53 protein-coding genes (2 of these 53 cut by a window edge) are annotated in these 56,254 nt (G+C 63.8%); 33 read left to right on the top strand and 20 right to left on the bottom strand.

Annotated features, from left to right (window positions below; genetic code table 11):
- The 3 genes from LB552_RS03530 to cobO form a co-directional block, all read left to right on the top strand.
- On the top strand, window positions 1–627 hold the 3' portion of the coding sequence (locus LB552_RS03530; protein ID WP_224601921.1) for a gamma-glutamylcyclotransferase. The gene continues 60 nt to the left of window position 1, outside the view; the window shows 627 of its 687 coding nt (coding positions 61–687); its start codon lies off the left edge, out of view; the stop codon is at window positions 625–627.
- Window positions 628–756: 129 nt separating this feature from the next.
- Window positions 757–1,302 (top strand): bifunctional adenosylcobinamide kinase/adenosylcobinamide-phosphate guanylyltransferase, encoded by a 546-nt coding sequence (gene cobU / locus LB552_RS03525; RefSeq protein ID WP_224601919.1) that lies wholly within the window; start codon window positions 757–759, stop codon window positions 1,300–1,302.
- Between the two features lies 1 nt (window position 1,303).
- Window positions 1,304–1,933: a cob(I)yrinic acid a,c-diamide adenosyltransferase gene (cobO, locus tag LB552_RS03520; RefSeq protein WP_095764889.1), complete on the top strand. Its 630-nt coding sequence runs from the start codon at window positions 1,304–1,306 to the stop codon at window positions 1,931–1,933.
- Here cobO and cbiB read toward each other — a convergent pair.
- Window positions 1,930–2,919 carry an adenosylcobinamide-phosphate synthase CbiB gene (gene cbiB, locus LB552_RS03515; protein WP_140839981.1) on the bottom strand — a complete coding sequence of 330 codons (990 nt, stop codon included), beginning with the start codon at window positions 2,917–2,919 and terminating at the stop codon, window positions 1,930–1,932. The two genes, cobO and cbiB, sit on opposite strands and share 4 nt — an antisense overlap.
- Between cbiB and cobD the strand changes: the two genes are divergently transcribed.
- Both cobD and LB552_RS03505 read left to right on the top strand, forming a co-directional pair.
- Window positions 2,918–3,973, top strand: coding sequence for a threonine-phosphate decarboxylase CobD (gene cobD / locus LB552_RS03510; protein WP_224601917.1), 1,056 nt, complete (start codon window positions 2,918–2,920; stop codon window positions 3,971–3,973). The genes cbiB and cobD overlap by 2 nt on opposite strands.
- A complete protein-coding gene (locus LB552_RS03505; protein ID WP_224601915.1) occupies window positions 3,970–4,479 on the top strand; it encodes a tyrosine phosphatase family protein in 510 nt (169 codons plus the stop codon). The genes cobD and LB552_RS03505 overlap by 4 nt, the downstream gene beginning before the upstream one ends.
- 18 nt (window positions 4,480–4,497) lie before the next feature.
- On the opposite strand, the gene LB552_RS03500 is transcribed toward LB552_RS03505, so the two are convergent.
- Together LB552_RS03500 and LB552_RS03495 are read right to left on the bottom strand one after the other, a co-directional pair.
- Entirely contained in the window at window positions 4,498–5,295 is a 798-nt protein-coding gene (locus tag LB552_RS03500) for a creatininase family protein (RefSeq protein ID WP_224601913.1), read from the bottom strand.
- A gap of 61 nt (window positions 5,296–5,356) precedes the next feature.
- Complete coding sequence (locus LB552_RS03495) at window positions 5,357–5,740, bottom strand: RidA family protein (protein ID WP_140541985.1); 384 nt, start codon at window positions 5,738–5,740, stop codon at window positions 5,357–5,359.
- Between the two features lie 253 nt (window positions 5,741–5,993).
- Between LB552_RS03495 and LB552_RS03490 the strand changes: the two genes are divergently transcribed.
- The 9 genes from LB552_RS03490 (at window position 5,994) to LB552_RS03450 (ending at window position 13,215) form a co-directional block, all read left to right on the top strand.
- A complete protein-coding gene (locus tag LB552_RS03490; protein WP_095764895.1) occupies window positions 5,994–6,998 on the top strand; it encodes an ABC transporter substrate-binding protein in 1,005 nt (334 codons plus the stop codon).
- A 15-nt stretch (window positions 6,999–7,013) separates the two neighbouring features.
- Window positions 7,014–7,835 carry an ABC transporter ATP-binding protein gene (locus LB552_RS03485; protein ID WP_224601912.1) on the top strand — a complete coding sequence of 274 codons (822 nt, stop codon included), beginning with the start codon at window positions 7,014–7,016 and terminating at the stop codon, window positions 7,833–7,835.
- Window positions 7,822–8,673: an ABC transporter permease gene (locus LB552_RS03480; RefSeq protein ID WP_224522735.1), complete on the top strand. Its 852-nt coding sequence runs from the start codon at window positions 7,822–7,824 to the stop codon at window positions 8,671–8,673. Before LB552_RS03485 ends, LB552_RS03480 begins: the two co-directional genes overlap by 14 nt.
- A 75-nt stretch (window positions 8,674–8,748) precedes the next feature.
- Window positions 8,749–10,047: a cytosine deaminase gene (locus LB552_RS03475; RefSeq protein WP_224601910.1), complete on the top strand. Its 1,299-nt coding sequence runs from the start codon at window positions 8,749–8,751 to the stop codon at window positions 10,045–10,047.
- A gap of 2 nt (window positions 10,048–10,049) precedes the next feature.
- A complete protein-coding gene (locus tag LB552_RS03470; RefSeq protein ID WP_224602268.1) occupies window positions 10,050–11,453 on the top strand; it encodes an FAD-binding oxidoreductase in 1,404 nt (467 codons plus the stop codon).
- The gene (locus LB552_RS03465) at window positions 11,453–12,034 is read left to right on the top strand and encodes an NAD(P)H-dependent oxidoreductase (protein ID WP_224601908.1); all 582 of its coding nucleotides are present in this window, start codon (window positions 11,453–11,455) and stop codon (window positions 12,032–12,034) included. The genes LB552_RS03470 and LB552_RS03465 overlap by 1 nt, the downstream gene beginning before the upstream one ends.
- Window positions 12,034–12,621, top strand: a complete 588-nt coding sequence (locus LB552_RS03460; protein ID WP_224601906.1) for an NAD(P)H-dependent oxidoreductase — start codon at window positions 12,034–12,036, stop codon at window positions 12,619–12,621. Before LB552_RS03465 ends, LB552_RS03460 begins: the two co-directional genes overlap by 1 nt.
- Before the next feature lie 73 nt (window positions 12,622–12,694).
- Window positions 12,695–12,928: a hypothetical protein gene (locus tag LB552_RS03455; RefSeq protein ID WP_095764901.1), complete on the top strand. Its 234-nt coding sequence runs from the start codon at window positions 12,695–12,697 to the stop codon at window positions 12,926–12,928.
- Window positions 12,925–13,215 (top strand): type II toxin-antitoxin system RelE/ParE family toxin, encoded by a 291-nt coding sequence (locus tag LB552_RS03450; RefSeq protein ID WP_224601904.1) that lies wholly within the window; start codon window positions 12,925–12,927, stop codon window positions 13,213–13,215. Before LB552_RS03455 ends, LB552_RS03450 begins: the two co-directional genes overlap by 4 nt.
- A gap of 55 nt (window positions 13,216–13,270) precedes the next feature.
- Here LB552_RS03450 and LB552_RS03445 read toward each other — a convergent pair whose 3' ends face one another.
- The 4 genes from LB552_RS03445 to LB552_RS03430 all read right to left on the bottom strand — a co-directional run bounded on the left by LB552_RS03445 (window position 13,271) and on the right by LB552_RS03430 (window position 20,035).
- Window positions 13,271–15,718 (bottom strand): FAD-dependent oxidoreductase, encoded by a 2,448-nt coding sequence (locus LB552_RS03445; RefSeq protein ID WP_224601901.1) that lies wholly within the window; start codon window positions 15,716–15,718, stop codon window positions 13,271–13,273.
- A complete protein-coding gene (locus LB552_RS03440) occupies window positions 15,715–16,896 on the bottom strand; it encodes a pyridoxal phosphate-dependent aminotransferase (protein WP_224601899.1) in 1,182 nt (393 codons plus the stop codon). Before LB552_RS03440 ends, LB552_RS03445 begins: the two co-directional genes overlap by 4 nt.
- Entirely contained in the window at window positions 16,896–19,349 is a 2,454-nt protein-coding gene (locus LB552_RS03435; RefSeq protein ID WP_224601897.1) for an FAD-dependent oxidoreductase, read from the bottom strand. Before LB552_RS03435 ends, LB552_RS03440 begins: the two co-directional genes overlap by 1 nt.
- Before the next feature lie 98 nt (window positions 19,350–19,447).
- Window positions 19,448–20,035 (bottom strand): helix-turn-helix domain-containing protein, encoded by a 588-nt coding sequence (locus LB552_RS03430; protein ID WP_224600936.1) that lies wholly within the window; start codon window positions 20,033–20,035, stop codon window positions 19,448–19,450.
- Between the two features lie 232 nt (window positions 20,036–20,267).
- Between LB552_RS03430 and LB552_RS03425 the strand changes: the two genes are divergently transcribed.
- Window positions 20,268–20,972, top strand: coding sequence for a nitroreductase (locus tag LB552_RS03425; protein WP_224601895.1), 705 nt, complete (start codon window positions 20,268–20,270; stop codon window positions 20,970–20,972).
- Between the two features lie 14 nt (window positions 20,973–20,986).
- Here the strand turns inward: LB552_RS03425 and LB552_RS03420 are convergent, their stop codons facing one another.
- From LB552_RS03420 to LB552_RS03400, 5 genes are all read right to left on the bottom strand, one after another.
- A complete protein-coding gene (locus tag LB552_RS03420) occupies window positions 20,987–22,369 on the bottom strand; it encodes an MFS transporter (protein ID WP_224601892.1) in 1,383 nt (460 codons plus the stop codon).
- A 225-nt stretch (window positions 22,370–22,594) separates the two neighbouring features.
- Complete coding sequence (soxG, locus tag LB552_RS03415; RefSeq protein ID WP_224602266.1) at window positions 22,595–23,182, bottom strand: sarcosine oxidase subunit gamma family protein; 588 nt, start codon at window positions 23,180–23,182, stop codon at window positions 22,595–22,597.
- Window positions 23,183–23,189: 7 nt separating this feature from the next.
- A complete protein-coding gene (locus LB552_RS03410; protein ID WP_224601891.1) occupies window positions 23,190–26,183 on the bottom strand; it encodes a sarcosine oxidase subunit alpha in 2,994 nt (997 codons plus the stop codon).
- Window positions 26,180–26,458, bottom strand: coding sequence for a sarcosine oxidase subunit delta (locus tag LB552_RS03405; RefSeq protein ID WP_040969887.1), 279 nt, complete (start codon window positions 26,456–26,458; stop codon window positions 26,180–26,182). The genes LB552_RS03410 and LB552_RS03405 overlap by 4 nt, the downstream gene beginning before the upstream one ends.
- Before the next feature lie 14 nt (window positions 26,459–26,472).
- Entirely contained in the window at window positions 26,473–27,732 is a 1,260-nt protein-coding gene (locus tag LB552_RS03400) for a sarcosine oxidase subunit beta (RefSeq protein ID WP_224601889.1), read from the bottom strand.
- A gap of 194 nt (window positions 27,733–27,926) precedes the next feature.
- Here LB552_RS03400 and LB552_RS03395 point away from each other — a divergent pair, with 194 nt between their 5' ends.
- The 15 genes from LB552_RS03395 to LB552_RS03325 all read left to right on the top strand — a co-directional run bounded on the left by LB552_RS03395 (window position 27,927) and on the right by LB552_RS03325 (window position 46,397).
- Window positions 27,927–30,416 (top strand): mechanosensitive ion channel family protein, encoded by a 2,490-nt coding sequence (locus LB552_RS03395; RefSeq protein WP_224601887.1) that lies wholly within the window; start codon window positions 27,927–27,929, stop codon window positions 30,414–30,416.
- 191 nt (window positions 30,417–30,607) lie between these two features.
- Window positions 30,608–30,871: a hypothetical protein gene (locus LB552_RS03390; RefSeq protein WP_095764911.1), complete on the top strand. Its 264-nt coding sequence runs from the start codon at window positions 30,608–30,610 to the stop codon at window positions 30,869–30,871.
- A 260-nt stretch (window positions 30,872–31,131) separates the two neighbouring features.
- Window positions 31,132–32,565: a UbiA family prenyltransferase gene (locus tag LB552_RS03385; RefSeq protein WP_224601885.1), complete on the top strand. Its 1,434-nt coding sequence runs from the start codon at window positions 31,132–31,134 to the stop codon at window positions 32,563–32,565.
- Entirely contained in the window at window positions 32,565–33,917 is a 1,353-nt protein-coding gene (locus LB552_RS03380) for an FAD-dependent oxidoreductase (RefSeq protein ID WP_224601883.1), read from the top strand. Before LB552_RS03385 ends, LB552_RS03380 begins: the two co-directional genes overlap by 1 nt.
- Window positions 33,918–34,040: 123 nt before the next feature.
- Window positions 34,041–34,490: an EamA family transporter gene (locus LB552_RS03375; RefSeq protein WP_224601881.1), complete on the top strand. Its 450-nt coding sequence runs from the start codon at window positions 34,041–34,043 to the stop codon at window positions 34,488–34,490.
- On the top strand, window positions 34,487–35,494 hold the full coding sequence (locus tag LB552_RS03370; RefSeq protein WP_224545499.1) for an NAD-dependent epimerase/dehydratase family protein: 1,008 nt from the start codon (window positions 34,487–34,489) through the stop codon (window positions 35,492–35,494). The genes LB552_RS03375 and LB552_RS03370 overlap by 4 nt, the downstream gene beginning before the upstream one ends.
- Window positions 35,495–35,516: 22 nt before the next feature.
- Complete coding sequence (locus tag LB552_RS03365; protein ID WP_411965429.1) at window positions 35,517–36,992, top strand: aspartate aminotransferase family protein; 1,476 nt, start codon at window positions 35,517–35,519, stop codon at window positions 36,990–36,992.
- A 12-nt stretch (window positions 36,993–37,004) separates the two neighbouring features.
- Window positions 37,005–38,237, top strand: a complete 1,233-nt coding sequence (locus tag LB552_RS03360) for a hypothetical protein (RefSeq protein ID WP_224601879.1) — start codon at window positions 37,005–37,007, stop codon at window positions 38,235–38,237.
- Window positions 38,234–38,992 carry an FkbM family methyltransferase gene (locus LB552_RS03355; RefSeq protein ID WP_224601877.1) on the top strand — a complete coding sequence of 253 codons (759 nt, stop codon included), beginning with the start codon at window positions 38,234–38,236 and terminating at the stop codon, window positions 38,990–38,992. Before LB552_RS03360 ends, LB552_RS03355 begins: the two co-directional genes overlap by 4 nt.
- A 142-nt stretch (window positions 38,993–39,134) precedes the next feature.
- Entirely contained in the window at window positions 39,135–41,696 is a 2,562-nt protein-coding gene (locus LB552_RS03350; RefSeq protein WP_224601875.1) for an FAD-dependent oxidoreductase, read from the top strand.
- A gap of 130 nt (window positions 41,697–41,826) precedes the next feature.
- On the top strand, window positions 41,827–42,768 hold the full coding sequence (locus LB552_RS03345; protein ID WP_224601873.1) for a phosphoribosylaminoimidazolesuccinocarboxamide synthase: 942 nt from the start codon (window positions 41,827–41,829) through the stop codon (window positions 42,766–42,768).
- 76 nt (window positions 42,769–42,844) lie between these two features.
- On the top strand, window positions 42,845–43,687 hold the full coding sequence (locus tag LB552_RS03340) for a DUF1194 domain-containing protein (RefSeq protein ID WP_224601871.1): 843 nt from the start codon (window positions 42,845–42,847) through the stop codon (window positions 43,685–43,687).
- 133 nt (window positions 43,688–43,820) lie between these two features.
- Window positions 43,821–44,771: an ABC transporter substrate-binding protein gene (locus tag LB552_RS03335; RefSeq protein WP_224601869.1), complete on the top strand. Its 951-nt coding sequence runs from the start codon at window positions 43,821–43,823 to the stop codon at window positions 44,769–44,771.
- Window positions 44,772–44,835: 64 nt separating this feature from the next.
- Window positions 44,836–45,609, top strand: coding sequence for an ABC transporter permease (locus LB552_RS03330; protein WP_411965503.1), 774 nt, complete (start codon window positions 44,836–44,838; stop codon window positions 45,607–45,609).
- The gene (locus LB552_RS03325) at window positions 45,606–46,397 is read left to right on the top strand and encodes an ABC transporter ATP-binding protein (protein WP_140840046.1); all 792 of its coding nucleotides are present in this window, start codon (window positions 45,606–45,608) and stop codon (window positions 46,395–46,397) included. Before LB552_RS03330 ends, LB552_RS03325 begins: the two co-directional genes overlap by 4 nt.
- A 20-nt stretch (window positions 46,398–46,417) precedes the next feature.
- Here LB552_RS03325 and LB552_RS03320 read toward each other — a convergent pair whose 3' ends face one another.
- From LB552_RS03320 to LB552_RS03315, 3 genes are all read right to left on the bottom strand, one after another.
- The gene (locus LB552_RS03320) at window positions 46,418–47,356 is read right to left on the bottom strand and encodes a GlxA family transcriptional regulator (RefSeq protein WP_263482302.1); all 939 of its coding nucleotides are present in this window, start codon (window positions 47,354–47,356) and stop codon (window positions 46,418–46,420) included.
- A 307-nt stretch (window positions 47,357–47,663) separates the two neighbouring features.
- Window positions 47,664–47,798 (bottom strand): hypothetical protein, encoded by a 135-nt coding sequence (locus tag LB552_RS29600; protein ID WP_140749884.1) that lies wholly within the window; start codon window positions 47,796–47,798, stop codon window positions 47,664–47,666.
- Between the two features lie 348 nt (window positions 47,799–48,146).
- Entirely contained in the window at window positions 48,147–48,332 is a 186-nt protein-coding gene (locus LB552_RS03315; protein WP_095764923.1) for a hypothetical protein, read from the bottom strand.
- Between the two features lie 219 nt (window positions 48,333–48,551).
- On the opposite strand from LB552_RS03315, the gene LB552_RS03310 reads away from it, so the two are divergent.
- Window positions 48,552–49,451: a LysR substrate-binding domain-containing protein gene (locus LB552_RS03310; RefSeq protein ID WP_095764924.1), complete on the top strand. Its 900-nt coding sequence runs from the start codon at window positions 48,552–48,554 to the stop codon at window positions 49,449–49,451.
- 1 nt (window position 49,452) lies between these two features.
- Here LB552_RS03310 and LB552_RS03305 read toward each other — a convergent pair whose 3' ends face one another.
- The gene (locus LB552_RS03305; protein ID WP_224601865.1) at window positions 49,453–50,415 is read right to left on the bottom strand and encodes an alpha/beta hydrolase; all 963 of its coding nucleotides are present in this window, start codon (window positions 50,413–50,415) and stop codon (window positions 49,453–49,455) included.
- A gap of 309 nt (window positions 50,416–50,724) precedes the next feature.
- Window positions 50,725–50,910, bottom strand: a complete 186-nt coding sequence (locus LB552_RS03300; protein ID WP_181174730.1) for a hypothetical protein — start codon at window positions 50,908–50,910, stop codon at window positions 50,725–50,727.
- Window positions 50,911–51,247: 337 nt separating this feature from the next.
- Here LB552_RS03300 and LB552_RS03295 point away from each other — a divergent pair, with 337 nt between their 5' ends.
- Window positions 51,248–52,270, top strand: a complete 1,023-nt coding sequence (locus LB552_RS03295; RefSeq protein ID WP_224601862.1) for an acyltransferase family protein — start codon at window positions 51,248–51,250, stop codon at window positions 52,268–52,270.
- 9 nt (window positions 52,271–52,279) lie between these two features.
- Here the strand turns inward: LB552_RS03295 and LB552_RS03290 are convergent, their stop codons facing one another.
- A complete protein-coding gene (locus tag LB552_RS03290) occupies window positions 52,280–54,349 on the bottom strand; it encodes an ASKHA domain-containing protein (RefSeq protein ID WP_224601860.1) in 2,070 nt (689 codons plus the stop codon).
- A gap of 89 nt (window positions 54,350–54,438) precedes the next feature.
- Between LB552_RS03290 and LB552_RS03285 the strand changes: the two genes are divergently transcribed.
- Window positions 54,439–54,681: a hypothetical protein gene (locus LB552_RS03285; RefSeq protein WP_224601858.1), complete on the top strand. Its 243-nt coding sequence runs from the start codon at window positions 54,439–54,441 to the stop codon at window positions 54,679–54,681.
- 79 nt (window positions 54,682–54,760) lie between these two features.
- On the opposite strand, the gene LB552_RS03280 is transcribed toward LB552_RS03285, so the two are convergent.
- Window positions 54,761–55,735, bottom strand: a complete 975-nt coding sequence (locus tag LB552_RS03280) for a methyltetrahydrofolate cobalamin methyltransferase (protein ID WP_095764928.1) — start codon at window positions 55,733–55,735, stop codon at window positions 54,761–54,763.
- A 140-nt stretch (window positions 55,736–55,875) separates the two neighbouring features.
- Window positions 55,876–56,254, bottom strand: the final stretch of a protein-coding gene (locus LB552_RS03275; protein ID WP_140840055.1) for a methylenetetrahydrofolate reductase. 713 nt of this gene lie beyond the right edge of the window; 379 of the gene's 1,092 nt are visible here — the last part of the coding sequence; the start codon falls outside the window, past its right edge — the gene reads right to left on this strand; the stop codon is at window positions 55,876–55,878.

The following is a 56,254-nucleotide window of genomic DNA, read 5'->3' as shown; positions in this document are numbered from 1 at the left end:
GAGGATGCGGGACCGGATCCCGATGCGGCGCACTTGGATGACAGCGACTATGCGGCAATGACGCGTGAGCTGGAGGCTCAACTCCTGACCAACGAACCGCTCTGGCTGTTTGGCTACGGCTCTCTGATCTGGAAGCCTGAGATCGAGCATATCGAGGAGCGCGTGGCGCTGCTGCGCGGCTGGCACAGATCCTTTTGCATGAACATGACGCGCTGGCGCGGGACCAAGGAGAGGCCGGGCCTTATGATGGCGCTGGACCGTGGCGGGCAGTGCAAAGGCGTCGCCTTTCGGCTCGGCGACGGCGACAGGCGCGAGCAACTCGACAAAATCCTGCGGCGAGAGGTGACACTGAAGCCGACCAGCTATCATCCGCGCCTGCTCGATATGAAGAGCGATGGCGGCCCGCTGCGGGCGCTGGCCTTCGTCATCAACCGCCAGGGCACCACCTATGCCGGTCCATTAAGCGAGGAAGCGGTTGTCGAAAGGCTGGCGACCTCCTGCGGCCATTGGGGCTCGGGCGCCGACTATCTCTACAACACTGTGAAGAATCTCGAGCAGCGCGGCATCCACGATACGCATTTGTGGCGGCTGCAGCAGCTGGTCGCGGCGCGGATTGCCGGCTCGTAGCACTGCAAGTCGCGCCGCAATCGCGCCGGGCGGTGGCGGAATTGGGTTTGCCGGTGCTTGCGCTTCTGCCTAAGGTTTGCGCACCGTCGGCCTCTGGGCCGCGACACGATTCCAACCTGGAAGGCAAGAATGACCGGCGCGACAGCCGCGAGCGGCAATAGAGCTTCCGATGGGAAGCTGACCTTCATCCTGGGCGGTGCCCGTTCGGGCAAGAGCACGCATGCCGAGGCGCTGACAACCGCCCATCCATCGCCCTGGACCTACATTGCCACGGCGCAGGCTTATGACGACGAGATGCGCGAGCGCATCGCGCTGCATCGGTCGCGGCGCGGCGAAGGCTGGGTCACCGTCGATGCGCCGCTCGATCTGGCGGGCGCCATCGAGGCTTTGCCGACCCACCAACCTGTGCTGATCGATTGCCTGACATTGTGGCTCACCAACCACATGCTGGCCGAACATGATGTGGAGGCAGAATGCCGGCGGCTCAAGGATGCGCTGTCGCGGCCGCGCGGGCCATGGTTCGTGGTCTCAAACGAAGTCGGCCTGGGCATCGTGCCCAACAACGCGCTGGCGCGCCGGTTCCGCGACGCCGCGGGCCGGCTCAACCAGCAGGTGGCGGCCGCTGCCGACAGCGTTCTCATGATGGTGGCGGGATTGCCACTCAAGGTGAAGTGACATGGCCGAAATCGAAGACAAGACCATTGACGACAAGGACGCCGAGCGCCACCGCGCCAAGATGGCCAAGCGCAAGGCGGTGCAGGATGCCGAAGTGGCCGGCAAGACCGTCGAAAAGGGGCTGCTGATCGTCAACACCGGGCCGGGCAAGGGCAAGACCACGGCCGCCTTCGGCTTGGCGCTGAGAATGCTGGGCTATGGCAAGCGCGTCGGCGTCGTGCAGTTCATCAAAGGCAAATGGCATACCGGCGAGAAGGATGCTTTCGCGGCCTTCGGTGACCGTGTCGTCTGGCATGCGATGGGCGAGGGTTTTACCTGGGAGACGCAGGACCTGAAGCGCGACATCGCCGCCGCCGAAGCTGCCTGGGCCAAGGCGTTGGAGCTGATGGCCGATCCCTCGATGAGCCTCGTGGTGCTCGACGAGCTCAACATCGCGCTGCGCTACGACTATCTCGATCTGGAAAAGGTGGTCGCGGCGCTGAAGGCGCGCCGGGGCGACCTGCATGTGATCGTCACCGGCCGCAACGCCAAGCCGCTGCTTGTCGAGGCGGCCGATCTCGTCACCGAGATGGGGCTGACCAAGCACCATTTCGCCGCCGGCGTGAAGGCGCAGCAGGGAATTGAGTTTTAGCCGCTGATCAAAATGGTCAGGTAGATCACGATCGCCGAGACGACCGCGAACAGGCCGAGCAGCAGCCAGTCGGCTACGCGATAGAGCTTGAGCGCCTGGCGGATGTCGGTGCTTTCGGCCTCGCGGCGGCCGCCTTCGCCCATGAAGGCGTCCTCGACGACTTCGCCGCCATAGCTGCGCGGTCCGGCGAGGGACAGCCCCAGCGCGCCGGCCATCGCCGCCTCCGGCCAGCCGGCATTGGGCGAACGGTGCTTCCTCGCGTCGCGGCGCATGACATGCCAGGCGCCATGCGGATCGGCGCCCGGGACGAGAAAGGCCGCCAGCACGATGAGCAGGCCGGTCAGCCGCGATGCGGGCAGGTTGACCAGATCGTCGAAACGGGCGGCAGCACGGCCGAAGGCTTCGTATTTCGGCGTGCGGTGGCCGATCATCGAATCGGCGGTGTTGGCGGCCTTATAGGCAGCACCTCCGCCCAGTCCGCCGATGCCGGTCCAGAAGGCGGGCGCAACAATGCCGTCCGAAAAATTCTCGGCCAGGCTTTCGATCGCGGCACGCGCGACACCGCCCTTGTCGAGCTTTTCCGGATCGCGGCCGACAATGCGCGATACGGCGATGCGGCCGAGGGTCAGGCCGCCGGTCTCCAACGCATCGGCGACGTCCTCGACATGCTCCGCGAGGCTCTTCTGCGACAGCAGCGAGGAACCGAGGATGGCGGCGATGACGAGGCCCGTAGGGAACATCATCCAGAGCAGGACATGCAGCACCAAGCCGACCAGGCCGGGCACCAGCAGAATGACGAGCAGGGCCTGGACGCCGCGTCGGCGACGCAATTCGTCGGAATCCGTAGCGTGGTTGAGCCGGCGATCGAGAAAGGATATCAGCCTGCCGATCCAGGTGACCGGATGGCCGATGGCGCCGAACAGCCAGTCCGGGTAGCCGAGGGCGCGTTCGATGGCGAGTGATAGGAAAGCGATCAGGACGGACATGAAACTTCTAAGCGGAGCGATTGCAGCGGTTGATCATGGCGGCAGCCTTGGCCGGGCAAACGCGCTTTTTCCTCATGCGCCAAAACCTTTCGTGGACCTCTCGACAGGTATCAATCCGCACTCCTATCCGCTTTTCGACCTGCCCGCCACAGCGCTGTCCCGATTGCCGGAGGCAGGACAACTGCGCGAATTGGCCGAAATTGCGGCCAAGGCCTATGGCGCGCCGTCGGCGGCGCATGTGGCGGCGGCGCCCGGCACGCAGATTCTCCTGCCGCGCGTCGCTTCGCTGCTGCGGCCCGGCAAGGCGCTGGTGCTCGGCCCAACCTATGCCGAACATGCCCGGGCCGCGGCTATCGCCGGCCATGCGGTCGCGGAGGTCAGCGATTTCGACGCGCTGGCCGAGGCGGACCTTGCGGTGCTGGTCAATCCCAACAATCCGGACGGGCGGGTGATCGAAAAGGCGCGCCTGCTCAAGCTCGCGGCGCGGCTTCGCGCCAAGGGCGGGCTGCTCGTCGTCGACGAAGCCTTCATGGATGTCGGCCCGATCGAACACAGCCTGGCGGAGGATGTTGGGGAGGGCGGCATCGTCGTGCTGCGCTCGTTCGGCAAGTTCTTCGGCCTTGCGGGCGTCCGGCTCGGCTTCGCGCTCGCCGATCCACTCACGGCCGAGCGGCTGGATGCGCAGCTCGGGCCCTGGGCGGTGGCCGGCCCGGCGCTCGAATATGGCATCCGCGCCCTGTCGGACACGGCGTGGCAGAACGATATGCGGCAGCGCCTGGCGCAGGATGCCAGGCGACTCGACGCGCTGCTTGGCCGATTCGATGTCCCGGTCGCCGGCGGCACCTGCCTGTTCCGCTATTTGTCGTTTGCCGAGGCCTCAAGCCTGTTTTCGGCGCTGGGCGCGAACGGCGTGCTGGTCCGCCATTTTGCGGAGCGGCCGCAGGTCTTGCGCATCGGTCTGCCGGGCGACGAAGCGGACTGGCAGCGCCTCGATGACGCCCTTGCCGCGTGGGCCGCGCGGCGCGAGGATGCGCCGAAGGAGGCCGGACGATGATCCATGTCTGTTCACTGTCGAAGGTCGACGAAACCGTCGCCAGGACCGGTGCCGAGCGCTTGCTGTCCCTCCTTGCCTCCGGCACGGAGGTGACCCGCCCGGCCTCGATTCTGGCGGAAAACCACCTGCATCTCGTCATGCACGACATCGCTGTCGCGCAGGAAGGCATGACCATGCCCGGCGAGGAGCATGTGCGGGCCTTGCTCGATTTCGCCTATCGCTGGGACCGGGTAAAGCCGCTGGTGGTGCATTGCTATGCCGGCGTCAGCCGCTCGACGGCGTCGGCCTACATCATCGCCGCGGCGCTGGCGCCCAAGCGTGACGAGATGGAGCTCGCCCGAACGCTGCGCTTTCTCTCGCCGACGGCTACGCCCAATCCACGGCTGATCGCCGTCGCCGACACGCTGCTTGAGCGCGACGGCCGCATGATCGCGGCGATCGAGGCGATCGGGCGCGGCGCCGACGCGTTCGAAGGGATACCCTTCGAACTGGGGATCGACGCCTAAGTCAAAGCGGACCAGCCGCTACGACAGCCACTCGGCAAGCTTCGCCTTGCGCACATCCCTGACTAGGTTGATAAAACCGTCGGCCTGCATTTCCGCCGTCAGCCGGCCCTTCTCGGCCGTGGCGATAGAGGCGTCGCCGACCACGCCGTTCGGATTGAGGTCGCTTGCGATCCAGGCGAAGGCATGCGTGCCGGTGTGGCGCAGCAGGGCGAATTCCTTTTCGGCGTGCCCGACATTGGAGACGAAATTCTCCGCCTTGCTCATGTCGACGAGGTCGGGCCGGAAGTGCAGCATCAGCGAGGTCTCGACATCGCCGCCATGGATGCCGTGACGGTCCTCGAGCTCGGTGTACATGCCGGCCGGGCGGCCGAAACGCTGCCAGCTCGTCTTCACCGACAGCATTTTGGCGCGCACGCGCAATTCGCGCGAAATGATGCCCATGATCTCTTCATTGCCGCCATGCGAGTTAACGACGATCAGCTTTCTTACTCCGGCGCGGGCGACCGACAGGCCGAGTTCGGTCCAGGCGTCGACTAAGGTGGTGGCGGGCAAGGTGAGCGTTCCCGGCGCATGCAGGTGCTCGTTCGACTTGCCGACCGCCTGCACCGGTAGGATGCGGATGTCGAGATCGTCGGGCAGGCGCGCGATCACCGTCTCCAGCATGCCCATCATGATCGAGGTGTCGGTCGAGACCGGAAGGTGAGGGCCATGCTGCTCGATCGCCGCCACCGGCAGCACGGCGATGGTCGCTTCGGCGTCGATCGAGGCGTATTCGGTCGTCCGGTAATCGCCCCACCACACGCGTCTTGTCGTCACTTTTCGTCTCCCGATTGGTCTGCTGTCCGGCCTGAGGTCTAGAGACTATCCCCGGAAACAGCTAGCCCGCTGCCAGAACTTCGACCTCGACCTTGAATTCCGGGCGGGCGAAGCCGGAGACGATCATGAGCGTGGAGGCCGGCGCCGGATCGGAAAAGAGCCGGTTGCGGACATCCATATAGGCCTGTAGGTGCTCGCGGCCGATGACGAAGGCGTTGATGCGCACGATGTCGTTCAAGGTCAGCCCGGCTTCGCTCAGAATCGCGGCGATGTTCTTGAAGCAGAGCTCGGCCTGGGCGCCGGCGTCCTCCGGCACGGCATCGTCGGGGCCGATTCCCAATTGACCCGAGCAGAGCACCAGGCGCTTTCCGGCCGGTATTTCGACGCCGTGGCTGTAGCGGGCGAAAGGCGGCTTGATCGACTTGGGGGCGAGGTATTTGAGCATGGCATTCTCCTGTCCGCTGACAGCCTAGTGGCGGATTCATGAAACATTCAAGATGCCGTGGACGCCGCTAGGAGCGATTATGGACAGGCGTCCAAAAAATAGGCACGATGCCTCGCGTACGGCATGACCCGTCCGGTCTCGGCAACGACTGCCGCACGAGCAGGCGGCCCTGGCGGTGGCATGTGTCTTGCTTCTTGAATCAATGGTGTCGAGCCCAGCGCGTTGCGCGCCGGAGCCAAGAGAGGGTGAGTTTATGATCGGACAAGGAAAGATCCTGGCGGGCGCCGTCGCCCTGCTGGCGGCGGGCACGCTGGGTGCGGCCGCAAACGAAAAGGTGACGTTCGGCACCAACTGGCTGGCCGAGCCGGAGCATGGCGGCTACTACCAGGCGATCGCCGACGGCACCTATGCCGCCTGCGGCCTTGATGTCACCATCATGCAGGGCGGCCCGCAGGTCAGCGGCCGGCCGATGCTGCTAGCCGGCAAGATCGATTTCTATATGGGCGGCAATCTGCTTTCGGCCTTCGACGCCGTGCAGCAGGGCATTCCGATGCGTGTCGTCGCGTCCGACTTCCAGAAGGATCCGCAGGTCATCATGTCCCATCCGGGAGAGGGGCTGGACAAGTGGGAGGACCTCAAGAACGCCGACCAGTACATCATGGGCGACGAAGGCGCGCAGACCTTCTTCCAGTGGATGGTCACCGATCTCGGTTTCGATGCCGCCAAGCGCGTGCCCTACACATTCAATCCGGCGCCCTTCATCGCCAACAAGAAGTCGATCCAGCAGGGCTATGTGACGTCCGAGCCGTTTGCCGTGCAGAAGCAGGGCGGCTTCACGCCGAACCAGTTCCTGCTCGCCGACTATGGCTGGGATACGTATGCGACCACCATCGAGGTGATGCAGGATACGATCGACAAGCGGCCGGAGGTGGTGCAGTGCTTCGTCGATGGCTCGGCCAAGGGCTGGTACAAATACCTCTATGGCGACAACAAGGCCGCCAACGAGATGATCAAGAAGGACAATCCGGACATGACGGATGAGCAGATCGCCTTCTCGATCGAGCAGATGAAGAAGTTCGGCGTTGTCGATTCGGGCGATTCGGAAAAGCTCGGCATCGGCGCGATGACCGAAGCCCGCATCCAGAGTTTTTACGACAAGATGGTCAAGGCCAAGGTCGCGCAGCCGGGCCTTGACATCAAGAAGGCTTACACGCTGGCCTTCATCAACAAGGGTGTCGGGCTGGAGCTGAAGAAGTAAGGCGGCCGGCCTGAGATGATCCAGGAGAAAGTGGCTGAGACGCCGGCAGCATCGGGGGAGGCTCCGATGCTGCTGGCATTGCGCAATGTCGGCAAGGTCTTTTCCAACGGCGTGACGGCGCTGAGCAAGGTCGACCTGGCGATCCGCGAAGGCGATTTCCTGAGCCTGCTCGGCCCCTCCGGCTGCGGCAAGTCGACGGCGCTTCGGCTGATCGCGGGTCTCTCGACGCCGACCTCCGGCCAGCTCGACTGGCGCGGCTCCATCGACCGCTCGAACATCGGTTTCGTCTTCCAGGAGCCGACGCTGCTGCCTTGGGCCAGCGTCTTCGACAATGTCTGGCTGCCGCTGAGGCTGAAGGGCGTGTCGCGCGCCAAGGCGGAACCGGCGGTGATGGAGATGCTGTCGCGCGTCCATCTCACCGGCTTCGAGAACGCCGTGCCGCGCGAGCTTTCCGGCGGCATGAAGATGCGCGTCTCGATCGCGCGGGCCATGGTGACCAAGCCGCGCATCCTTCTGATGGACGAGCCTTTCGCGGCGCTCGACGAGATCACCCGCTTCAAGCTCAACAACGATCTTCTGGAGCTTTGGCAGGACGAGCGCTTCACCGTCGTCTTCGTCACCCACAGTGTGTTCGAAAGCGTGTTCCTGTCCAGCCGCGTCGTCGTCATGGCCGCGCGGCCGGGCCGCGTTTTCGGCGAACTCCCCATCAACGCGCCCTATCCGCGTGACGAGGCGTTCCGCACCTCGCCGGGCTATGCTGCGCTTTGCCGGCAGGCCTCGGGCGTGCTGGTCGACGCCATCAACTCAACCGCCGGATCGCAAAATGACGGCCACTGAAGACAATGTCCTGACGCTCGATCCGGAAGAGGCGCGCCGCGCCCGCCAGGAGCGGCTGGAGCGCATCGGCAAATGGGTGCTGCCGCTGGCGATCATGGTGCTGGCGATCGTGGTGTGGGACCGCATCTGCGTCTGGAACGAGATCCCGCAATATATCCTGCCGCGGCCGGGCGTGGTGCTGCAGACGCTGCACAACGATGCGGGGCTGTTGTTCTCCTCACTGCTGGTGACGCTCAGGATCACCTTTTTCAGCTTGGCTCTCGCTGTGATCGGTGGCGTCGGACTGGCGGTGCTGTTCGCGCAATCGAAATGGGTGGAGATGTCGTTCTTCCCCTTCGCCATCGTGCTGCAGGTGACGCCAATCGTCGCCATCTTCCCTTTGATCAACATCTATGTGGACAACCAGACCGTCAAACTGCTGCTCTGCGCCTGGATCGTCGCCTTCTTTCCGATCCTCTCCAACACCACGCTCGGCCTGAACTCGGTCGATCGGAACCTGCGGGACCTGTTCAAGCTCAACGGCGCGACGCGCTGGCAGCAATTGCGCTATCTGCGGCTGCCGGCGGCGATGCCCTATTTCCTCGGCGGGCTGAAGATCGCCGGCGGCCTGTCGCTGATCGGCGCGGTGGTGGCGGAATTCGTCGCCGGCGCGCAGGGGCAGTCATCGGGGCTCGCGTCCCGCATCATCGAGGCCGGCTACCGGCTTAACGCGCCGCGCCTGTTCGCGGCGCTGATCCTGATCTCGCTCACCGGCATCCTTATCTTCCTGGTGCTGTCGCTGGTGTCGCATCTCATCCTGCGCCGCTGGCACGAGAGTGCGCTGAAACAGGAGCGGTAAGGTGCGCGATGCGATTGAGAATAGTGAGGCGCCCATTTGGGGACCAGTTCTGCATAGGACAGCGGGGGCGAGGCCTTGATACCAACCTCTGGTTCTTATTGCCTGGCTAACGTTCGGCTTCATCGATCGCTCACGCCGGGTCTTGCCGCCGCTTTCGACTCGGACGGGTTTGCGCTTGCCAACATTACCATCACCAACGGCAAGATCGCCGATCTTGCCGCGCACGACCAGGCAGAGGCGCACCCCGGCGCGATCGACCTTGCCGGCCGCATCGTGATGCCGTGCTTCGTCGACTGCCATACCCATATCGACAAGGGCCATATCTGGCCGCGAAAGCCCAATCCGGACGGCACTTTCATGGGCGCACTCAATGCCACCGGCGCCGACCGCACCACGCGCTGGAGCGCCGAGGATGTCGCGCGCCGCATGGACTTCTCGCTGCGCTCGGCCTACGCGCACGGCACCAAGGCTATGCGCACGCATCTCGACAGCGTGCCGCCGCAGGAGGAGATCTCCTGGCCGGTGTTCGAAACGATGCGGGAAAAATGGCGCGGGCGCATCGAGCTGCAGGCGGCCTGCCTGCTCGGCATCGAAGGCGTGCGCGACAAAGCCTGGTTCGAACGGTTGGCGAAGCGCGTCGCCGCGGCCAAGGGCGTGCTCGGCGTCGTCACCTATATGGTACCCGATCTCGAGGAACTGCTCGACAAGGTGTTCGCCCAGGCGATCGAGCATGGGCTCGATCTCGATTTCCATGCCGACGAGACCGACGATGTCGCGGCCATCTCGCTGAAGAAGATCGCCGAGGCGTCGCTGTGGAACGGTTTCGAGGGCAACATCCTGGTCGGCCATTGCTGCTCGTTGGCGCGCCAGCCGGACCTCGAGGTGCTCGACACGCTGGACAAGATGGCGAAGGCGCGGCTTGCCGTGGTGTCGCTGCCGATGTGCAATCTCTATCTGCAGGACCGCCGCAGCGATCACACCACCCCGCGCTGGCGCGGCGTGACGCTGCTGCACGAGATGAAGGCGCGCGGCATCAAGGTGGCGGTTGCTTCCGACAACACGCGCGATCCCTTCTACGCCTATGGCGATCTCGATATGCTGGAGGTCTACCGCATGGCGACGCGCATCCTGCATTTCGACCATCCGGTAGGCGACTGGCCGAAGGCGGTGGCGGCAACGCCGGCCGAGGTGATGCGGCTCGACGGCGCCGGTACGCTTGCCGTCGGCGGCTCAGCCGATTTCATCGTCTTCAGGGGGCGCAGCTGGACCGAATTGCTGTCGCGGCCCGAATCGGATCGCATCGTGGTGCGCGACGGCAGGGCGATCGAACGCCAATTGCCCGACTATGCCGAACTCGACGAACTGATGGTGTGATGATGGATATCGCAGCGCTGAAGCGCGATCTCGACGGGATCAAGCTCGACGACCATCCGGCCATCGTCCAGCAGAAGAGCCGCGACTTCTACTGGTACAGCCCGGTGCTGAAGGCGCAACTCGATCACATCAAAGGCGACCTGATCGTCACGCCGAAGAACGAAGATGAAGTCATCCGCGCGCTTGCCGCATGCCACAGGCACGGCGTTCCGGTGACGCCGCGCGGCAGCGGCACCGGCAATTATGGGCAGGCGATGCCGCTGTCGGGCGGTGTGGTGCTGAACCTCGCCGAGATGAACGAGATCAAGACGATCGCGCCGGGGCGGGTGGTGACCGGGCCGGGCGCGGTGCTGGCCGACATCGACAAGGCGACGCGGGCGCATTCCGGACAGGAGCTGAGGCTCTCGCCCTCGACCTACAACACCGCCTCGATCGGCGGCTTCATCGCTGGCGGTTCGGGCGGCGTCGGCTCGATCAATTTCGGCGGCTTGCGCGATTTCGGCAATGTGCTGCGCCTACGCGTCGTCACCATGGAGGCCGAGCCCAAGGCGCTCGAACTCACCGGCGAAGATCTGCACAAGGTGACCCATGCCTACGGCACCAACGGCATCATCACCGAGGTCGAGATGCCGCTGACCGCCGCCTATGATTGGATCGACGTTATCGTCGGCTTCGACAAATTCATGGGTGCAGCCCGCTACGGCAACGCGCTGGCCTGCCAGGACGGCATCCTGACCAAGCTGATCACGCCGATCGCCGCACCCGTGCCGCAGCTCTATTTCAAGCGGCACCAGAAATTCCTGCGCGAGGGGCAAAGCATCTGCGTCGTCATGGTCGCGAAGCACGGGCTCGACGCCTTCCTGGCCTTCACCCGGCGCGCCGGAGGCGAGGTCATCTTCAATGCGGCGACCGCGACGGACGAGGACAAGAAGGGCGTGCCGCCGGCCTATGAGCTTGCCTGGAACCACACGACGCTGAGGGCACTGCGCGTCGACCCGTCGATCACCTATCTGCAGTCGCTCTATCCGTTCCCCAACCAACTGGCGCTGGTCGAGAAGATGGACGCGATGTTCCCGGGCGAGGTGTTCTCGCATCTCGAATTCGTGCGGCTCGACGGCAACATCACCTGCTTCGGCCTGCCGCTGGTCAAGTTCACCACCGAGGCGCGGCTCAACGAAATCATCCGCCTGCATGAGGAGAATGGCTGCCCGATCTTCAACCCGCACCGCTACACGCTGGAAGAAGGCGGCATGAAGCAGACCGACGAGATCCAGCTTGCCTTCAAGCGCGAGACCGATCCGCAAGGGCTGCTCAATCCCGGCAAGATGATCGCCTGGGAAAACCCGGACTATGATTATCGCTCCGGCCGCACGTTCCTGTTCAAGGGATTGCAGAAGGCGGGGTGATGAAAATCCTCGTGCTTTACGCTCATCCGGTGGAGACCAGCTTCAACGCCGGCCTGCACAAGACGATCGTCGAGCGGCTCGCCGCGGCGGGGCATGCGGTCGACGACTGCGACCTCTATGCCGAGGATTTCGACCCAAGGCTGACACGCGCCGAGCGGCTCGGCTATCACGACCCGCGCGGGCCCGACGACGCGGTCGCCGGCTATGTCGAAAGGCTGAAGAATGCCGAAGCGCTGGTGCTGTCGTTTCCGGTCTGGAACTATGGCTATCCGGCAATCCTGAAAGGTTTTTTCGACCGCGTCTTTCTGCCCGGCGTGTCGTTCAAGCTGGTCGACGGCAAGGTGCGGCCGACGCTGCACAACATCCGCAAGCTCGCAGTCATCATCACCTATGGCGGCAGCCGCTTTCGCGCCATGCTGATGGGCGACCCGCCGCGCAAGATCGTCAAGCGCATGCTGCGGGCGACCATCAAGCCAGGCGCTCCCGTCTCCTATCTCGCGCATTATTCGATGAACCTATCCACCGACGAGACGCGCAAAGTCTTCATGGCGAAGGTCGCGGCCACGATGGACGCGTTCTGATGCGCGTGCTGGTGGTCTATTGCCATCCGGTGCCGGAAAGCTATTGCGCGGCGATCCGCGACCTGGCGATCGAGGTGCTGAAAGGGCGGGGCTGGGACGTGCGGCTGCTCGATCTCTATGCCGAGAATTTCGATCCGGTGATGAGTTGCGATGAGCGGCGCTTCTACAACGACCGGGCGCCGCAAGACCCGGCGCTGACGCCGCATTTCGAGCATCTGCAATGGGCGCAGGCGATTCTCTTCATCTACCCGACCTGGTGGTACGGATTGCCGGCGATGCTGAAGGGCTGGTTCGACCGCGTGTGGGCGACCGAGATCGCCTTCAAGCTGCCGGCCGGCAAGGGACGCATCACGTCGCTGATGCGACACGTCACCAAGGTCGGCGTCATCACCACCTGCGGCGCGCCGACCTGGTGGAGCGTGGTCGTCGGCCAGCCGGGACGCAAGACGATTTTACGCGGCATGCGGGCGCTATGCGCCACGCGCTGCAAGACGTTTTTCCTGGCGCACTATCTGATGGATGCCTCGACGCCGAAGAGCCGGGCGGGGTTTCTGGTCAAAGTCCGCAGGACGCTTGAGCGGTTTTAGGGGGCCTTCAGCTATCCTGCGGGATTGTGGCGAACGCCTTTTTTTATGCGGAAATGAAGTGCATAATAAGGGCATGACCAAGCTTTTCGAGCATGCAGTCCAACGTGTTCGCACCTTGCCTCCTGAATTGCAGGACGAGTACGCACGTGTCCTCTTGCGCCTCGCGGGTGAAGTGGGGGACGAACCTATTCACCAACTGAGCCGAGAGGAAAAAGCCTCGCTCGCAATGTCCCGAGCGCAGGCTGCGCGTGGTGAATTTGCAACCGACGAGGAAGTCCGCGCTGTTTGGGCGAAGCACGGCCTGTGAAGCTTCGTTACACGCCGGCGGCGTTAGCCGAGTTAGACGAGGTTCTCGGCAATATCGCGTTGCAGTCACCCAAAGGGGCGAAGCGGATCCAAGCCAGACTCCACGCAGTCATCAATCTATTGCTTGAACATCCTTTGGCCGGCGTTGCTACAGACGAAAGGCCGATGCGCCGGATTGTCGTGCGGCCTTATCCCTACCTGATCTACTATGAGCCTTCCGCCGCCGAAATTGTGATTGTCGGTATCCGACACGGTGCTCGCGATCCGTCAACCATGCCGGACAAGTAATAGCGACTCTTGGTCACGCCTGCGGGCAATCCTGCCCGAAGCCGCGAGAGGAAAGCTACATCCTCACCCGTTCCGCCTTCGGATCGTACATCGGCTTCAGCGAGGCTTCCGCCGTGAAACGCTCGCCGGCGATCTCCACCTCATAGGATGAGCCCAGCACATCCGCCTCGCTCTCGCCTTGGCAAGGCACATAGCCAAGCCCGATCGCGCCGCCGAGATGGTGGCCGTAATTGCCTGATGTGATCGGGCCGACGATCTTGCCGTCGCGCAGGATAGCCTCATTGTGGAAGAGCAGCGGCTGCGGGTCCTTCAAGCGGAACTGTACCAGCCGGCGTGACAGGCCGGCTTCCTTCTTCCTGAGCACAGCGTCTCGGCCGATGAAGCCGGCTTTGCTCGTCTTCACCGCAAAGCCGAGGCCTGCCTCCAGCACATTGTCCTCGTCCGTGATGTCGTGGCCGAAATGGCGGAAGGCCTTTTCAATGCGGCAGGAATCCAGCGTATGCAGGCCGCAGAGTTTCAGGCCGACATCTGCGCCGGCTTGAGTGATCGCCTCGAACACATGGGCCGCCTGCTCGGTCGAGACATAGAGTTCCCAGCCAAGCTCGCCGACATAGGTGACGCGGTGGGCGCGGGCGAGACCCATGCCGATCTCGATCTCCTGGAAGGTGCCGAATGGGTTGGCCTCGTTGGAAAAATCGTTCGGGCTGACCTTCCGGATCAGTTTTCGCGCCTCCGGACCCATGACGCAGATCACGGCTTCGGCGGCGGTGACGTCGGTGATGACGACGAACTCGTCGGCGACATGCTTGCGCAGCCAGGCAAGATCGCGCTGCAGCGTGGCGCCCGGCACGACCAGGAAATAGGCCGTCTCCGACAGCCGCGTCACGGTGAGGTCGCTCTCGATGCCGCCGCGCTGGTTGAGCATCTGCGTGTAGACGATCTTGCCCGGCGCAACGTCCATGTCATTGGGGCAGAGCCGCTGCAGGAAGGCGCAGGCATCGCGACCCTCGACGCGGATCTTGCCGAAGGAAGTCATGTCGAACAGGCCGACGCCGTTGCGCACCGCGAGATGTTCCTCGCGCTGGTTGTCGAACCAGTTCTGCCGCTTCCAGGAATAGCGGTATTCGCGCTCCTGGCCTTCGCGCGCGAACCAGTTGGCGCGCTCCCAGCCCGCCACCTCGCCGAAGACGGCGCCGCGCGCCTTCAGGTGCTCGTGCAAGGGCGAGCGGCGCACGCCGCGCGAGGTCGCCATCTGGCGATAGGGGAAATGGTCGGCATAGAGCAGGCCGAGCGTTTCGGAGACGCGCTCCTTGAGGTAGCGGCGGTTCTTCTGGAAGGGCTGGGCGCGGCGGATGTCGACCTCCCACAGGTCGAAGGGCGCCTCGCCGTCATTGATCCATTGCGCCAGCGCCATGCCGGCGCCGCCGGAGGAGACGATGCCGATCGAGTTATAGCCGGTCGCCATCCAGTAGCCGGAAAGCTCGGGCGCCTCGCCGAGATAGTAGCGGTCGTCCGGCGTGAAACTCTCCGGGCCGTTGAAGAAGGTGTGGATGCCGGCGGTGCCCAGCATCGGCATGCGGTTGACGCCCATTTCGAGGATGGGCTCGAAATGGTCCATGTCCTCGGGCAACTGGTCGAAGCAGAAATCCTCGCGGATGCCGTCCATGCCCCAGGGCTTCGCCACCGGCTCGAAGGCGCCGAGCATCATCTTGCCGGCGTCCTCCTTGTAGTAGGCGCACTCATCCGGCACGCGCAGCACCGGCAGGCGCGACAGACCGGGGATCGGCTCGGTCACCAGATAGAAATGCTCGCAGGCATGCAGCGGGATGGTGACGCCGTTCTGCCGACCCAACTCGCGCGCCCACATGCCGGCGCAGTTGACCACGATGTCGGTCTCGATCGTGCCTTGCTCCTCGCCCTGCGCCCAGGAGACGCCGGACACGCGACCGTTCGTCGTGTGAACCTTGGTGACCTTCACATTCTCGATGATCGCAGCACCGCGCTGGCGCGCGCCCTTGGCCAGTGCCATGGCGATGTTGGCCGGGTCGCACTGGCCGTCGAGCGGCAGATGCACGGCGCCGACCACATCCGAGACGTTGAGATGCGGGTACATCTCCTTGACCTCGCGCGGCGAAATCTCGCGCACGTCGACATCGAAAGCGCGGGCGAGCGACGCCTGTCTATAGATCTCGTGCTTGCGCTCCTCCGTCAGCGCGACGGTGATCGAGCCTACCTGGCGCATGCCGGTGCCGACATCGGTCTCGGCTTCAAGCTTGACGTAGAGATCGGCCGAATATTTCGCCAGTCGCGTCATGTTCTGGGAGCCGCGCAACTGGCCGATCAGCCCGGCCGCATGCCAGGTGGTGCCTGAGGTGAGCTGCTTGCGCTCCAAGAGCACGATGTCGGTCCAGCCGAGCTTGGCCAGATGATAGGCGACCGAGCAGCCGGAGACGCCGCCGCCGATGATGACGGCGCGGGCTTTGCTAGGGACAGTGCTGGTCATGCGGCCTCGCGGCGATAGTTGGAAGCGAAGCGGCGCAGGCGAAGCGCTGCCTCCTTCAGGATGGGTTCAGGCTGGCAGAGGCTGATGCGGATATGCCCGGCGGCGGCCTCGCCGAAGCTGGAGCCCGGCATGACGCCGACCTTTTCCTTGTCGAGCAGCGCCCAGGCGAATTTCTCGTCGTCGGGCTCGACGGCGGAGATGTCGAGCATGACATACATGCCGCCTTCGGAGCCGCGCACGGTGACTTCATTGGCGCCGCGCATGGCATCGAGGAAGACGGCGCGTCGCGCGGCGTAGCGCTCGGCGATGTCCTTCACGCCATAGTGGTTCTCCAGGGCCTCGGCGCAGGCGATCGAGATGAAGGCCGGCAGGCCGTAGGTCGTGACCAGATTGAGGTCGATCATCAGCGCGATCATCGCTTTCGGACCGGTCAGCCAGCCTATGCGCCAGCCGGTCATGCCATGGCTTTTCGACATCGAGTTGATCACCAGCGTTCGCTCGGCCATGCCGGGAAGCGAGCGCGGCGAGATGTGCTCTCCGCCGCCGAGTGTCCAGTACACCTCGTCCGACAGCAGCCAGAGATCGTTCTCCTTGCAGATTTCGGCCAGCTGCTCGAGCCGTTCGCGCGAATAGACGGCACCGGTCGGATTGTTCGGCGTGTTGATCAGGATGGCGCGGGTGTTGGGTTGAAGCGCGGCGCGGATCATCTCCGCGCGGGGTTGAAACCCATCTTCGGCCGGCGTCTCGACCACCGTGAAGCTGGCGCCCGCGGCGCTGAAGGTGTTGGGGTAGGTGGCGTAGTAAGGCGCGACTACAATGGCGTGGTCGCCCGGGTCGAGCACGCCCTGCACGGCGGCGTAAAGCGCTGCCTGGCCGCCAGGCGTGGCGATGACCTCGTCGGGTTCCGTGAGGATGCCGGCGCAAACGGTCGCGGCGGCGGCCATCGCCTTGCGCAGGCGCGGCAGGCCGGGCAGCGGCGTGTAGTGATGGTTGCTGCCGCGCACGGCGCTCACGCAGGCTTCGATGGTTTCCGACGGCGTGTCGAAATCATGGTCGCCGACCGAGAGCACAATGATGTCTTCGCCGGCCTGCTTGCGATTCCAGGCGGCGAAATGGACCTCCCAGCCGTCCTTGCCGGAAGGCACGATACCGGTAATGCGCTTTGATGGTTTTGGCATCAGGCTCTCAACCTCTCATTCTTCGGATCCCACAGGGGCTCGTCCTTCTGGACGACGGCTATGAAGCGATCGCCAAAAATCTCGACCTCGACCGCCGTGCCCGGCTCCGTGAGATCCGTGCGCAGCATGCCGAGCGCGATCGACTTGCCGACGCGGTGGCCCCAGCCCCCCGACGTTGTCTCGCCGACGATCTTACCGTCGTGCCAGAGCGTCGACATATAGGGCGCGTCGCAGTCGCCGGGGTTCTCGACGACCAAAGTGACGAAGCGCTTCTTCACACCCTGCTGCTTCTCATTGAGCAAAGCCGCCTTGCCGCGGAAGTTCGGCTTGTCCCATTTGACGAAGCGCTCCAGGCCGCCCTGCAGGATCGAATAGTCGGTCGAGAGGTCGCCCTTCCAGGTGCGGTAGCCTTTTTCCAGCCGCAGCGAATCCAGCGCATACATGCCGAAGGGTTTCAGCCCGTGCTTCCGGCCGGCGGCCCAGACGGCATCGAAGACGGTCGCCGTGTCCGCGACCTTGGTGTGGATTTCCCAGCCGAGCTCGCCGGCGAAGGAGACGCGCACCAGCTTCGCCCAGCGCCCGGCAATGGTTGTTTCCTGATGCGTCAGCCAGGGCAGCGTCAGGTCGGCGTCGCAGACTTCGGCCAGGATTTTTCGCGAATTCGGGCCGGTCAGAATCTGCGTCGAAAATTCCTCCGTACGGTCGGTCAGCGTGAAGGCCGCATCGGCGGGCATGCGCGACTGCAGCCATTCGAAATCGTGCCACTGCGCCACCGCGGCAGTGATCAGCGTCATCCGGTCTTCGCCATGGCGCACCACAGACATTTCGGTGACGATGCGGCCCTTGTCGTCAGCGAAATAGACGAGGCCGATGCGGCCGGGCTTCGGCACAAGGCCGGTAACCTGCAAGGCCAGCCAATCGGCCGCGCCCGGACCTTCGAGGTTGAAACGCGAGAAGCCGGGCAGGTCGAGGATACCGGCGGCGTCGCGCACGGCAAGGCATTCCTCGCGCACGCGCTGCTGCCACGGGCCGTCGCGGCGGAAGGTGAGGGTAGACTGTTCCGAAGTATCATCGCCGGGTTGTGCGTACCAAGTCGCGCGCTCCCAGCCATTATAGGCGTCGAACTGGCCGCCCAGCGCCTTGATGCGCTCATGCAGCGGCGACAGCTTGCGGTCGCGCCCCTCCGGCCAGGCATGGCGCGGGAACTGGATGGCGTATTCGTTGCCGTAGATTTCCATGCCCTTGGCGACGCAATAGTCGGGCGCTGAGGCGAAGCTGGTGAAACGGCGCGGATCGCAGGACCACATGTCCCATTCGGTCTGGCCCTCGGTGACCCATTCGGCCAGCACCTTGCCGGCGCCGCCCCCTTGCGCGATGCCGAAGGTGAACACGCAGGCCTCGAAGGCGTTCGGCACGCCGGGCATCGGCCCGATCAGCGGATTGCCGTCCGGCGCGTAAGGAATCGGGCCGTTGATCACTTTGGAGAGGCCGGCGGTGCCGAGGATCGGCACGCGGGCGACGGCGTCGGCGAGGTAATGCTCGAGGCGGTCGAGATCGTCGGGGAAAAGCTGGAAGGAGAAATCCTCCGGCATCGGATCGTTGTGGGTCGCCCAATGCGCACGGCAATTGCGCTCATAGGGGCCGAGATTCATGCCGCTCTTTTCCTGGCGCAAGTAATAAGATGTGTCGACGTCGCGCAGCAGCGGCAGCTTGTGGCCCTGTTCCTTCGTCCACGCGGCAAGCTCGGGGATTTCCTCGAACAATATGTACTGATGACTCATCACCATCATCGGCACGTCGCGCCCAAACATCTTGCCGACTTCGGCGGCGCGGTAGCCTGCTGCGTTGATGACGATCTCGCAGCGGACCTCGCCTTGCGGTGTGGCGATCACCCATTCGCCGTTCTCGCGGCGCACGCCGGTGACCGGGCAGAAGCGGATGATCTTGGCGCCCATGTCACGCGCGCCTTTGGCCAGCGCCTGGGTCAGCTGAGCCGGGTCGATGTCGCCGTCGCTCGGGTCATAGAGCGCGCCCTTCAACTCATGCGTCTCGATGAAGGGGTAGCGGCGCTTGATATCGTCGAGGCCGACGACGTCGATATCCATTCCCTGGTAGCGGCCCATGCCCTTGGCGCGCTGGAATTCCTGCATGCGCTCCTTGGTATGGGCGAGCCGGAGCGAGCCGGTTACATGGTAGTTCATCGGATAATCGACCGCTTCGGCCAGACCCCGGTAAAGCTCGGTCGAGTAGCGCTGCATGTTCATCAGCGACCAGGACGAGGAGAAGGTCGGCACGTTGCCGGCGGCATGCCAGGTCGAGCCTGAGGTCAGCTCGTCTTTTTCCAGAAGCACGCAATCGGTCCAGCCCGCCTTGCAGAGGTGATAGAGCGAGGAGGTGCCGACGACGCCGCCTCCGATGATCACCACGCGTGCCGTGGTCGGCAAACCGGCCATTTCTTCCTCCAGAGTCTCAGCGCTTCGCGCTTCGATTTTTGTTTTTGATGCATGTCGTTATCCCAAAACCGCTTCGCACTTTTGGTTGACATGCATTGTCAGTATACCGGTGGCGAAACCACCCAGATGACCACTGCCGGCTCGGCGCCGGGATTGCGCCAGCGGAACGGCTTGCCCTCGAAGCGGAACGAGTCGCCTTCGCCGAGACGATGCCAGACGCCGTCGATCTCGATCTCGAATGTGCCCGACGCGACATAGCCCGCTTCTTCCGTCGGGCGGCGCGTTTCTGTTTCCAGCTCCGCGCCCGGCGCGAACACCGAGCGCAGCATCTCGAAGCTACCGCCGAGATCGGGCGACAGAAGCTCCTCCACCAGGCCGGATTCGCTTGTGCCAAGCGAACGGCGGCTGCCGGCGCGCACGACCACGCCGCGTTCCTGCTCGACAGGCGCGTCATGGCTGAAGAACAGGCTGATCGGAACATCGAAGAGGCTGGCGAATGCCCGCAAGTCACCCAGCGAGGGAACCGAGAGGCCGCGCTCGACCTGGCTGACCCAGCCGACCGACCGACCGAGCTTGAGGGCGATCTCGGCCAGTGTGAGGCCGCGCGCCTTGCGAAGCGCACGGATGTCGCCGGCCAGCAGCCGGTCGCCATTGTCCTGCTCCGATCTGGCAGTAGTCGAGCTCAAGCGTATCTCGTGAAAAAATCTATGTAAATTTCATGAAGCGGTAAAGTCATGAAAAAATCAAGGGGATTTTCATACCCCGCAAGATTTACTTGCGCGATTTTTGAGGTTGAGGCAAAGCCACGATCACGAACGGCGAGTGGGGACGTCCGGTCGGGGACCAATACAGTTTAGTGTCTGCGGATGGTCGCCATGGAACCGGTTGCAGTTCCGGCTATGCGCGAAGGGACGGCCCATGCTGGAGAAGAATAGCCGAATCGCCATGGACGCGGCGATCGTCGACGACGCGATCCTGTCGCGCCGGTCGGTGCGCGCGTTTCTGCCTGATATGGTCGATGACGACACGATCCGCGCGATCCTGGCGGTCGCCGCGCGCGCGCCGTCGGGCACCAACATGCAGCCCTGGCGCGTCTATGTGAGCAAGGGCGAGGTCAAGCAGCGCATCAGCGACGCCATCCTCAATTCCGGCATCCGTGCCGAAAAGGCCGAGTGGGACGAGTACCGCTACTACCCCGACCAGTTCTTCGAACCATATCTCACCCGCCGCCGCGCCAACGGCTTCGGGCTCTATGGCGTGCTGGGCATCGGCCGCCGCGAGGTCGACAGAATGCGCGCCCAGCACGACCGCAATTTCATCTTCTTCGATGCTCCGGTCGGCATGATCTTCACGATCGACCGGAGGCTGAACCAAGGGTCGTGGATCGACTACGGCATGTTCCTGCAGAACATCATGGTCGCGGCGCGAGGCAGGGGACTGCATACCTGCCCGCAGGCGGCCTTCGCGCCCTATCATCGCCAGATCAGGCCGGTGCTCGATATTCCCGACGAAGAGATCGTCGTCTGCGGCATGGCGCTGGGCTATGAGGACACATCCAAGCCGGAGAACGAGTTCCGCACCGACCGCGCGCCGCTCGAGGACTGGGTGACGTTCGCGAAGTAGCGTCGGCTGAGGCGTCAGTCGGTGCTCATATGCGCGCCATGGCCGCTGACACGGGCGCCATCCTGCGGCGTCAGCCTCAGATAGGCCGACAGCGCGCAAAGGGTGATCAATCCTTCTATGACGAACAGGATGCGGTAGTCGTTGATGCCGGCCTTGCCGCCGCCGGCAAGCAGCGCCAGCAGCGCGGCCGCGAGGCCGACGCTGATCGCCACCGCCAGCTGCCACAGGATGTAATAGAGCGCGCTGAAGCGCGCGAGCTGCTCCGGCGCGATGTCCGAATAGGAGAGATTGCCGGTCGAGGCCCATTGCACCGAGCGGAAGACGCCGAAGGCGAAAATATAGGCAAGCACGATCCATGCCGGCAGGCTCTCCTGCATCAGGGCGAAGCCCGCGACCAGCAAAGCGACGATCGGCGTATTGGTGACCAGCACGCGCTTGAAGCCGAAACGGTTCAAAAGGCGCGGCATAAAGAAGCGCATGATCAACGACCCGATCGCGGCCACGAAGGTCAGCGATCCCGCCTGCACGGCGCTCATGCCGAAGCCGAGCTGGAACATCAGCGGCAAGAGGAAGACCACCGAGCTCAGCCCGATGGTGTCGAGGCCGCCGCCCGTCAGGAAGGAGATGCGGAAGGTGCGGATGCGCAAGAGATTGAGGTCGAGCAGCGGATTGCGCGCGCGCAGGCAGTAGAAGGCGGCAACCGTCAGGATGACGATCGCCAGGCCGAGCTCAAGCGCCATGCTGCTTGCGGCCACATCTTTCGCGGCGACCGAATCCATGCCGAAGACCAGCAGCGTCATGCCGCAGCCGACGAGCAGGAAGCCCGGCAAATCGAACGGCGTGCGCACCGGCTTGGTCGTCGTCGGAAACAGGGAGGCGGCCAGCAGCGCCGCGGTCAGCGCGATCGGGATGTTGATGTAGAAGATCCAGCGCCAGGAGACGTAAGTGGTGAGCGCGCCACCGACGAGCGGCCCGACCAGCGGCCCGGATTGGCCGGCGAGCGAAATGTACATGTTGATCTTCAGCGTGCGGTCGCGCGGGAAGCTCGACAGGATCACGACCTGACCAAGCGTGCCCATCAGCGCGCCGCCGCAGCCTTGCAGGGCGCGCGAGCCGACCAGCATCCAGATGTTTTCCGAAAGGCCGCACAAGGCCGAGGCGCCGGCGAAGACGAGCAGCGCGAAGCAATAGACGTTGCGCAGCCCAAAACGGTCGGCCAGCCAGCCGCCAAGCGGCATGGTGACGATGAGGCTGGCGACATAGACGGTGATCAAAAGGCCAAGCTGGCTTGGCGGCCGGTCGAGGCTCTCGCCGATGCCGGGCAGCGCGGTGACCACGACGTTCTGGTCGAGACTGGTCATGAACACGCCGCAAGCGACGGTTGCCGGCAACGGCATCGACGGACCCTCCGCCGGAGCAAAGCGGGTCGTGGCCGTCGCCGAAGTCTCAACAGTCATGGAAGGGTATGGTCGAACGGGTTGCCTGAGCGGACGTTTGCCCTGGCAAACGCCCGTGATTCCTTACCTATCGCGCCTGCTGGCCCAGCGCTCAAGCAGCAGTTGTAGCCGTCGATAATGCCAGATGCCGCCTGACCAATGCTAAGCCAGCAACGCCCGAGCGGGCTATTGCACTTCGTAACCGACCTCCTCGGAGGCATGGCACAAGGCCTTCCAGAAGGAGCGCGCGAAAGAGCGGAAGACGTAGATGTCGAACTGGTCGGCGCCGCTGCGCTGGATCTGGGCGAACACGTCATGGTGGTTGGTCGATCGTCCGGCGCCCAGCGGGAAGGCGGGCAAGGCGAAGTCGATGGCAAAGAACTTCGCCATCACCCATTCAGCCTTCGGGCCGGCGATGCGGATCGCGGTGCGGCCATGCGAGAGATCGGTCAGCGTACCGATGGCCGGCGTGATGGCGCCGGCGAAAGCCGCAGCCAGGCCTTCGGCCTCGTCCACCACGGTGAATTTTCCCGGCGCGAAGCCGAAGGCGGCGCGGGCGCCACTGCTCACGCCGCCGCCGGCGCCATCGGGCAGAGCGAGACCGGTGACCTTGCCGATAATTTCGATCAGCTGCTTCTCTTCACCCGGCCAGGCGGCGAGCTGCAGGATCGTGCCCGGTCGCATCTCGGACAGAATGACATCGACGCCATGTTCGAAGTTGCCGTGCGAACCCGGATGATAATCCGGCTCGAGCGGCGATTGGCGTTCGGGCAAATGCTGCTCAGCCATGCATGCGGCTCCCGTCCGGATCGTAGAAATGGTTGGAGACGATCTCGACCGGCCCAAACCGGTTGCGCAACGGATCCGAGACGAAGGCGCGCGTTCCATGGCGCGCCTTGCCGCCCTTGACCAGCGCAAGCGCAATGTATTTGCCCAGCGCCGGCGAATAGCAGCAGGCGGTGATGTGGCCGAGCGAGTCGTGCGGATTGTCCTCGTCCAGTTCCTCGACGATATGGCCGCCGCCGTTGAGCGGCCGGTTGTCGAGGGCGATCAGGCCGACCAGCTCGAGCCGGTCGGGGGCGATCAGGCCTTCGCGGTCCATCATGGCCGAGCCGATGAAGGGCTTCTTCTTCGACAGCATCCAGTCGAGATGGAGGTCGCGCGCCGTGGTGCGGCCGTCGATCTCGGCGCCTGTGACATGGCCTTTCTCGATGCGCATCGTGCCCAGCGCCTCTAGCCCGTAGGTGACCAGGCCGAAAGGCTGGCCGGCCTCGATCAAGGCTTCCCAGACATGGGTGCCGTAGCCGGCCCCGGAATAGACCTCGAATGCCATTTCGCCGGAGAAGGACAGCCGGCAGATCATCACCGGCACGCCCGCGATGCGGCCATGGACGATGCCCATGAAGGACAGGGTAGCGTGGTCGACTGCGGTGCCGGTGACGCAGGAAGCAAGGATTGCCCGCGCGTTCGGTCCGCCGATCGCCGCGCCCGCCCATTCGTCGGTGACCGAGGTGACGGTGACCTTCAGCTCCGGCCAGATGACGTCAAGGAAATATTCCAGATGCTGCATCACCTTGCCGGCATTGGCGGTGGTGGTGGTCATCAGGAATTCCTGCTCGCCGAGCCGCCAGGTGGTGCCGTCGTCGAAGGCAAGCCCGTCCTCGCGCAGCATCAAGCCGTAGCGGGCCTTGCCGACGGCCAAGGTGGAGAACATGTTGGTGTAGACGCGGTCGAGGAACTCGGCCGCGTCCGGCCCCTGCACGGCGATCTTGCCCAGCGTCGAGACATCGACGATGCCGGCGCTTTCACGCGTCGCCCTGGCCTCGCGGACATATGCCTGCTCGACCGTCTCGCCGGGAAGGCCGTAGATCATCGGCCGGTACCATAGGCCGGCCGAATACATCGTCGCGCCATTAGCGATGTGCCAGTCATGCATCGGCGTCAGCCGCTCGGGCTTGAGGTCGCCGAAACGCTCGGCAGCAAGAGAGCCGATCGAGACCGCCGTGTAAGGCGGGCGAAAGCGCGTCGTGCCGACTTCGGGGATCGGCTTGCCGAGTGCCTCGGCCATGATCGCGAGGCCCGGCACATTGGAGTTCTTGCCCTGGTCAGTCGCCATGCCGAGCGTGGTGTAGCGCTTCAGGTGCTCGACCGATACGAAGCCTTCGCGATGCGCCAGCCGCACGTCCTCGGCGGTGACATCGTGCTGGAAGTCGACGAAGCTCTTGCCCTTGGCCTTGATCTCGAAGACCGGCGCTGGATCGGGGTCGCCGGGGGCGGCTTCGACGATCGGCAGGGCTGCGGGCGCCGCCATTCCGCCGGCAGCCGAAACGCCGGCCGCGCGGCCCTCGGCGATGGCTTCGGCGGTGGAGAAGCTGCCGGTGAAGGTGCCTGCGCCGATCCAGCGCTGCGTCGGCTTAGGCGGCAGGAAGGCCTGCCTGGCCGGGTCCCATTCAGCCTTGGCGCCCGCCTGGCTGGCGAGATGAATGGTCGGCGACCAGCCGCCCGACATCAAAAGGCTGTCGGCATGGATGCTGCGGGCATCACCGCTGAGCGCGCCGCTCATGGCGTCGAAGCGCTGCACCTTGAGACCGGTGAGGGCCTTGCCGCCCTCGGTCGCAACCACGGCGTGGCCGTCCAGCAGCTCGGCCTCGGCCTCGCCGGCGAGCCGGCGCATGTCGTTCGAGACGTCGGCGCGGACATCGACGATGGCAACAATGGTCGCGCCGGCCTTCTTTAACGCAACGGCCGAGCGGTAGGCGCTGTCGTTGTTGGTGAAGAGCGCGATGCGCTGTCCCGGCAGCACGCCATATTCATTGACGTAACGTTCCGCCGCATGCGCCAGCATGACGCCGGGACGGTCGTTGCCCGGAAACACCAGCGGCCGCTCGAAGGAACCGGTGGCGAGCACCACCGTGCCGGCGCGGATCGCCCAGTAGCGCTGGCGCGGCTCGCCCTTGGCTGGCGTTTCCTTATGATCGGTCACCCGTTCGAGGGCGGCCAGCGTGTTGCCGTCGTAATAGCCCCACACCGTCGTGCGCGGCAAAAGCCGCACATTGTCGTTGCCTCCGAGCTGCGCGACCGTGCGCTGGGCCCATTCGGCGGCAGGCATGCCGTCGATGGTTTCGCCCGACCAGTTGGCGGAGCCGCCAAAATGGGCTTCGAGATCGGCAAGGATGACGCGGGCGCCCTGGTCGGCGGCGGCTTTCGCCGCCATCAAGCCGGCCGGACCGGAGCCGACGACCAGCACGTCGCAAAATGCGTTCATACGCTCGTAGCAAGACGGATCGGGAGCGGTGCCAGCCTTGCCAAGGCCGGCGGCGCGACGGATGAAATGCTCGCAGAACATCCAGAAGCGCGTGCCCTTCAGCGGGCCGATCACCGGCCCCATGAAGGTCTTGTAGTAGAAGCCGGCCGACAGGAGCTTGCCGCCGAGCTGGTTGAGGGCGCCGATATCCCAGGCGAGCGAGGGGGTACGGTTCTGGCTGACGGCGACGAGCCCGTCATAGATCTCGACCATGGTGGCGGCGATGTTGGGCTCGCGCACTTCGCCACGCAGCACCGTCACCAGCGCGTTCGGCTCCTCGACGCCGGCGGCGAGCAGGCCGCGCGGGCGATGATATTTGAAGGAGCGGCCGAACAGCGTGACCCCATTGGCAAGCAGCGCCGAGGCCAGCGTGTCCCCGGCATGGCCCGTATAGGGCGCACCGTCGAAGGTGAAGCGGATGGTGCGCAGCCGGTCGATCCGGCCGCCGGTCTCAGTGCGGCGGGGGCTCACGAGCGGCTCTCCGTCTTGTGGCCGCCACGAGCGAAGGCAGTGCTCAGGATCTCATGGGTCAGCGTGTTGCGCACGACCCTGAGATGCGCGCGGCAACCGCCGGAATGCTGCCAGATCTCGTTGTGGTCACCGGCCGGATTGAGCCGGTCGTAGACATAGGCGTTCCAGGCGTCGAGATCCTGCGAGGCGGGCTGCGGCCGCTCGCGGTTGCCGTCGCCCTGGTAGGTGAATTCGATAACGTCGCGCGGGCCGCAATAGGGACAGGTGATCAGCATTTTCAATCCAAACCCTAGTGCAATCTGGGCGTCGCGCCCTGGCCTTTGTCGTCGATGACGAGGCCGCGGTAGAAACGGTCGAGCGTGAAGGGCGCGTTGAACTCGTGCGGCTCGTCCTTGGCAATGGTGTAGGCAAAGCACCAGCCAGAGGCCGGCGTCGCCTTGAAACCGCCATAGCACCAGCCGCAATTGAGATACATGCCCGGCAGCGGACCGGCGGCGATGATCGGCGAGCCGTCCATCGTCATGTCGCACAGCCCGCCCCAGGAGCGCAGCATGCGCACGCGCGCCAGGCCGGGAAACAGCGCCACCATCTCGCTCATCACCTCGTCGACGATCGGCAGGCTGCCGCGCTGGGCGTAGCTGTTGTAGCCGTCGAGGTCGCCGCCATAGACCAGGCCGCCCTTGTCGGATTGCGAGATGTAGAAATGGCCCATGCCGAAGGTGAGAACGGTGTCGACGACAGGCTTCAGCGATTCCGAGACGAAGGCCTGCAGCACATGGCTTTCGATCGGCATGTGCGAGATGCCGGCAAGCTGCATGACGCGGCCGGTGCTGCCGGCAACCGCAAGCGCGACCTTCTTGGCGCGGATTTCGCCGCGCGTCGTCGAAACGCCGGTGATGCGGTCGCCGTCGCGCAGGAAGCCGGTGACTTCGCAATTCTCGATAACATCGACGCCGCGCCGGTCGGCGCCGCGCGCATAGCCCCAGGCGACCGCGTCGTGCCGAGCCGTGCCGGCGCGCGGCTGCATCAGCCCGCCAAGGACGGGAAAGCGCGCTGACCCTGAGACATCCAGCGCCGGGACAAGCCGCTTGATACGGTCGACGCTCATCAGCTCGGCGTCGACGCCGAGATGGCGCATGGCGTTGCCGCGCCTGGCATAGTCGTCGAGCTGGGCTGGCGTGTGCGCGAGGTTCAGGCAGCCGCGCTGCGAGAACATGACGTTGTAGTTGAGGTCGTGCGAGAGATTCTCCCACAGCTTCATGGAATGTTCGTAGAAGCGGGTGTTCTGCGGCAAGAGATAGTTGGAGCGCACCGCCGTGGTGTTGCGGCCGACATTGCCGGAGCCGAGCCAGCCCTTTTCCAGCACCGCGACATTGGTGATGCCGTGTTCTTTGGCGAGATAATAGGCGGTCGAAAGACCGTGGCCGCCGCCGCCGATGACGATCACGTCATAGGAAGCCTTGGGGTCCGGCTTGCGCCAGGCGGGCTTCCAATCCTTGTTGCCGGTCAGCGCGTTCTTGAGCAGCGAGAAGGCTGAATATTCCGCCATTCTTCCTATCGTCCTTATGATGCGAGGCGGCAGACTATAGAGCAGGCGGGAAGCGCAAAGCCAAGATTGCGCCATCGCTTTTCGACAGGCCGACTATCGCCGGCACGATCGGGACGGCTTGCCGCCCGATATGCCGGTCTTTATCAAGGGCGGAAATTTCGAGAATTTTTCGGCCGCGAGTCGCCAACAAAATCATGTTCTTCCGCCTGCTGCGCTTGGTTCTGGTCGTCATCGTCGCTGCCTTCGCGCAGCCGGCGCTGGACGCGTCGGCGCAGGCGATCGGCCATGGCTCGTCACAACTAATCGCCGACCAGACCAAGGCCATCCAGGACCTGACGGCCAGGACCGACGGCCTGGAAAAGAAGCTGAGCGATCCCGACCAGGACGATGCGGGGCTCGTCGACATCCGATTGCAGCTCGAGGATATTTCGCGCGCGGCGCTGAACAGCGCCCTGGCATTCCGGCAGCGCCTCACCGACATCAACAATCGCGCGGAGGTTCTCGGCCAGCCGCCGGCGCAGGGGCAACCCCCGGAGCCGGTGATCGTGAGCAACGAACGCAGCGCGCTCGCCACGGAAAAAGCTCAGATCAACGCGGTCGTCGCCAGCGCGCAAAACCTGTCGATCCGCGTCAACGGCTTGGTCGACAAGATCGCCGTCATGCGCAGCGAGCTTTTCCGCAGCGTCATCACCAAGCACTACGACTTGACGGACGCACTGAGCCCGCAGGCCTTTTCCGACGCGCATGACCAGTTCACGGGTCTTTACAAGGCGGTGTCGTCGTGGGCGAGCTTCGCCGTCAGGTTCAAGTTCCAGGCGATCCTTGCGGCGACGTTTATGGCGCTGGCGCTGGCGGCGGTGCTTTTGATCGGCGGCAGGCGCCTGTTCGGCCGAATATTCGAGGCCGACCCGACCGTGGAAGATCCTTCCTATCTCAGCCGGCTGTCGGTGGCGTTCTGGTCGACGCTGCTGCCGACCCTGGCGCTCGGCGTCTTCTTCGCCTCGGCCGTGTTCTTCTTCAACTATTACAATGTGCTGCGCGGCGATATCGGCACGTTCCTCAATGCCTTGCTGACGGTGATCGCCATGGTGTTCTGCGTCAACCGGCTGACCAACGCTGCGCTAGAGCCGCGCCTGCCCAATTGGCGCCTGATCCCGGTCGCGACCGGTTCCGCGCGCTGGCTCGTCGGACTGACGACCGCCATGGCGCTGGTACTCGGGTTCAATTACTTCCTGTCGGTCGTCAACGAGAAGATGGGTTCGCCACTTTCGCTGACGATCGCGAGGGGCGTTGTCGCCAGCATCATCGTCGGCGTCATTCTTGTGCTGATGGGGTTGCTGCGGCCGTTCAGGGCGGCCGACGGCTCATGGCGCCCCTGGCCGGCCTGGCTTCGTTTCATCGCCATCGGGCTCGGCCTGTTCACCATCGCGGCGGCGCTGCTTGGCTATATCGGCCTGGCGCTTTTCGTGTCGTTCCAGGTCGTGGTGACCGGCACGGTGCTGGTGACGGCCTATATCGGCTTCCTGTCGGCACGCGCGATCGGGGAGGAGGGCGGCTTCGCCGACACTTCGGTCGGACGATGGCTCTCGGAAAACTCCAGCTACGAGGATACCGCCCTCGACCAGCTCGGCCTGGTCGTCAGCATCGCCATCAATCTGATGATCGTGGTGGTGTTCCTGCCGCTGATCCTGTTGATGTGGGGCTTTCAGCCCGGCGATATCGAGGCCTGGGCCTACAAGCTGGCGACCGGCGTCACGATCGGCTCGGTGACCATCTCCTTTCTCGGCATCCTCAGCGGCATCGTCGTATTCGTCATCGGCTATTTCCTGACGCGCTGGTTCCAGGGCTGGCTGGACGGATCGGTGATGGCGCGCGGCAAGGTCGATGCCGGCGTGCGCAACTCGATCCGGCTCGGCGTCGGCTATGCCGGCGTTGCGGTCGCCGGCCTGGTCGGCATCTCGGCGGCGGGCATCGATCTTTCCAATCTGGCGCTGGTTGCCGGCGCGCTTTCGCTGGGTATCGGCTTCGGCCTGCAGAACGTCGTTTCGAATTTCGTTTCGGGCCTGATCCTGCTTGCCGAGCGGCCGTTCAAGGTCGGCGACTGGATCGTGGCGGGCGACGTCAGCGGCACGGTGCGGAAGATCAGCGTGCGCGCCACCGAGATAGAGACCTTCCAGCGACAAGCGGTGATCCTGCCCAACTCGAACCTCATCAACAATGCGGTCGGCAACTGGACGCATCGCAACAAGCTCGGGCGCATCGACATCAAGGTCGGCGTTGCCTATGGCAGCGACGTCAAACGCGTCCATGCCGTCCTGATGGATATTGCGCGCGCTCATCCGATGGTGCTGAAGAATCCAGAGCCATTCGTTCTGTTCGCGAATTTCGGGGCGGCCGCGCTCGAATTCGAGATCCGCGTGTTCGTCGCCGACATCATGAACGGCAGCGTCGTCCAGAACGATATCCGCTTCGCCATCTTCGATATCTTCGAGCAGGAGCAGATCGAGATACCCTCGACGCCGCGCGCCGTGGTCGAAACCAAGAAGCACGAGGCCTGGCCGATCGACGACGACAAGATCGAAGCCGAATTCGCGGAGCGCGAGAGGCTGGAGGCGGAAGCCGCGGCCGAGCGGGAACGGCTGGCCAAGATGAAGCGCAGGGGCCGCAAGCCGGACCCCGGCTGAGGTGTGTCGACATTCGGATGAGGCCGGCCTGCAAATGGCCACACGCTGCGCTCATCCGGCGCCGAAACCGATTGTGGCATGAATGCGGCATTCAGTTGCGGTTCAGGTAACATCTCATATAAGCTTCGATGCAAAGGGCGAGAATGCCTTGCAAATTTGAACAGAGGCGGTGTGCGAACACCGGAATTGCAATGTGGAAGTCTGTCGTTGCCGCCATCGCTTTGCTGGCCCTGGGCGGTTCGGCTTTCGCCGCCAGCGCGATCAACAGGGACGCTCAGACGCGGACCCTGGTCGTGACCGAAGGCGGCGCCAAGAGCGAGCTGACGCTTGCCGCCGGCGAGACGGTGGAGTTCTGCTCGAGCGGCTGCTTCGTCACTCTGCCCAATGGTGACCTCGAAGCCCTGACCGGCTCGGAAACGGTCGAAATCTCGGGCGGCGCGGCCCGCATCAAGTAACTCTCGCCACAGAGAGTGGCGCCGCAGGATTGGCAAAGGCCGGACCGATGTCCGGCCTTTTATCGTTTCCGGTAGCCGACACTTAACGACGATGGCGAAAAACCGGTAGGACAATGCTCTGCAACCGGACGTTTTAACGTTCGCTGCGTCATGACCCGCTATATCCGACCCGAGGACGCCGGCATACGGCGTGGGTTGAGTTGGCGCGTGATCTTTCCGTGATCGGAGTTTTGGGATCCGCGCTCGATCGGGGCAGGGCCATGGACGCGAGGTCGGACAGGAACGCAATTCCGCTTGCGGTCGATCTCGACGGTACGCTGATCGCAACGGACCTTCTGTGGGAAGGCCTGTTCATCCTGCTCAAGAAGAACCCGCTCTATGTCTTTCTCCTGCCACTCTGGCTGATCGGCGGGCCGGCCCGGCTGAAGCAGGAAATCGCCGGCCGCATCGACATTGACCCGGCCTCGCTGCCTTACCGCCAGGATCTGCTTGACCGGCTGCGCGCCGAGCATCGGGAGGGTCGCAAGATCGTGCTGGCGACGGGAACGCCGCGCAAATTCGCGGAGGCGATCGCGGCGCACCTTGGCATTTTCGATCATGTGCTGGCGACCGACGGTCCGCACGACATGACCTCCGGCAGGAAAGGCGCGGCACTTGTCGCCGCCTATGGCGATGCAGGCTTCGACTATGCCGGCAACAGCCGGCACGACCTCAAAGTGTTCGATGCAGCGCGCAACGCGCTCGTGGTGGCGCCCGACCGCAGCGCCCGGCGCTGGCAGGCGGCGCATCAAGCCGATGCCATGCCCGCACCGAGGCCGGCGCTGAGGATCTACATCAAGATGCTGCGCATGCATCAGTGGCTGAAGAACGCGCTGATCGCCGTGCCGATGGTGCTGTCGCACGAATATTTCAACCCGAACATGATCTGGGAGTGCCTGCTGGCATTCGTTTCTTTCAGCGCCGCGGCGTCCGCCATCTATATTCTCAACGATTTCTTCGACCTCGCGCTCGACCGCAAGCATCCGACCAAGCGCAACCGGCCTTTCGCCAGCGGCGCATTGTCGATCCCATTCGGTCTCGGCGCGATCGCTACGCTGCTTGCGATCGGCATCGCCGCGGGCCTCTTCCTTCCGATCGAATTCCTTGGCGTGCTTGCCGGCTATTTGGCCGTCACCACCGCCTATTCGCTGTCGTTCAAGCGCATGCTTCTGATCGATGTGCTGACGCTCGCGGGCCTCTACACGATCCGCGTGCTGGCGGGCGCGGCCGCCACCGGCGTCGACGTCTCCTTCTGGCTGCTTGCCTTCTCGATCTTCTTCTTCCTGTCGCTGGCGCTGGTGAAGCGCTTCGTCGAGTTGCGCACCACGGCCATCCCGCCCGGCGAGCGCATCGCCGGCCGCGGCTATCGTATCGAGGACCAGGAAATCGTCGCCCAGGCCGGCATGGCGTCGGCTTTCTCCTCGGCGCTGGTACTGGCACTCTATATGGACAGCCCGGCGGTGCGCGAGCTCTATCCGCATCCGTGGCTGATATGGCCGCTGGCGCCGATCGTGCTTTACCTGACGATGCGTGTCTGGATCCTCGCCCGCCGCGACGAGATGCATGACGACCCGGTCGTCTTCATCATCCGCGACTGGCGCAGCCAGATCGTCGTCGCCATCGGCGCGGTCTTCCTCGTCGCCGGAGGCTGGTGATGAGGCACGAGCGCTTCGGCAGCTTCGGACTGGCGACGCCGCCGGCGCGCAAGGCGATCCCGGCGGACGAGGCGATCGCCCTGCTTAAGCGCGGCGAGGCGAAGACCGGGTCGCTGCTCGGATACGGCAATGGCCGCTCCTACGGCGACAGTTGCCAGAACGATGCCGGCATGGTGGTCGACATGCGGCCGCTCAACCGCATCCGTTCCTTCAACGCCGAGACCGGCGTGCTCGAGGCCGATGCCGGCACGCTGCTTTGCGATATCATCGCTCATGCCGCGCCCTACGGCTTCTTTCCGGCCGTGGTTCCAGGTACCCAGTTCGTGACGCTGGGCGGCGCGATCGCCAACGACGTCCACGGCAAGAACCATCATCGGCGCGGCACCTTCGGCTGCCATGTCGAGGCTTTGACGCTGCTTCGGTCCGACGGCCGGACCTATCGCTGCTCGCAGACCGACAATATCCGACTGTTCGGGGCGACGATCGGCGGCATGGGGCTGACCGGGCTTATCCTGTCGGCATCGATCAAGCTGATGCGGGTGCCCTCGCTCGACATAGTGGAAAGGGCGACGCGGTTTCGCGATCTTGGCGAATTCTTCGATCTTGCCGAGGCTGCCGACCAGGCCAACGAATATGCCGTCGCCTGGATCGACCAGCTTGCCAGCGGACATGGGCACGGTCGCGGGCTGTTGTTCACGGGCAACCATGCCGAACACGGCTCGCACGCGGCGGCGCGCGCCGGCAGCCGGTTTTCCGTGCCGGTGCAGCCACCATTCAATATCCTCAATCGGCCCTTCCTCACCGTCTTCAATGCGGCCTACCGCTGGAAGAAGGGCAAGTCCCAGGCTCCGCACCAGGCAGGCTATCAGGGCTTCTTCTTTCCGCTCGACGGGGTCCGCGACTGGAACCGGCTCTACGGGCCGCGTGGACTTTTCCAGCACCAAAGCGTGGTGCCGGAGGCCAATGCGCGCCGCATCGTGCCTGCGCTGCTTGAGGCGGCGCGGCGGGCGGGCGAGGGGTCGTTCCTCACAGTGCTCAAACGCTTCGGCGATGTCCGCTCGCCGGCGCTGCTGTCGTTCCCGCGGCCCGGCTACACGCTGACGCTCGATTTCCCCAACCGGGGCGAAAGGACGTTGCGGCTGCTCGCCGAACTCGACCGCATCGCAGTCGAGGCGGGCGGCGCGGTGAACCCCTACAAGGACGCCCGGATGGGACCTGAGACATTCGCCGCGTCGTTCCCGCAATGGCAGCAGCTGGAGGCGCTTCGCGACCCGGCTTTCCGGTCGAGCTTCTGGATACGGACGGCAAAAAGACTGGATGCAACGAAAGGTGTTTTTGAAGCCGCAGAATAGATAAAGGTCAGATAAACCATGGTAAATGAAAGGTTATACCATGATTTACTCAAAGCATCGTCGAGGCTTCACGAAATATTTGCAGGTTTGTAATAGGACCGCCCAAGGGGCGGGGTGGCAACAATGAAATACATAATTTTCATTCTCTTCACGGTCATGACCAATGCCGCCGCGCAGCTGATGCTGAAGCAAGGCATGATGTCGATGGGGCCGATCTCCTTCGAAGGCGTCAATCCGCTCGTCAAGCTCTTGCAGATCGTGTTCAGCCCCTGGGTGTTCCTGGGGCTGTGCACCTTCGTCATCTCGATGGCATCGCATCTTTACGTGCTGTCCAAGGTCGAGCTCAGCTTCGCCTATCCGTTCCTCAGCCTCGCTTATGTCGCCGTGGCGATTTTCGCCTATTTCGTCTTCCGCGAGGACCTCAATGGCTGGCGCATCGCCGGCATCGCCTGCATCTGCGTCGGCACGGTGCTGATCGCGCAAAGTGGCCGGGAAATGGGTGGGCGCGGGCATGAGGACCAGACAGCATCCATCAATCCCGACAAGATCGGCATAAGCGAGATCGTTCGATGAGACATGTGATTTTCGGCGGCGACGGCTTCGTCGGCCGCCACCTTGCCCCCAAGCTCGCCGCCGATGGCGAGACCGTCGTCGTCGCCGATATCGTCAAGAGCGACCTGCCGCATTACCGCTCCATGCGTTTCGTCACCTGTGACGTCACCGATCCGGTCTCAGTCGCGGCGGTCGGCCTCAGGACCGACGACATGGTCTACAACCTGTCGGCGAAGATGCTGTCGCCGATCCAGGTGCGCGCCAAGCGGCACGATTTCTTCTTCCCGGTGAATTTCCACGGCACCGAGAATATTATCCAGGCGATGGACAAGGCCGGCGCTTCGAAGCTGGTCCACTACACGACCGACATGATCTACGGCCACACGGTCGTGCTGCCGATGACCGAGGACCATCCGGTCGCGCCGCTCGGCGAGTACGGGCTGTCGAAGCTCAAGACCGAGGAGCTCGCCGCCGAATGGCGCAAGCGCGGCATGTCGATCTCGCTGTTCAGGCCGCGCCTGATCATCGGGCCCGGCCGTCTCGGCATCCTGGAAAAGCTGTTCAAACTGATCGACTGGAATTTTCCGGTGCCGATGATCGGCTCGGGCAGGAACCCTTACCAGTTCATCTCGGTGTTCGACTGCGCCGAAGCCGCCCGCGCGGCCTGGAAAGCCGGCGTGCCGAACGAGGCCTACAATCTGGGCTCCCTCAATCCGCCGCCAGTCAAAAAACTGCTCGGCGATCTGATCCGCCATGCCGGCTCCAAGTCGATCCTGCTGCCGACGCCCGGCTGGGCGGTCAAGCGCACGCTCGACCTGCTCGACTGGTTGAACATGCCGATCATGGATCCAGAACAGTATCTGATCGCTGACGAGGAATGCGTGCTCGACGTGTCCAAGGCCGAGCGCCAGCTCGGCTGGGTGCCGCAATATCGCGACGAGGACATGCTGATCGCCGCCTACAATGAATATCGCGCCAAGATGGACGGCCACGCCGTCGCCACCAGACAGGTTCCCGCCGAATAAGGCGCGAGGGGAGATTTTTCAGATGACCGTCATGGCCAAGCCGGAACAAGCAGGCACGCGCACGCTAGTCGACGCGCCGGCGCTTTCGCCCGCAGCAATCGCCAAGCCCGACTTGATCAGCGTCGAGCAGGCCAAGGCGATGGACGTCGCCCGCATCACCGACCTGTTCAAGGCGCATCTCAACCCTGGACAGCTGCATTTCATGAAGCTGCTCGGCTTTCACAAGGTCAAGATCGAGCACGCCGAGGGCATGTTCTATATCGACCAGAACGGCCGCAAGATCCTCGATTTCTTCGGCGGCTTCGGCTCGCTGGCCTTCGGCCACAACCATCCGCGCATTTTGGACGCCCGGAAGAAATTCCAGGAGGAGAAGCGCCAGGAGATCGCCATCGCCTTCATGTCGCAATATGCGGCAGCTCTCGCGCACAACATCGCCAAGTGCTCGCCCGGCGATCTCGACATGGTGTTCCTGGGCTCGTCGGGTTCTGAGGCCATGGAAGCGGCGGTGAAGCTCGCCGAGCGCGCCGCGAGCCCGAAGCGGCCGAAAATCGTCTATGCCGAGAATTCCTTCCACGGCAAGACCAAGGGCGTGCTGGCGATCACCGACGGCCAGCTCTACCGCGCCGATTTCAAGGTCGCAGACAATGTCGTGCGCGTTCCTTTCGCCGACATCGACGCGGTCGAGCGGCTGTTCAAGAGCAATCCGGAGATCGGCGTCATCGTCTTGGAAACCATCCAGGGCGGCGGCGGCATCATCCAGGCGCCCACGGAGTACTGGCAGAAGCTGCGCGCGCTTTGCGACCGCTATGGCGTGCTGTGGGTCGCCGACGAAGTGCAGTGCGGCTATGGCCGCTCGGGCCGCTTCTATGCTTTCGAGCATTACGGCGTGGTGCCGGATGTGACGGCGCTGGCGAAATCGCTCGGCGCCGGCAAGGCGGCGGTCGGCGCGATGATCGCCAGGCGCGACGTCTACATGAAGGCCTATGGCACGCCGAAGACGGCGATGATTCACGCCATGGCGACTTTCGGCGGCATGGGCGAGGCCTGCGTCACCGCGATCGAGGGCATCAATGTGCTCTATGACGAGGGGCTGATCGACAACGCCGCTTCGACGGGCGACTACCTTCTGCAGCGGCTGCAGGCGCTGAAGGAAAAATACCCGAAGCTCATCAAGGACGTGCGCGGCAAGGGTTTTATGATCGGGCTTGAGTTCCACGACTTCTCGCAGACCCTGCCGATGGTGCTCAGACCGGTGGTGAGCGTGCTTGACGACAAGCTGAAAGGCTCGCTGTCGGGCTTCGTCGGCTCGCTGCTGTTGCGCGACTATGACGTGCTCGTCGCCTTCACAGAATACAACCGCAACGTCATCCGGCTCGAGCCGCCGCTGATCTGCCAGTCCGAGCATGTCGACCGCTTCGTCGACGCCTTCGACAGCCTGTTGTCGCGCGGCATCGTGGCGATCGTGAAGGACTTCGTGAAAAGCCAGGTCGGGAAATAGAGGCCGCCGAGGATGCTGACCAGGCCGCCCGCTCCGACCAATCCGCTGGAACGATTGACCGGCGCCGGCCTGGCGTGGGGCGAGCGGACTTACGCGAAATGGGCCGCATCGATCGGGGCGGTCGCCTTCTCGCTCTATATCCTGCTGACCGCGGCGACCGCCTGGTTCATGCCCGACACCAACTGGGACATGCTGCCCTATCTGGCGATCGCCGAGGAAAGCGCCTATCCAGATCCGCAGGCGCTGCATGATTATGCCTACGGCACGGTCAAGGCCGGCATGTCGGCCGGCGATTACAAGACGCTGACCGACGACGGCGGCGGCTTCCGCAGCCATATGACGCAGAATGCCGCCGACTTCCATTCGCTGCTCGGCATGTACCGGATCAAGTTCCTCTATGCCGAGATCCTGTCCGGCCTCAGCCATGTCGTCTCGCCGGTCGAGGCGATGCGGCTGGTGCAGGTGTTTTCCGTGCTTCTGCTCGGCGCCATCACGCTCGCTTGGCTGCGCGCCGAGGGCGCGCTGGCGCTGGCGCCGGTCGTCGGCGCGATCCTGATCATGGCCGATTTCGGCGATGCGGCGCGGGCCTCGACGCCCGATCTGTTATGCTCGGCGCCGTTTCTTGGCGGTGTCTTCGCCTATGTGCGCAAGCGCGAGGCGGCGACGGCGGTCCTGCTCTTCCTCGCATTCATGGCCAGGCCGGACAACATCGTCTTTCTCGCCATCTTCGCCGTACTGCTTATCGCTTTCCGCGAGAGGGCATGGGGCGCGCTGGCAGGCTTCGCGGCCTCCTTTATCGCCTATTTCGCCATCTCGCACTGGGCGCAGCATCCCGGCTGGTGGCCGCATCTTTGGTTCTCCAGCATTGAGCAGCACTACAATATGGACGGGTTCGAGCCGCCGTTTTCGCTGACGGCCTATCTCAAGGCCTTCGCCGCCTCACTGGTGCGCGCCATCAACGTTAACAACTGGGTCGGCGTGTCGGTTCTGGCACTGGCCGGCTGGTACAGCTTGAGCCGCGCCGGTTTTCGGCTCGACCGCCGCGCCGGGATCCTGCTGGCGGCGCTGGTGCTTGGCGTGCTGGCGAAATTCGCCGTCTTCCCGATCCACGACACCCGCATCTATTTCCCCAATCTTCTGCCGCCCTTCCTGCTGCTTGCCGCGCCGCTGATGGCACTGTGGGCATCGGCAAGCCAGGGCAGGCACCGCGCCGCGCCGCAGGTCATTCCCGGAGACAAGTCATGAACTCGCTATCCAGTCTCGCGCGCGTTCTTCTGTCGCTCGGCCTTCCGGCCGGCATGCTCGATCGCGGCCCCTCTCTGCACGGCACGAAATTCCTCGCCAAGGCGGCGCTTAAGGCACGGTTCGGCGGCAAGGGCCGGCCATTCCAGATGGTCAATGTCGGCGCCTGCGACGGCGCGCTCTTCGACGACGTGACGCCCTGGCTGCATCGCATTGCGGGGGCGCGCGCCATGCTGGTCGAGCCGATCCCCTACAATCAGAAGCGGCTTCGCGCCAACTATCCGGATACCAGCCGCTTCGTCATAGAGCCGGTGGCGGTGACAAGGACCAAGGGCACGATCACGGTCCATACCTTCGATGCCGCGGCGCTTGAAGCCGGCACGCTGCCGATCGAGTTCATCGGCTGCTCGTCGGTCACCGACACCAATCTGATGTCGGGCAAGAACGCCTGGGGCGAGGCCGACGGCAATTTCAACAAGTTCGCGCCGCATCTGAAGGATATCGAAGTGTCGTCGGAGACCTTGCAGACTTTGCTCGACCGCAATGGCATCACCCACATTGACGCTTTCCTGGTCGACTGCGAAGGCGCCGACTGGATGGTGTTCGAACAGCTTGACCTTGGCCGCTATCGTCCGGGCATGATCAAGATCGAGGTCGGCGCGCTGCCTGCGGCCGAGATTGGCCAGGTCGTGGTAAAGCTCAAGACCGCGGGCTACCAGGTCGGCTTCCAGGCCGAGGACGTCTGGGCCTTCGACTAGCCAATTCATCTCAGCGCGAGGGGTCGCGCCGTACCTGCGGCGTGTCGCAAACAGGCGGTAGCTCAATCCGCGACCTCTGCATATTGTGCGCCATTCGAAAGGCGCGCAAACGCGCCCGTCCATCATTCCGGAGTCGCGGGCAATGGCAGAGTTTCCCAAAAAGGCGAAGGTCGTCATCGTCGGCCTGGGCGGTATCGTCGGCGCTTCGGTCGCGCATCACCTGATCGAGCGCGGCTGGGACGACATCGTCGGCATCGACAAGTCGGGCATCCCGACCGATATCGGCTCGACGGCGCACGCCTCGGACTTCTGCTACACGACCAGCCACGACTTCCTGTCTTGCTGGACGACGCTCTACTCGATCGATTTCTACGAGAAGATGGGCCACTACGCCCGCGTCGGCGGCCTCGAAGTGGCGCGTGTCGGCGACGACGCCCGCATGGACGAGATCAAGCGCAAGATCGCCTCGGCAAAATCCTTCGGCACTCGCGCGCGGCTGATCGAGCCGGCCGAGATCAAGCAAAAATTCCCGCTGATCGAGGAGCATCTGGTGCAAGGCGGCCTGTGGGATCCGGATGCTGGCCTCGTCATCCCGCGCTCGCAGACGGTTGCCGGCAAGCTGGTCGACCAAGGTGTCGCGGCCGGCAAGCTCCAGGCTTTCGCGAACACCTCGGCCAAGGAACTGATCGTCGAGAACGGCCGTATCAAGGGCGTGGTGACCGAGCGCGGCACGATCGAGGCCGATTATGTGGTGGTCTGCACCGGCATCTGGGGCCGGCTCACCGCGGCGCTGGTCGGCGAGGACCTGCCGGTCATGCCGATCGACCATCCGCTGACGTTTTTTGGGCCATACAACGAGTTTGCCGGCACCGGCAAGGAGATCGGCTGGCCGCTCCTGCGCGACCAGGGAAACTCGGCCTATATGCGCGACACCGGCGATCCGAAAACCGCCGAGGGCGGGCAGATCGAATGGGGCTATTACGAGGAGACCAATCCGCGTCTGTGCCATCCGCGCGATCTTCTCGAAAAAGACGAGGCGCGGCTCTCGCCGTCGCAGCGCGACCTCGACATGGAGCAGATCATGGCGCCGCTGGAGCGCGCCATGGAGCTGACGCCGATCCTCGGTGAGCTCGGATATAACGAAGGCCATTCCTTCAACGGCCTGCTGCAGGTTACCACCGATGGCGGCCCGTCGATGGGCGAAAGCCAGAAGGTGAGGGGGCTGTGGTACGCCGTCGCCATTTGGGTCAAGGACGGCCCGGGCATGGGCAAGCTGATCGCTGACTGGATGACCGACGGCCGTACTTCGATCGACCATCACGCGATCGACTATTCGCGCTTCTACCCGCACCAGACCAAGGAACAGTTCATCTGGGATCGCTGCACCGAGACGGCGATGAAGGTCTACAATCCGGCGGTGCATCCGCGCGAGCCCTTCTCCAAGGGCCGCAACATCCGCCGCTCGCCGTTCTATGAGCGCGAGAAGGAACTCGGCGGCTATTTCATGGAGCTGGGCGGCTGGGAGCGCGCGCATGGCTACGCGGCCAACGAGCATCTGCTGGAGAAGTATGGCAACCGCGTGCCGGTGCGCGAGAACGAGTGGGACAACCGCCACTTCTGGCGCGTCTCCAACGCCGAGCACCTGGCGATGAGCGAGGATTGCGGCATCGTCAACCTGTCGCATTTCTCGATGTATGACATCGAGGGACCCGACCATGTCGCGCTGCTGGAATGGCTGTGCGCGGCCAAGATCGGCGGCGACAGCAATATCGGCAAGGGCATCTACACCCACTTCCTCGACGAGGAAGGCATGGTGCGCGCCGACTTCACCGTCATCCGCATGGCCGATCGGTGCCGGCTGATCGACGGCGCCGACGCCGGCCCGCGCGACTTCCGCTACATGCAGCGCACCGCGCAGGACAAAGGCTTCGACGTCACCGTCACCGACGTGACGGAGAAATACGTCACCATCGGCATCTGGGGACCGAATGCGCGCACGACCCTGCAGAAGGTGGTCGAGGATCCGAACGGGCTGACGCCGGAGAATTTCCCGTTCGCGGCAATCAAGCCGATCCGCATCGGCGGCAAGGACGTCACCGCCTTCCGCATCTCCTATGTCGGCGAGCAGGGCTGGGAATTGCATATGCGCTACGAGGATGGGCTCGCCGTCTGGGACGCGCTGCGCTCCACCGGCGTCATGCCGTTCGGTGTCGAGACCTATGCCAACACGCGCCGCATGGAAAAGAGCCTGCGGCTGCAGAACGCCGATCTGCTCACCGAGTACAATCTGCTCGAGGCCGACCTCGCCCGCCCGAAGGTCAAGGAGAACGATTTCTGCGGCAAGGCCAAGCATCTGGAGTATCGCGCCCGCGAGCATCAGCCGGCGATGCTGTGCACGCTGGTAATGACCGACAACAAGGACGCCAAGGGTGTCGCGCGATATCCGGTCGGCACCATGCCGGTGCTGGATCCCGCGACCGGCGAGACGCTGGTCGACGAGCTCGGCCGCCGCTCCTTCACCACTTCGGTCGCCTACGGCCCGACCATCGGCAAGAACATCGCGCTCGCCTATCTGCCCTGGGCCTATTGCCAGGAAGGCCGCAGGCTGCAGGTCGAGTATTTTGGCGAGACCTATCCGGTCGAGGTGGCCGGTGTCGGCTACAAGCCGCTCTACGACCCGGAGAACCTCAAGCCGAGGAGTTGACGACCGGCGCAATAGCGGCAACTGGTCGGAAAAGCTTTGGCCTTCCTCGGAAGGCCTTCAGGCTTGGCTTGATGTGCTGGGGGCCAACAGCTTATGTGGCCCATCAGAGCCCGCGAAAGCCACACGCCCCATGCGCATCCTGTCCGACGCCTTCATTCCCGAACTGCCCAACCGCTACAACGGCAAGGTGCGCGAAAATTACGATCTGCCGGACGGGCGCCGCATCATCATCGCCACCGATCGTCTGAGCGCGTTCGATACGATCCTGGCCTCGATCCCATTCAAGGGGCAGGTCCTCACCCAGACGGCGCGCTACTGGTTCGAGGAAACAGCCGACATCTGTCCCAATCACGTGCTGGAATATCCCGATCCCAATGTCGTGGTTGGCAGGCGGCTCGACATGCTGCCGGTCGAGATCGTGGTGCGCGGCTATCTGGCGGGGACCACCAGCACCTCGATCCTGACCAAGTACCGGAAGGGCGAGCGGAACTTCTACGGGCATAATTTCCCGGATGGGCTGCGCGACAATGAAAAGCTGCCGCAAGCGATCATCACCCCGACCAGCAAGGCCGCCAGCGGCGGCCATGACGAGCCTCTGTCGGAAGCCGAGATCATCGAACAGCGGCTGCTCACGCAGGCGCAGTGGGACACGGTATCGCGTTATGCGCTGCAGCTGTTCGCCCGCGGCCAGCAGCGCGCCGCCGAGCGCGGCCTGATTCTGGCCGACACCAAATATGAATTCGGCACCGCGCCGGACGGCGCCATCGTGCTGGCGGACGAGATCCATACGCCCGACAGCAGCCGCTACTGGATCGCGGCGAGCTATGACGAGGCATTCGAAAGCGGCGGGCGGCCGCAGAGTTTCGACAAGGATTTCATCCGGTCGTGGGTGTCGGCGCGCTGCGATCCCTACAAGGATCCGATCCCCAAAATTCCCGACGAGATCGTCAACCAGGCCTCGGCGGTCTATATCCAGGCCTATGAAGCGATCACTGGCGAGAAATTCGTGCCCGATCTTTCCGGTGACAGCGTCCTGGAACGCATCCGTTCGAATCTCGCGCGGTATTTTTAAGCGGTCCCGCGGCGGCGGAATCCGATGCCCGGATTCCCGGCTTTTGCGCGCGGCGATTTTCGCCTAACTTCGCTCCATGTCTGCTTATGCCCGTGCAAGGCATATTTTTTCAGGCAGTGCCGCGCTGGCACTGGCGCTCTGGCTGACACCGGCAGCTTCTCCCGCCGAGCCCGTCGATGTCGAGCTGGTGCTGGCGGTCGATGTTTCGCTGTCGATGTCACCGGCCGAGCTTGAGATCCAGCGTCATGGTTATGCCGCGGCGCTGACGCATGACAATGTGCTGAAGGCCATCGCCGACGGCGCCTACGGCAAGATCGCGGTAACCTATGTCGAGTGGGCAGGCACGACCTGGCAGCGCGTCATCGTGCCGTGGACGGTGATCGCCAACCGCGCCGATGCCGAGAAGGTGGTGGCGCAACTCGATGCCCGTCCGCCCGACAGCGCTCGGCGGACCTCGATCTCCGGCGCGTTGAGCTTCGGCAGCGACCTGTTCGCCGAGAGCGGATTCCAGGGAACCAAGCGCGTCATCGATATCTCGGGCGACGGGCCCAACAATCAGGGCGCACCGGTCGACCTCACGCGCGACGAGGTGGTCAAGCAAGGCATCACCATCAACGGGCTGCCGCTGATGACGCGCGGCGGTTTCAGCGGCGCCTTCGACGTCGAAAATCTCGACCGCTATTACAGCGACTGCGTGATTGGCGGACCGGGCGCCTTCATGATCCCGGTCAATGACTGGACGCAGTTTCCCGAAGCGATCCGCCGCAAGCTGGTGCTCGAGCTTGCCGGTCCCGCTTCGCTGCAATGGGCGGCGCAAGAGGCGGCGCATCCGCCGGTCGTGCTCGCCGACGACGGGCCGGCCGCGGATTGCCTGGCGGGCGAGAAGATGTGGCGCAACCGCGGCTGGGGCACGCCGTGAGCAATCGAGAAGCCCCTCAAGGTCCGCCGGCGGGCGTCGGATTGGACCATCGTCGAGTGCGGCTTCTGCTTCATTGACAAGCCTTTTGGGGTCTGTGAGACAATTCGCGCTCACCGCAAAAAGGGGAACCACAATGGTAAGAACCACCATTTTCGCGGCGGCGCTGACGGCGGCCGCCGTGCTCAGCGCGCCGGCGATGGCTGCGACGTCGCTCACCATCGGCATCAGCGGCTGGACCGGCTTCGCGCCCCTGACCTTGGCCAAGCAGGCGGGGCTTTTCGAAAAGCACGGGCTCAACGTCACACTCAAGAAAGTGCCGCAGGCGAGCCGTCCGCTGGCCATCGCCAGCGGCGACCTGCAATGCGCGGCGACCACGGTCGAGACCTGGATGGTGTGGAACGCCAGCGGCGTCACCACCAAGCAGATCTTCCAGCTCGACAAATCCTATGGCGCCGACGGCATCGTCGTGCGCAACGACATCAAGAGCGTCGCCGATCTCAAGGGCAAGAATGTCGCCTCGTCCGCGCCCGGAACCTCGCCCTATTTCCTGCTCGCCTGGGTGCTCAACAAGAACGGCATGTCGACCAAGGACGTGACCGTCGTCAACCTGGAGCCGGACGCGGCGGCGCAAGCCTTCCTCGCCGGCCAGAACGATGCCGCCGTCACCTATGAGCCCTTCATCTCAGCCGTGCGCGACAAGGCCGACCAGGGCCACATCCTGGCGACCACGCTCGATTATCCGATGGTGATGGATACGGTCGGCTGCACGCCGGACTTCCTCAAGGCCAATCCCGATGCCGCCAAGGCGCTCGCCGACAGCTATTTCGACGCGCTCGACATGATCAAGAAGGATCCGCAGAAATCCTACGAGATCATGGGCGCCGACGTGAAGCAGTCAGCCAAGGAGTTCGAGGAGTCGGCCAAGTACCTGAAGTGGGCTGACAAGGCCGAGAACAAGCAGTTCTTCACCAAGGATTTTCAGGACTTTTCCAAGACCGCGGCAGAGCTGCTGCTGCAAATGGGGCTGATCAAGGAAGCGCCGGATGTGTCGACGCTTGCAGACACCAGCGCGATCGCCGACTGATCGCGTATCGCCCGATCGGCGGCGTGACGCCGCCGATTCCTCCTCTCAAGGACTTTTCCTGATGCTGCGCCCCTTGCATCCCGTTGCGCCGGGCACGCGAACCGTGCTCGGCGTCGCCTTCTTCGTGCTGTTCGTGGCGTTCTGGGCGTGGATCACGCTCGGCAGCCATGTGAACCGGATCTTTCTTGCCGATCCGCTGTCGATGCTGAAGGATGGCTGGCGGTTGCTCGTCGAAGACCGGTTCTGGCTCGATATCCTGATCACTATCTGGCGCGTCTTCGGCGGCTTCGTGCTGGCGTCGATTGTGGCCGTGCCGATCGGCATCGCCATGGGCGCCTGGAAGCCGGTCGAAGCCTTCCTCGAACCGTTCGTGTCCTTTGCGCGCTACCTGCCGGCGTCGGCCTTCATTCCGCTGCTCATCCTATGGGCCGGCATCGGGGAACTCGAAAAGCTCCTGGTTATCTTCGTCGGCTCGGTGTTCCAGATCATCCTGATCATCGCGGTCAAGGTCGGCGGCACGAGGCGGGACCTTGTCGAAGCCGCCTACACGCTGGGGGCGACCGACAATGGCATCGTCAAGCGCGTCATCATGCCGGCCAACGCGCCGGAGATCGCCGAAACGCTGCGGCTGGTGCTCGGCTGGGCCTGGACCTATGTCATCGTCGCCGAGCTGATCGGCTCGTCGTCAGGTATCGGTTACATGATCATCAACAGCCAGTCGCGGCTGGCGACGGGACAGATCATCTTCGGCATCATCGTCATCGGGCTGATCGGGCTTCTGTCCGACTTCGCCTTTAAGGCGCTCAACCGCTGGCTCTATCCGTGGAGCCTGGCATGAGCAAGCTTCTGATCGAGCGCGTCTCGCGGACCTTTGCCGGGGTCGGGGGCGGCCAGCCGGTGCAGGCGCTGCAGCCGGTTGAGCTGTCTGTCTCGGCCAATGATTTCATCACCATCCTCGGGCCCTCCGGCTGCGGGAAGTCGACGCTGCTCAGGATCGTCGCCGGACTGGAAGCGCCGAGCACCGGCCGCGTGCTGCTCGACGGCAAGGCGGTCACCAGGCCGGGGCCGGACCGCGGCATGGTGTTCCAGTCCTACACGCTGTTTCCCTGGCTGACGGTCGCCGAGAACATCGGTTTCGGCCTGCGCGAGCAAGGCAGGCCCGAGCGCGAGCGCAACGAGATCGTCGCTTCCTATGTCGATCTCGTTGGGCTGAGGGGCTTCGAGAACCATTGGCCGAAGCAGCTGTCGGGCGGCATGCAGCAGCGCACGGCGATCGCGCGCGCCTTGGCCAACGACCCCGAAATCCTGCTGCTCGACGAACCGTTCGGCGCGCTGGACAACCAGACGCGCGGACTGATGCAGGAACTGCTGCTCGGCATCTGGGAGCGGCGCAAGAAGACGGTGCTGTTTGTCACCCACGACATCGAGGAGGCGATCTTCATGGCGTCGCGGGTGATCGTGATGAGCGCCCGGCCCGGCCGCATCAAGTCGGATGTCCCGGTCGACCTGCCGCATCCGCGCCATTACACGCTGAAGACCAGCCCGGAATTCTCCGCGCTGAAGGCGCAGCTTACCGAAGACATCCGCATCGAGGCAATGCGGACCGCGCAGGGGCAGTCCGCCTAGACGACTGCGCCTCTGCCCGCTTAAGCCGCCAGCAACTGCTTGCGGTCGACGCGCTCCTGCTGCGGCGAGCGCGCGTAGAGCTCGCGGTAGCATTTGGAGAAATGCGAGGCGGAGACGAAGCCGCAGGCCACCGCCACTTCGACCACCGGCAGCGACGACTGGATGAGCAGGTGCCTGGCGCGGTCGAGCCGGATCTCCAGATAGTAGCGGGCAGGCGAGCGGCCCATCTCGGTGCGGAACAGGCGCTCGATCTGCCGGCGGGAAAGATCGACATGGTCGGCGATCTCGATCAGCGACAGCGGTTCGGCTAGGTTGGCTTCCATCAGCTCGATGATGGTGAGCACCTTCGAGTTCTGAACGCCCAGGCGGGCGCGCAGCGGCAAGCGCTGGCGATCGGTCGGGCTGCGCACTCGGTCGGTCAACACCTGCTCGCAGACGCGGTTGACGAGGCTTTCGTCGAAATCGTCGCCGATCAGCTTCAGCATCATGTCGAGCGCGGCGGTGCCGCCGGCGCAGGTATAGACGTTCTGGTCGACCTCGAAGAGGTCGGCAAAGACATTGGCCTTCGGGAATGCCTCGGAAAAGCCCGGCAGGTTTTCCCAATGGATGGCGCAACGCTTGTTGGACAAGAGGCCGGCGGCGGCCAGGATATGCGCGCCGGTGCACAGGCCGCCGACGGCGACGCCGCGATTATACTCCTCGCGCAGCCAGGCGAAGGCCGATTTGTTGTGGTAGCGCTCGACATTGATGCCGCTGCAGACGATCGCCATGTTCGGCCGATCCGGCCCGGCCATCTTCTTGCGCTCTTCCTCGAGCGAGGTGTTGACGGCGCATTCGACGCCGTTCGAAGCGCGCACCGGTTTGCCGTCGATGCTGGCCAGCCGCCAACGATAGGCTTCGTAGCCGAGCATCCGGTTGGCCGAGCGCAGCGGATCGAGCGCCGTCGCAAAGGCGATCATGGTGAAATCGGGAATGAGGAAGAATACAAACGATCTCTTGATCGGATGCTTTACGGCATTCACGGGAAACCTCACGCAGCCATGACGCGAACAGGATGTCGCGAACAGCATAGCGACAACAGGAAAAATCATTCCTGTCAATCGGGTAGGCGGCTAAGTGAAGATTAAATTTGCGACATGGGTCGCAAATGGGCAATTCAGCTGGGCATAAAGCTCCATCGCCCGGGCAATGCAACGTCAACGCACATGAAAACGCCGCCTCGGTTCAACCGGGCGGCGTTGAATTCAGCTTTGGATGCCGATTGCCTCAGGCGACGAAGCCGAGACGGGCAGCATTCATGGCGCCGGTCTGGCCGGGCATGGTCTTGGCGAGACGCTGACGCTCGAGAGCGGTCGTCAGGTTCATTTCGCGGCGGGTGAACAGGCGGGCAAAAAGCTTCATCATCATCTCCATTCGGTTGCTCAGACGGGTCGCCTTCGCTTGATGGAGTGGGGCAGCTCGTTTGCTGGCGTGGATATAGGCTCGCTTCAGCAAAAACTAAATCGCAAAAGCGAAGCGCTTGTTATGAAAAGCGACATCATTTGCGACTTTTTTAGGCGGTGTGCTCAAAATTTCCGATAATTTACAGCGGCTTAATTCGAAAATTAACCCGCTATGCGACTTGTTCATATGCGTCATGCAGCGGCCGCATGGCTGGAAAAGTCATTTGAATGCAAATAAAAAGTCTCTAAACAAACGAAGGCCTGCCGAGCTGATCCGGCAGGCCTTCAGAACTCCATACACACTTGATTACTTCGCTCCGGCCCAGCTTCCAACACCGAGGCGCAAGCCGGTCTTGGCATCGGCGGCTTCCGGCCAGCCGATATCCTTCTGCAGTTCGATCGGCAGGGCATGGATCGCGCGTTCGGTCTGGTAGCGGGCGCGGGCCGCGCTGAATTCGGTCGCAAGCCGACCGATGGACGACAGGATAGACATTTCTTTCTCCTCTATGCGGGCAGGGAGGCGCCCGTCACTGCGTTAAGTCAGGTCTGTTTCAGCTTCATTTCACGTCGATTGCAGGACTGTGTCAGGGTCGTTTCATGGCTGCTTTTGGCAGCATCCTGTATCGATCGAGTTGACTATGCGCCTGGAGTGATGTTCAATCAAACGAAATGGAATGATGGATTGCATCAGAAAAATTGAAGGCAGGCTGCCATGAACGCCCCGCTCAATCATCCCTTGCCGCTGCTTGACCTCGATGTGCTGCGCACCTTCGTGGCGATTGCCGAGACCGGCAGCTTCACCACCGCCGCCAATGCGGTGTTCCGCACGCCGTCGGCCGTCTCCATGCAGATCAAGAAGCTCGAGGATATCCTCGGCCGTTCCGTCTTCGCGCGCGACGCGCGTTCGGTGACGCTGACCACGGATGGCGAGATGCTGCTCGGCTATGCGCGCCGGCTTTTGTCGATCAACCGCGAGGTGGTGTCCAAGTTCATCATTCCCGACATTGTCGGCGTGGTGCGGCTCGGTTCCCCCGACGACTATGGCGAACGCGTGCTGCCGCATGTGCTGAAGCGTTTTGCCCAGTCGCATCCCTCGATCGCCGTCGACGTCACCATCGACCAGAGCATCAATCTGCGGCGCCGCATGGACGACCGCGCGCTCGACATCACACTGCTCACCAATTCCTACAAGACCAGCGCGATCGGCGCTGAGGTGCTTTTGACCGAGCCGATCGTGTGGGCGGGCGCCAAGGGCGGCTGCGCGCATCTGCGCGAACCGCTGCCGGTGTCGCTGTGGGAAGAAGGCTGCGCCTGGCGGGCGGGAGCGCTCGAAGCGCTCGGGCGCGAGGGCCGCAACTACCGCATCGCCTATATGAGCGCACACACGGCCGGCCAGCGCGCCGCGATCATGGCCGACCTCGCGGTGGCGCCGCTGCCGAAGTCCTTCCTCGGCGACGACATGGTCTCGCTGGGCGCCAAGGACGGCATGCCCGAGATCGGCACCTACAATCTTGCCATGGTGGTGGCGCCTGATGCGAGCGCGCCGGTGAAGGCCGTGGCCGACCATATTCGGGCGACGTTCGAAGTGTTCCGGGAAACCGGCAAGTTCTGAACTATTCGGCCGCGGGCGCGGAGCGGGCTGCGAAAGCTGCTTTCGTCCTGCGTCGAGCGCGGGCTCGGGCTGGCGCCGGAACGCTGAGGAAATCGACGATGGAATCGCGAGCGCGGCGCGCCTCGGGCATCTCGATCAGCGGCCAGACGTGGAACATGCCTTCCTCGTAGACCAGGTCGACCTCGACACCGGCAGCACGCGCGCGTTCGGCGAAGATGAGATTATCTGGCGTCAGCATGTCGCGTGAACCGGTCAGCAGCAGCGTCTTGGGCAGCACGGACAGGTTGCCGTAGAGCGGGCTGATATGCCAGTCGGTGCGGTCGAAACCGGCGCTGTAGAGCCGCACCGCTTCCAGCCCACCCGCAATACCCAGCCACGGATCCTGCCGCTCGGCCTCGAAGACTTCGGGATTTGCAAGCGAAACGTCGAGACCGGGCGAGATCAGCACATGGCGCGACGGTGCCGGCAGCCCCTCCTCAGCGGCCATCATGGTCAGCACGACAGCCATGTTGCCGCCGGCGGAATCACCCATGAAGACGATGTCCTCGGCATCGGTCTCTTCGAGCATGCGCCGGTAGACGTCGCCAACCATGCCGAACATGTCATGGAAATTGTGCTCCGGCGCGATGGGGTAGACCGGCACGGTGATGCCGAAACCGAGACGCTCGGCCATTTCGGCGATCAGCCCCCAATGGTAGGACGTGATCTGAAAGACATAGGCGCCGCCATGCATGTAGAGGATGCGCCGGCTTTCGCCCGCCTTCGGCGCGATCTCATAGACGGGAAAGCCGTCGATCTCGGTCTCGGTGATGTCCAGCCGTGCCCTGAGCAAGGCAGGCGGATGATAGTCCTCGGTCTTACGGGCGTAGGCGATCCAGCGCTGCAGGTTCTCGGGACTGGAAAACGCCTTCTTGCGGCTGTGCCTGAGAACGAACGAAACGAGATGGCTTTTCAAACTGGGCATGCAGATACACGCGCTTCGGCAGAGCCGACTAAGAGAATTCCCCCGTTCTGCGAAGATTGTACCTCAGTTAAAAATGTCAAGGATCACGCTGGCACATCGGCGTGATCGGATGGTGCCGGTTCTTTGTTTGCGCGATTTCGGGCGGAAGGCCACGGCGAATTGTCGAGCCTAACCGCTGCGCATTTCTCCTGGCATTGGCCTAGCGCCGCTTCGACAGCAGCGTCGCGCGCAGTTTGTTGTCGCCGGCAGCCGGGGCCGCATTGCGGCCCCGGCGCTTGCCGAGCAGCTTGCATTTGTCGGCAAAGGTCATCAGCGTGGCGTGCCCAGAAGCAGCGCGTGAAGGGCTGCCTGCGGGTCGCTCGGCGGCGAGGCCGGCCAGCCGATATCCTTCTGGACATGCGCCGGCAGATCGTTGAGCGCGCGGATCGCCTTGTTCCTGGCATGAGCCTGCCTGATGGTGACACCGAAGCGGCTGAGATTTCCAAACATCGACATTTTCATCTCCCTTGAAGAGCGCGGCAGCCGAAGTTGCATGTCTTTGTCCCAAAGCCGCGAAGCGCTTTGGGCGACACCCACAATCTTCAGCCGCCGTGCGATGGCCGCTAAATGCGTCACGCATGTATCGGGTCGATTTCGCGAAAACAGCGTTTCCGTTTCGAGATCGCGTGGATTCGGAAACATTTGCATACAAATGAATTGAGCAGACCGGCGCGCCCGTTTCGATCCGAATAGCTGCCATCGGCGGTTGACAGAGGCGAGCAGCTGCATTGTTATTGTGCAATGCGGCGTGGGGCGTGTGCATCGCAACATGATGCGATCGGATCAAGGCATCGTGACGAGCATCCATAGTGTCCAATATCTGCGCGGCCTCGCCGCCTGCGCGGTGGTAGGCTTTCATGTCAGCGAGCAGTTCGGCGGTCCGTTCAACGTCGGAGCATCCGGCGTCGACGTCTTCTTCGTCATCAGCGGCTTCATCATGTGGGTGACGACGGCGGGCAGGCCGGCTGATCCTTGGCGCTTCATGGGGCGCCGGATCACCCGCATCGTGCCTCTCTACTGGATCGTCACGCTGCTGACCGCGGCCGGCATCCTGATCAAGCCGCAGTTCTTCTACGGCCATTTCTTCAGCGTCCCGAATTTCGTTGGTTCGCTGTTCTTCCTGCCGGTTCTGCAGGAGAACGCGCTGCATCCAATCGTCATACAAGGTTGGACTCTCTGCTATGAAATGATGTTCTATCTCGTTTTCGCGCTGGTTCTGTTTCTCGGGCAACGCTGGCGGTTCGGCGTCCTCGTGGGCGCCCTTGTTGCCATCGTCGCGCTGCATTTCGTGCTTCCTGCCGGATACGCACGCGCCTTCAGCGATCCTGTCGTGCTCGAATTCGCGGCCGGCGTCGTCGTGGGGCGTTTGTGGTTGCAGGGCGCCAGGCTGCCGCTCGGGGTGGGGCTGGCGATGGCTGGCGCGGGATTTCTTCTCCTTGCCGCTGGCCCGCTATTCGATGCTGATTTGCCGCGTGCCTTGCGCTGGGGACTTCCGGCCGCATTGATCGTGGCGGGCGCGGTTCTTGCCGAACGGTCGCGGCCGTTCAAGCCGGCTGCCTTGCCCACATTTCTCGGCGATGCGTCCTATTCGATTTATTTGTGGCATGTCGTGGTCGGCGTCCTGACGACTGGCGTCGTCCTGAGGACCGGCCTGCCGGCAGCGATGCAGCCGGCGACGATCCTGGTCGCCACGCTGGCGCTCTCGGCGATGCTATATCTGATCGTCGAAAAGCCATTGATCAGGCTGCTGCATCCGCAACGTCCCAAGGGCGCCGTCAAGGCAGTCAATGCCGCGGCCGCAGGGGCAGCGGAATGAACTGAAACGTTAGTCCCGACCGCGCCGTGCAGCACGCTCCTCGCGTGAACGCCGGCGTGGGGTAGCGTCACCGGCGGTGCCGTCCTCGCTCATCGCCTTGCGCGGCGGCAGCTTCACCGCGGCCGCCAGTTTCGGGAAGGGGTCGACCTTGTTCGGCAGCGCCATGGCGTAGACGAAGTGCTCCTGGAATTTCGGCTCAAGCGCCGTCTCGATCTTCTCGATCCTGCTCACCGTCTCCTCGATCTCGCGCCGGTAACCGCGATTGAGCAGCGCCATGCGCGCGCCGGCGCCGGCGGCGTTACCGACGGCCTGGACCTTGTCCAAGTCGCAATCCGGGATCAGGCCGAGCACCATGGCGTATTTCGGATCGATGAAAGAGCCGAAGGCACCGGCGAAATGGATGCGGTCGACATGGTCGGTGTGCTGCTTTTCCATCAGAAGCTTGGTGCCGGCATAGAGCGCCGCCTTGGCAAGCTGGATGGCGCGCACGTCGTTCTGGGTGATGGTGATCTTGGGCTCGCCCTCCTTCAGCACGTAGGAGAAGGTGCGGCCGTTGGGCACGATGCGCGGCGAGCGCAGGCCGAGCGATCCGTCGACGACGCCGTCTTCCGAGATGATGCCGGCGAGATACATCTCCGCCACCACTTCGATGATGCCGGAGCCGCAGATGCCGGTGACGCCGGTGGCCTGCACGCTGTCGGTGAAGCCAGGCTGATCGGACCACAGTTCCGAGCCGATGACCCGATATTTCGGTTCCAGCGTTTCGGGATCGATGCGAACGCGCTCGATGGCACCAGGCGCCGCGCGCTGACCGCCGGAGATCTCCGCGCCTTCGAAGGCCGGGCCGGTCGGGGAGGAGGCCGCCACGACGCGCGTGGAGTTGCCGAGCACGATCTCGGCGTTGGTGCCGACATCGACAATCAGCATCATCTCGTCCTGGCGGTGCGGGCCTTCCGACAGGGTGACGGCGGCCGCGTCGGCGCCGACATGGCCGGCAATGCAGGGCAGCATATAAAGGCGCGCGCCCTGGTTGAGCTTCAGGCCGATGTCGGAGGCCTTGATGCATACGGCGCCTGAGACGGCAAGCGCGAAAGGCGCGCCGCCCAACTCGGTCGGATCGATGCCGAGGAACAAATGATGCATGATCGGATTGCCGACGAAGACGGAATCCAGGATGTCGTTGCGCTGGACATTGCCTTCGGCGCAGACCTTGTCGACGAGGCCGGAGATCGCCTCGCGCACGGCGACCGTCATGCCTTCGCGGCCGTCCGGGTTCATCATCACGTAGGAGACGCGGCTCATCAGATCCTCGCCGAAGCGGATCTGCGGATTGGACGTGCCGGAGGACGCAGCAACGCGACCCGACAGCAGCGACACCAGATGCATGGCAATGGTGGTCGAGCCGATGTCGCAGGCAAGGCCGTACGCCTCGTTCTTCAGGCCGGGCCACAGCGCGATGACGCGCGCGATATCGCTGTCGGCGTCCTTGTGGATGGCGGCGGTGGCGGTCCAGTTGCCCTTGCGCAGAATGCCTTGCACCTGCGGCATGAGATAGAAGTCGAATTCGAGGTTCTTTAAACCCCAGTCCTTCATCAGGGCGATTTTCAATCGGTCGAGGTCGCCGAGGGGTTTGTGCATGTCGGGTTCTTCGATCTCGACATAGCACATGCGGATCGCCGTATCGCGGGCGATCACCCTGGTATCTGCGTCCTTGCGGATGGTCTGGGCGTTGATGACCGTGTCCTGCGGCACGTCAATGACGAGGTCGCCGAGGATCTGCGTCGAGCAGGAGAGGCGGCGCCGCTCGGGCAGGCCGCGCACGCGCTCATAGCGCTCTTCCTTGGCGCCCTTGGGCGAGATGTGGTCATTGGACGAGACGATTTTGTGCTTGGCGAAGTTGCCTTCCTGCACTTCGATCTGGCAGCGGCCGCAGGTGGCGCGGCCGCCGCAAACGCTTTCGACATAGACGCCGAGCTGGCGCGCGGCATCGAGCACCGGCGTGCCAACCGGAAAGCGGCCGCGCTTGCCGGACGGCATGAACAGCACGAGCGGATCGGTGATGTTGGGGGGAGGATTCATGCTGGCACGTGTCTCGATGGCAATCGCCGATGCCGTTTAACGGATCGTTTTACTATTGGGCGGAGAGTCCGTTGGTCCAGGGGCCAACCATGTCGGATCTGCTGCTCTCCGCCATCTTCACCGCGTTCACCATGGTGCGCGTGATCAAGGGCTCGTGGCTGCGCAATCCGCAATATCTCGCCACCGGGATCCTCGGCGCGATCGTCGGTGCGCTGCTGCTGCACGCGTTCTGGCCCGCCTATGACGATGATTTCATCGTCGGCGGCGTGACAGGCATTTTCGGATCGTGGGCGGGAATGGCGTTGTTCGACGCCATGTTGGGCGTCGCCTGAACGCAAAGCAGAGCTGTCCGGCCGCATCCACGATGCGATCGGACCAGCCTTGTTTGCGGTGCGGCTCACGATTGCGCGCTTATCCTCTGGCCATGCGGGCTTCGCGGCCGCCGCGGCGCCGGCCGCCATTGCCGTTACCTTCGCCCGGCGCATTGACGGCGGTCGGAGCCGCAACCGCTTGGCCGCCTTCGGCCGGCTTATAATCCTTGTAGGTGCGGATCCAGTTGGTGCAGTTCTCGTCGGTGCCGTTCAGCACATTGGCGCCGCGCACGGCTTCCATTTCCTGCGGACGGACCGGGTTCATGATTGCCGAGGTCATGCCGGCGCCGATCACCATCGGGATGAAAGCGGCGTTGATGCCGTGGCGGTGCGGCAGCCCGAAGGAGATGTTGGAGAGGCCGCAAGTGGTGTTGACCTTGAGCTCTTCGCGCAACCGGCGCAGCAGCGCGAACACCTGGCGTCCGGCATCGCCCAGCGCGCCGATCGGCATCACCAGCGGGTCGACGACGACGTCATGCGCCGGGATGCCGAAATCGGCGCAGCGCTCGACGATCTTCTTGGCGACGGCGAAGCGGACGTCCGGGTCCATCGAGATGCCAGTCTCGTCGTTGGAGATGGCGACGACCGGAACGTTGTATTTCTTGACCAGCGGCAGGATTGCCTCGAGCTTTTCTTCCTCGCCGGTGACGGAGTTGACCAGAGGGCGGCCCTTGGCGACCTTCAGCGCGGCTTCGATCGCGGCGCTGACCGAGCTATCGATCGACAGCGGCAGGTCGACCAGGCCCTGCACGATCTCCAGCGTCTGCACCAGAAGCGCCGGCTCGGTCGCATTGGGGTCGACCGCGGTGACGCCGGCATTGACGTCGAGCATAGTGGCGCCGCAGGCGGCCTGTTCCAGCGCATCCTTGATGACGGTCTCGAAATTGCCGGCCACCATCTCGGCAGCGAGCTTCTTGCGGCCGGTCGGGTTGATGCGTTCGCCGATCACGCAGAAGGGCTGATCGAAGCCAATTACGATTTCTCGGGTCGCCGAGGCGACGATGGTGCGGGTCATGCGATCTCTCCGTCGGGATATAAAGACTTCTTTATATCGTTATCTGATTTGGTTCAAGTGAATGCGTGCCGTCCGCGCTCTTAGGCTCTAGGTTCATGTGTGTCGTTGCCCAAACCGGTTCCCACTTTGGGCGACATACATCAATGCGCGGTCTTCACCATATCCACCTGGGTTTCGGTTATCTCGTCATGCAGCAGGTGGTCGAGCCGGTCGGCGACCAGCTGGTCGTCGCGGCGGATCTCCCGCTTCCAAGGTTGGCGGCCTTTCAGCACGCCGGATTCATCGACGATCTCGGCGACATATTCTTCCTGGCGATAGGCCATCACATGGATGCCGGCGACGCCCGGGATTTCCTTCACCTCGTTGATGATGTCGATGCAGAGCTGCTTGCCTTCCTTCTTCTGATCCTGCGCGCCCTCCAGCCGCTTGATAACCGCATCGGGGATGTGGATGCCCGGCACGTTGGAGCGGATCCATTTCGCGGTCTTGGCGGAGGCGAGCGGGCCGACACCGCAGAGC

The sequence above is a fragment of the Mesorhizobium sp. CA7 genome, from assembly GCF_020165015.1.
Taxonomy (GTDB): Bacteria; Pseudomonadota; Alphaproteobacteria; order Rhizobiales; family Rhizobiaceae; genus Mesorhizobium.
This window is presented reverse-complemented; position numbering and strand designations above follow the sequence as displayed.

What these genes read in the sequence shown, in the direction of transcription:
- LB552_RS03440 (WP_224601899.1), bottom strand. Translation starts at nt 16,896, where the DNA reads ATGCCAAAACCATCAAAGCGCATTACCGGTATCGTGCCTTCCGGCAAG.
- LB552_RS03385 (WP_224601885.1), top strand. Translation starts at nt 31,132, where the DNA reads ATGGACGCGAGGTCGGACAGGAACGCAATTCCGCTTGCGGTCGATCTC.
- LB552_RS03390 (WP_095764911.1), top strand. Translation starts at nt 30,608, where the DNA reads ATGTGGAAGTCTGTCGTTGCCGCCATCGCTTTGCTGGCCCTGGGCGGT.
- LB552_RS03445 (WP_224601901.1), bottom strand. Translation starts at nt 15,718, where the DNA reads ATGACCAGCACTGTCCCTAGCAAAGCCCGCGCCGTCATCATCGGCGGC.
- LB552_RS03370 (WP_224545499.1), top strand. Translation starts at nt 34,487, where the DNA reads ATGAGACATGTGATTTTCGGCGGCGACGGCTTCGTCGGCCGCCACCTT.
- LB552_RS03490 (WP_095764895.1), top strand. Translation starts at nt 5,994, where the DNA reads ATGATCGGACAAGGAAAGATCCTGGCGGGCGCCGTCGCCCTGCTGGCG.
- LB552_RS03465 (WP_224601908.1), top strand. Translation starts at nt 11,453, where the DNA reads ATGAAAATCCTCGTGCTTTACGCTCATCCGGTGGAGACCAGCTTCAAC.
- LB552_RS03505 (WP_224601915.1), top strand. Translation starts at nt 3,970, where the DNA reads ATGATCCATGTCTGTTCACTGTCGAAGGTCGACGAAACCGTCGCCAGG.
- LB552_RS03360 (WP_224601879.1), top strand. Translation starts at nt 37,005, where the DNA reads ATGCTGACCAGGCCGCCCGCTCCGACCAATCCGCTGGAACGATTGACC.
- LB552_RS03460 (WP_224601906.1), top strand. Translation starts at nt 12,034, where the DNA reads ATGCGCGTGCTGGTGGTCTATTGCCATCCGGTGCCGGAAAGCTATTGC.
- LB552_RS03470 (WP_224602268.1), top strand. Translation starts at nt 10,050, where the DNA reads ATGGATATCGCAGCGCTGAAGCGCGATCTCGACGGGATCAAGCTCGAC.
- LB552_RS03310 (WP_095764924.1), top strand. Translation starts at nt 48,552, where the DNA reads ATGAACGCCCCGCTCAATCATCCCTTGCCGCTGCTTGACCTCGATGTG.
- LB552_RS03320 (WP_263482302.1), bottom strand. Translation starts at nt 47,356, where the DNA reads ATGATCGCCTTTGCGACGGCGCTCGATCCGCTGCGCTCGGCCAACCGG.
- LB552_RS03315 (WP_095764923.1), bottom strand. Translation starts at nt 48,332, where the DNA reads ATGTCTATCCTGTCGTCCATCGGTCGGCTTGCGACCGAATTCAGCGCG.
- LB552_RS03380 (WP_224601883.1), top strand. Translation starts at nt 32,565, where the DNA reads ATGAGGCACGAGCGCTTCGGCAGCTTCGGACTGGCGACGCCGCCGGCG.
- LB552_RS03480 (WP_224522735.1), top strand. Translation starts at nt 7,822, where the DNA reads ATGACGGCCACTGAAGACAATGTCCTGACGCTCGATCCGGAAGAGGCG.
- LB552_RS03435 (WP_224601897.1), bottom strand. Translation starts at nt 19,349, where the DNA reads ATGGCCGGTTTGCCGACCACGGCACGCGTGGTGATCATCGGAGGCGGC.
- LB552_RS03395 (WP_224601887.1), top strand. Translation starts at nt 27,927, where the DNA reads ATGTTCTTCCGCCTGCTGCGCTTGGTTCTGGTCGTCATCGTCGCTGCC.
- LB552_RS03485 (WP_224601912.1), top strand. Translation starts at nt 7,014, where the DNA reads ATGATCCAGGAGAAAGTGGCTGAGACGCCGGCAGCATCGGGGGAGGCT.
- LB552_RS03325 (WP_140840046.1), top strand. Translation starts at nt 45,606, where the DNA reads ATGAGCAAGCTTCTGATCGAGCGCGTCTCGCGGACCTTTGCCGGGGTC.
- LB552_RS03340 (WP_224601871.1), top strand. Translation starts at nt 42,845, where the DNA reads ATGTCTGCTTATGCCCGTGCAAGGCATATTTTTTCAGGCAGTGCCGCG.
- LB552_RS03305 (WP_224601865.1), bottom strand. Translation starts at nt 50,415, where the DNA reads ATGCCCAGTTTGAAAAGCCATCTCGTTTCGTTCGTTCTCAGGCACAGC.
- LB552_RS03280 (WP_095764928.1), bottom strand. Translation starts at nt 55,735, where the DNA reads ATGACCCGCACCATCGTCGCCTCGGCGACCCGAGAAATCGTAATTGGC.
- cobO (WP_095764889.1), top strand. Translation starts at nt 1,304, where the DNA reads ATGGCCGAAATCGAAGACAAGACCATTGACGACAAGGACGCCGAGCGC.
- LB552_RS03425 (WP_224601895.1), top strand. Translation starts at nt 20,268, where the DNA reads ATGCTGGAGAAGAATAGCCGAATCGCCATGGACGCGGCGATCGTCGAC.
- LB552_RS03285 (WP_224601858.1), top strand. Translation starts at nt 54,439, where the DNA reads ATGTCGGATCTGCTGCTCTCCGCCATCTTCACCGCGTTCACCATGGTG.
- cobD (WP_224601917.1), top strand. Translation starts at nt 2,918, where the DNA reads ATGAAACTTCTAAGCGGAGCGATTGCAGCGGTTGATCATGGCGGCAGC.
- LB552_RS03400 (WP_224601889.1), bottom strand. Translation starts at nt 27,732, where the DNA reads ATGGCGGAATATTCAGCCTTCTCGCTGCTCAAGAACGCGCTGACCGGC.
- LB552_RS03355 (WP_224601877.1), top strand. Translation starts at nt 38,234, where the DNA reads ATGAACTCGCTATCCAGTCTCGCGCGCGTTCTTCTGTCGCTCGGCCTT.
- cbiB (WP_140839981.1), bottom strand. Translation starts at nt 2,919, where the DNA reads ATGTCCGTCCTGATCGCTTTCCTATCACTCGCCATCGAACGCGCCCTC.
- LB552_RS03290 (WP_224601860.1), bottom strand. Translation starts at nt 54,349, where the DNA reads ATGAATCCTCCCCCCAACATCACCGATCCGCTCGTGCTGTTCATGCCG.
- LB552_RS03455 (WP_095764901.1), top strand. Translation starts at nt 12,695, where the DNA reads ATGACCAAGCTTTTCGAGCATGCAGTCCAACGTGTTCGCACCTTGCCT.
- LB552_RS03350 (WP_224601875.1), top strand. Translation starts at nt 39,135, where the DNA reads ATGGCAGAGTTTCCCAAAAAGGCGAAGGTCGTCATCGTCGGCCTGGGC.
- LB552_RS03405 (WP_040969887.1), bottom strand. Translation starts at nt 26,458, where the DNA reads ATGCTGATCACCTGTCCCTATTGCGGCCCGCGCGACGTTATCGAATTC.
- LB552_RS03365 (WP_411965429.1), top strand. Translation starts at nt 35,517, where the DNA reads ATGACCGTCATGGCCAAGCCGGAACAAGCAGGCACGCGCACGCTAGTC.
- LB552_RS03345 (WP_224601873.1), top strand. Translation starts at nt 41,827, where the DNA reads ATGCGCATCCTGTCCGACGCCTTCATTCCCGAACTGCCCAACCGCTAC.
- LB552_RS03300 (WP_181174730.1), bottom strand. Translation starts at nt 50,910, where the DNA reads ATGTCGATGTTTGGAAATCTCAGCCGCTTCGGTGTCACCATCAGGCAG.
- LB552_RS03420 (WP_224601892.1), bottom strand. Translation starts at nt 22,369, where the DNA reads ATGCCGTTGCCGGCAACCGTCGCTTGCGGCGTGTTCATGACCAGTCTC.
- cobU (WP_224601919.1), top strand. Translation starts at nt 757, where the DNA reads ATGACCGGCGCGACAGCCGCGAGCGGCAATAGAGCTTCCGATGGGAAG.
- LB552_RS03375 (WP_224601881.1), top strand. Translation starts at nt 34,041, where the DNA reads ATGAAATACATAATTTTCATTCTCTTCACGGTCATGACCAATGCCGCC.
- LB552_RS29600 (WP_140749884.1), bottom strand. Translation starts at nt 47,798, where the DNA reads ATGAAGCTTTTTGCCCGCCTGTTCACCCGCCGCGAAATGAACCTGACG.
- LB552_RS03335 (WP_224601869.1), top strand. Translation starts at nt 43,821, where the DNA reads ATGGTAAGAACCACCATTTTCGCGGCGGCGCTGACGGCGGCCGCCGTG.
- LB552_RS03495 (WP_140541985.1), bottom strand. Translation starts at nt 5,740, where the DNA reads ATGCTCAAATACCTCGCCCCCAAGTCGATCAAGCCGCCTTTCGCCCGC.